At 60.5% G+C, this 57,671-nt stretch carries 48 protein-coding genes, 3 tRNA genes and 1 pseudogene (2 of these 52 cut by a window edge); 45 read left to right on the top strand and 7 right to left on the bottom strand.

The genetic code is table 11. The features are described from left to right. From LH464_RS04980 to LH464_RS04970, 3 genes are all read left to right on the top strand, one after another. Nucleotides 1-234, top strand: partial view of a cation diffusion facilitator family transporter gene (locus LH464_RS04980; protein WP_226785264.1) — the 3' end only. It extends 687 nt beyond the left edge of the window; 234 of the gene's 921 nt are visible here — the last part of the coding sequence; its start codon lies off the left edge, out of view; it ends in the stop codon at nt 232-234. 145 nt (nt 235-379) lie between these two features. Then, nucleotides 380-796: a response regulator gene (locus tag LH464_RS04975; protein ID WP_226785263.1), complete on the top strand. Its 417-nt coding sequence runs from the start codon at nt 380-382 to the stop codon at nt 794-796. A 43-nt stretch (nt 797-839) separates the two neighbouring features. Next, nucleotides 840-1,187, top strand: a complete 348-nt coding sequence (locus LH464_RS04970) for a cupin domain-containing protein (protein ID WP_226785262.1) — start codon at nt 840-842, stop codon at nt 1,185-1,187. Here LH464_RS04970 and LH464_RS04965 read toward each other — a convergent pair whose 3' ends face one another. The 3 genes from LH464_RS04965 to LH464_RS04955 all read right to left on the bottom strand — a co-directional run bounded on the left by LH464_RS04965 (nt 1,188) and on the right by LH464_RS04955 (nt 5,636). Next, complete coding sequence (locus LH464_RS04965) at nt 1,188-2,435, bottom strand: cytochrome P450 (protein ID WP_226785261.1); 1,248 nt, start codon at nt 2,433-2,435, stop codon at nt 1,188-1,190. It abuts the gene before it with no gap. A gap of 74 nt (nt 2,436-2,509) precedes the next feature. Beyond that, nucleotides 2,510-4,267, bottom strand: coding sequence for a gamma-glutamyltransferase (gene ggt / locus LH464_RS04960; RefSeq protein ID WP_226785260.1), 1,758 nt, complete (start codon nt 4,265-4,267; stop codon nt 2,510-2,512). A gap of 115 nt (nt 4,268-4,382) precedes the next feature. Further along, the gene (locus LH464_RS04955; RefSeq protein ID WP_226785259.1) at nt 4,383-5,636 is read right to left on the bottom strand and encodes a GGDEF domain-containing protein; all 1,254 of its coding nucleotides are present in this window, start codon (nt 5,634-5,636) and stop codon (nt 4,383-4,385) included. Nucleotides 5,637-5,936: 300 nt separating this feature from the next. On the opposite strand from LH464_RS04955, the gene clpP reads away from it, so the two are divergent. The 5 genes from clpP (at nt 5,937) to LH464_RS04930 (ending at nt 13,752) form a co-directional block, all read left to right on the top strand. Beyond that, nucleotides 5,937-6,569: an ATP-dependent Clp endopeptidase proteolytic subunit ClpP gene (gene clpP, locus LH464_RS04950; protein WP_226785258.1), complete on the top strand. Its 633-nt coding sequence runs from the start codon at nt 5,937-5,939 to the stop codon at nt 6,567-6,569. Between the two features lie 273 nt (nt 6,570-6,842). Next, a complete protein-coding gene (gene clpX, locus LH464_RS04945) occupies nt 6,843-8,120 on the top strand; it encodes an ATP-dependent Clp protease ATP-binding subunit ClpX (protein WP_226785257.1) in 1,278 nt (425 codons plus the stop codon). Nucleotides 8,121-8,488: 368 nt separating this feature from the next. Next, complete coding sequence (lon, locus tag LH464_RS04940) at nt 8,489-10,909, top strand: endopeptidase La (protein ID WP_226785256.1); 2,421 nt, start codon at nt 8,489-8,491, stop codon at nt 10,907-10,909. Nucleotides 10,910-11,109: 200 nt separating this feature from the next. Next, entirely contained in the window at nt 11,110-11,388 is a 279-nt protein-coding gene (gene hupB, locus LH464_RS04935; protein WP_226785255.1) for a DNA-binding protein HupB, read from the top strand. A gap of 168 nt (nt 11,389-11,556) precedes the next feature. After that, nucleotides 11,557-13,752 (top strand): esterase-like activity of phytase family protein, encoded by a 2,196-nt coding sequence (locus tag LH464_RS04930; RefSeq protein WP_226785254.1) that lies wholly within the window; start codon nt 11,557-11,559, stop codon nt 13,750-13,752. Nucleotides 13,753-13,820: 68 nt separating this feature from the next. On the opposite strand, the gene LH464_RS04925 is transcribed toward LH464_RS04930, so the two are convergent. Continuing rightward, nucleotides 13,821-14,807, bottom strand: coding sequence for an aldo/keto reductase (locus LH464_RS04925; protein ID WP_226785253.1), 987 nt, complete (start codon nt 14,805-14,807; stop codon nt 13,821-13,823). Between the two features lie 108 nt (nt 14,808-14,915). Here LH464_RS04925 and LH464_RS04920 point away from each other — a divergent pair, with 108 nt between their 5' ends. From LH464_RS04920 to LH464_RS04890, 7 genes are all read left to right on the top strand, one after another. Continuing rightward, nucleotides 14,916-16,154, top strand: coding sequence for a metallophosphoesterase family protein (locus LH464_RS04920; protein WP_226785252.1), 1,239 nt, complete (start codon nt 14,916-14,918; stop codon nt 16,152-16,154). Next, nucleotides 16,155-19,598, top strand: a complete 3,444-nt coding sequence (locus LH464_RS04915) for a YhaN family protein (RefSeq protein WP_226785251.1) — start codon at nt 16,155-16,157, stop codon at nt 19,596-19,598. Nucleotides 19,599-20,013: 415 nt separating this feature from the next. After that, complete coding sequence (locus LH464_RS04910; RefSeq protein WP_226785250.1) at nt 20,014-20,793, top strand: helix-turn-helix domain-containing protein; 780 nt, start codon at nt 20,014-20,016, stop codon at nt 20,791-20,793. A gap of 146 nt (nt 20,794-20,939) precedes the next feature. Beyond that, nucleotides 20,940-21,224 carry a hypothetical protein gene (locus LH464_RS04905; RefSeq protein ID WP_226785249.1) on the top strand — a complete coding sequence of 95 codons (285 nt, stop codon included), beginning with the start codon at nt 20,940-20,942 and terminating at the stop codon, nt 21,222-21,224. Between the two features lie 172 nt (nt 21,225-21,396). Continuing rightward, complete coding sequence (locus tag LH464_RS04900; RefSeq protein ID WP_226785248.1) at nt 21,397-22,866, top strand: phage major capsid protein; 1,470 nt, start codon at nt 21,397-21,399, stop codon at nt 22,864-22,866. 151 nt (nt 22,867-23,017) lie between these two features. After that, the gene (locus tag LH464_RS04895; protein ID WP_226785247.1) at nt 23,018-23,593 is read left to right on the top strand and encodes an HK97 family phage prohead protease; all 576 of its coding nucleotides are present in this window, start codon (nt 23,018-23,020) and stop codon (nt 23,591-23,593) included. A gap of 24 nt (nt 23,594-23,617) precedes the next feature. Then, a complete protein-coding gene (locus LH464_RS04890) occupies nt 23,618-26,296 on the top strand; it encodes a tape measure protein (RefSeq protein ID WP_226785246.1) in 2,679 nt (892 codons plus the stop codon). Nucleotides 26,297-26,333: 37 nt separating this feature from the next. On the opposite strand, the gene LH464_RS04885 is transcribed toward LH464_RS04890, so the two are convergent. Then, a complete protein-coding gene (locus tag LH464_RS04885) occupies nt 26,334-26,942 on the bottom strand; it encodes an Arc family DNA-binding protein (protein WP_226785245.1) in 609 nt (202 codons plus the stop codon). 116 nt (nt 26,943-27,058) lie between these two features. Between LH464_RS04885 and LH464_RS24785 the strand changes: the two genes are divergently transcribed. From LH464_RS24785 to LH464_RS04860, 5 genes are all read left to right on the top strand, one after another. Further along, nucleotides 27,059-27,232 (top strand): Arc family DNA-binding protein, encoded by a 174-nt coding sequence (locus tag LH464_RS24785; protein WP_226785244.1) that lies wholly within the window; start codon nt 27,059-27,061, stop codon nt 27,230-27,232. A gap of 39 nt (nt 27,233-27,271) precedes the next feature. Further along, nucleotides 27,272-27,568, top strand: a complete 297-nt coding sequence (locus tag LH464_RS04875; RefSeq protein ID WP_226785243.1) for a hypothetical protein — start codon at nt 27,272-27,274, stop codon at nt 27,566-27,568. Then, nucleotides 27,565-27,855 carry a hypothetical protein gene (locus LH464_RS04870; RefSeq protein WP_226785242.1) on the top strand — a complete coding sequence of 97 codons (291 nt, stop codon included), beginning with the start codon at nt 27,565-27,567 and terminating at the stop codon, nt 27,853-27,855. The genes LH464_RS04875 and LH464_RS04870 overlap by 4 nt, the downstream gene beginning before the upstream one ends. 1 nt (nt 27,856) lies before the next feature. After that, the gene (locus LH464_RS04865; RefSeq protein ID WP_226785241.1) at nt 27,857-28,114 is read left to right on the top strand and encodes a helix-turn-helix transcriptional regulator; all 258 of its coding nucleotides are present in this window, start codon (nt 27,857-27,859) and stop codon (nt 28,112-28,114) included. 62 nt (nt 28,115-28,176) lie between these two features. Continuing rightward, the gene (locus tag LH464_RS04860; protein ID WP_226785240.1) at nt 28,177-29,265 is read left to right on the top strand and encodes a tyrosine-type recombinase/integrase; all 1,089 of its coding nucleotides are present in this window, start codon (nt 28,177-28,179) and stop codon (nt 29,263-29,265) included. A 23-nt stretch (nt 29,266-29,288) separates the two neighbouring features. On the opposite strand, the gene LH464_RS04855 is transcribed toward LH464_RS04860, so the two are convergent. Continuing rightward, nucleotides 29,289-29,364 (bottom strand) — tRNA-Val (locus LH464_RS04855). A gap of 257 nt (nt 29,365-29,621) precedes the next feature. Here LH464_RS04855 and LH464_RS04850 point away from each other — a divergent pair. From LH464_RS04850 to dnaE, 25 genes and pseudogenes are all read left to right on the top strand, one after another. Next, nucleotides 29,622-29,698, top strand: a tRNA-Asp gene (locus LH464_RS04850). Nucleotides 29,699-29,759: 61 nt separating this feature from the next. Beyond that, nucleotides 29,760-29,836 (top strand) — tRNA-Asp (locus tag LH464_RS04845). Nucleotides 29,837-30,302: 466 nt separating this feature from the next. Next, nucleotides 30,303-30,668, top strand: a complete 366-nt coding sequence (locus tag LH464_RS04840; protein ID WP_226785239.1) for an NADH-quinone oxidoreductase subunit A — start codon at nt 30,303-30,305, stop codon at nt 30,666-30,668. After that, nucleotides 30,659-31,243 carry a NuoB/complex I 20 kDa subunit family protein gene (locus LH464_RS04835; protein ID WP_226785238.1) on the top strand — a complete coding sequence of 195 codons (585 nt, stop codon included), beginning with the start codon at nt 30,659-30,661 and terminating at the stop codon, nt 31,241-31,243. The genes LH464_RS04840 and LH464_RS04835 overlap by 10 nt, the downstream gene beginning before the upstream one ends. 15 nt (nt 31,244-31,258) lie before the next feature. Continuing rightward, a complete protein-coding gene (locus LH464_RS04830; RefSeq protein WP_226785237.1) occupies nt 31,259-31,861 on the top strand; it encodes an NADH-quinone oxidoreductase subunit C in 603 nt (200 codons plus the stop codon). A gap of 71 nt (nt 31,862-31,932) precedes the next feature. Beyond that, the gene (locus tag LH464_RS04825) at nt 31,933-33,123 is read left to right on the top strand and encodes an NADH-quinone oxidoreductase subunit D (RefSeq protein WP_226785236.1); all 1,191 of its coding nucleotides are present in this window, start codon (nt 31,933-31,935) and stop codon (nt 33,121-33,123) included. Nucleotides 33,124-33,196: 73 nt separating this feature from the next. Then, nucleotides 33,197-34,129: pseudogene (gene nuoE, locus LH464_RS04820) on the top strand (NADH-quinone oxidoreductase subunit NuoE); the annotation flags it as partial. Between the two features lie 106 nt (nt 34,130-34,235). Then, a complete protein-coding gene (nuoF, locus tag LH464_RS04815; RefSeq protein WP_226785234.1) occupies nt 34,236-35,540 on the top strand; it encodes an NADH-quinone oxidoreductase subunit NuoF in 1,305 nt (434 codons plus the stop codon). A 4-nt stretch (nt 35,541-35,544) separates the two neighbouring features. Further along, a complete protein-coding gene (locus LH464_RS04810; protein WP_226785233.1) occupies nt 35,545-36,180 on the top strand; it encodes a 5' DNA nuclease in 636 nt (211 codons plus the stop codon). Between the two features lie 54 nt (nt 36,181-36,234). Beyond that, nucleotides 36,235-38,316 carry an NADH-quinone oxidoreductase subunit NuoG gene (nuoG, locus tag LH464_RS04805; RefSeq protein ID WP_226785232.1) on the top strand — a complete coding sequence of 694 codons (2,082 nt, stop codon included), beginning with the start codon at nt 36,235-36,237 and terminating at the stop codon, nt 38,314-38,316. Between the two features lie 7 nt (nt 38,317-38,323). After that, complete coding sequence (gene nuoH / locus LH464_RS04800; RefSeq protein ID WP_226785231.1) at nt 38,324-39,370, top strand: NADH-quinone oxidoreductase subunit NuoH; 1,047 nt, start codon at nt 38,324-38,326, stop codon at nt 39,368-39,370. A gap of 39 nt (nt 39,371-39,409) precedes the next feature. Further along, nucleotides 39,410-39,901, top strand: coding sequence for an NADH-quinone oxidoreductase subunit NuoI (gene nuoI / locus LH464_RS04795; RefSeq protein WP_226785230.1), 492 nt, complete (start codon nt 39,410-39,412; stop codon nt 39,899-39,901). 128 nt (nt 39,902-40,029) lie between these two features. Beyond that, complete coding sequence (locus LH464_RS04790) at nt 40,030-40,644, top strand: NADH-quinone oxidoreductase subunit J (protein WP_226785229.1); 615 nt, start codon at nt 40,030-40,032, stop codon at nt 40,642-40,644. Between the two features lie 22 nt (nt 40,645-40,666). Next, complete coding sequence (gene nuoK / locus LH464_RS04785) at nt 40,667-40,975, top strand: NADH-quinone oxidoreductase subunit NuoK (protein ID WP_226785228.1); 309 nt, start codon at nt 40,667-40,669, stop codon at nt 40,973-40,975. A 7-nt stretch (nt 40,976-40,982) separates the two neighbouring features. Beyond that, nucleotides 40,983-42,983, top strand: coding sequence for an NADH-quinone oxidoreductase subunit L (nuoL, locus tag LH464_RS04780; protein ID WP_226785227.1), 2,001 nt, complete (start codon nt 40,983-40,985; stop codon nt 42,981-42,983). After that, a complete protein-coding gene (locus LH464_RS04775) occupies nt 42,983-44,494 on the top strand; it encodes an NADH-quinone oxidoreductase subunit M (protein ID WP_226785226.1) in 1,512 nt (503 codons plus the stop codon). Before nuoL ends, LH464_RS04775 begins: the two co-directional genes overlap by 1 nt. An 18-nt stretch (nt 44,495-44,512) precedes the next feature. Next, the gene (gene nuoN / locus LH464_RS04770; protein WP_226785225.1) at nt 44,513-45,955 is read left to right on the top strand and encodes an NADH-quinone oxidoreductase subunit NuoN; all 1,443 of its coding nucleotides are present in this window, start codon (nt 44,513-44,515) and stop codon (nt 45,953-45,955) included. Between the two features lie 2 nt (nt 45,956-45,957). After that, the gene (locus LH464_RS04765) at nt 45,958-46,728 is read left to right on the top strand and encodes a biotin--[acetyl-CoA-carboxylase] ligase (protein ID WP_226785224.1); all 771 of its coding nucleotides are present in this window, start codon (nt 45,958-45,960) and stop codon (nt 46,726-46,728) included. 7 nt (nt 46,729-46,735) lie between these two features. Then, complete coding sequence (locus tag LH464_RS04760; RefSeq protein WP_226785223.1) at nt 46,736-48,403, top strand: ribonuclease J; 1,668 nt, start codon at nt 46,736-46,738, stop codon at nt 48,401-48,403. Between the two features lie 134 nt (nt 48,404-48,537). After that, the gene (mce, locus tag LH464_RS04755; RefSeq protein ID WP_226785222.1) at nt 48,538-48,942 is read left to right on the top strand and encodes a methylmalonyl-CoA epimerase; all 405 of its coding nucleotides are present in this window, start codon (nt 48,538-48,540) and stop codon (nt 48,940-48,942) included. 77 nt (nt 48,943-49,019) lie between these two features. Next, entirely contained in the window at nt 49,020-49,289 is a 270-nt protein-coding gene (locus LH464_RS04750) for a DUF1467 family protein (RefSeq protein ID WP_226785221.1), read from the top strand. Nucleotides 49,290-49,743: 454 nt separating this feature from the next. After that, a complete protein-coding gene (proS, locus tag LH464_RS04745; protein WP_226785220.1) occupies nt 49,744-51,066 on the top strand; it encodes a proline--tRNA ligase in 1,323 nt (440 codons plus the stop codon). 122 nt (nt 51,067-51,188) lie between these two features. Next, nucleotides 51,189-52,496: a lipoprotein-releasing ABC transporter permease subunit gene (locus tag LH464_RS04740; protein WP_226785219.1), complete on the top strand. Its 1,308-nt coding sequence runs from the start codon at nt 51,189-51,191 to the stop codon at nt 52,494-52,496. Nucleotides 52,497-52,510: 14 nt separating this feature from the next. After that, the gene (locus LH464_RS04735; protein ID WP_226785218.1) at nt 52,511-53,194 is read left to right on the top strand and encodes an ABC transporter ATP-binding protein; all 684 of its coding nucleotides are present in this window, start codon (nt 52,511-52,513) and stop codon (nt 53,192-53,194) included. Nucleotides 53,195-53,766: 572 nt separating this feature from the next. After that, complete coding sequence (dnaE, locus tag LH464_RS04730; protein ID WP_226785217.1) at nt 53,767-57,258, top strand: DNA polymerase III subunit alpha; 3,492 nt, start codon at nt 53,767-53,769, stop codon at nt 57,256-57,258. Between the two features lie 10 nt (nt 57,259-57,268). Here dnaE and LH464_RS04725 read toward each other — a convergent pair whose 3' ends face one another. Continuing rightward, nucleotides 57,269-57,671 carry the end of a L,D-transpeptidase family protein gene (locus LH464_RS04725; protein WP_226785216.1) on the bottom strand. Its footprint extends 920 nt past the window's final position, so only the last 403 of its 1,323 coding nucleotides appear in the window; its start codon lies beyond the right edge, outside the window; its stop codon occupies nt 57,269-57,271.

The following is a 57,671-nucleotide window of genomic DNA, read 5'->3' as shown; positions in this document are numbered from 1 at the left end:
GTGGCGGAAGACATCGTCGAGCGTCACGGCTTTCTGTCCTATCGCGCCTATGTCGCCCGCGTCGGCCGAGGCAAGCAGATCGAGATGTTCTTCATTGCGCCGTCAGACTGGCCGGCCCGTCACCTGTCGGAATGGGATGCGATCCGTGACGAGATCGGCGAGGCGATCGGCGACGAGGGGCCTGACCGATGGCTGACCATCGTCTTCACCGGCGATCCGGAATGGGCGGATTGACGTGGTCACTTCTCCTGCGATGGAGAAGTGCGGCCGCTCGTATTTATTCGCATTTTATTAAACATGTTTCGATTTGGCACGCGCTTGGCCTCAATCCTTTCCCAACCTCGTGCGTTGATTGCCGGAGTTGAGCAGGAGAATGGACATGAACAAATTCCGGCAGAAGACCGTATTGGTCGTTGAAGATGAGGCACTCCTTCGGTTTTCCATCGCGGACACCTTGGAAGATGCGGGCTATGCGGTTCTCGAAGCATCGAGCGTATTGGAGGCGGTCGGCAAACTCGGCCAATATGAGGATATCGACGTCGTTCTCACGGACGTTGATATGCCTGGTGCCCTGAACGGACTAGATCTCGCACGAATGGTGGTGGAATGCGCTCCGCATATCGCCGTCATGGTATCGTCCGCACGCCGCGCTTGCGATCTTGCCGATCTTCCCTCTGCCGCGCACTACCTGCCTAAACCCTTCACGCCTGTTGGCATGCTGTCTTCTGTCGGAAAGATTCTGTCTTTGAAGGCGGTAGAGGCGGAAAAATCGGCGGCGTCCCGTCGCCGCGCCTGACGCGATCGCTTATGGTGCTCCTACAGACCATGGAGCCTTGCCGATGACATCCACGAACTTCGCCACCTTCCTTTCCAGTGTCGAACCGGAAGCGGGGTCACCCGCGTCCGACCGACTGCTTTCCGGAAATCCGCAGTTCCGGACCTGGAATGTCGAGGAGGCGGACGGTGGCCTTTACGCGGGCGTTTGGGAGTCTACGCCGGGCAAATGGCGGATCGTCTACGACGAGTGGGAATATTTCCACATCCTCGAAGGCTACTCGATCGTGACGGAGGAGGGCGGCGCGCCTGTTCATCTGCGTGCAGGCGACCGGATGGTGTTGAGGCCGGGCTTCAAAGGAACCTGGGAAGTCGTTGAAACGACTCGCAAGGACTACGTTGTCCGGCTGTAGTCACCACGCCAAATCCAGCCGCTCCAGGCCGTGGAAATGGTAGACATCCTTGACGCGCGGCGTCTCCGTCAACCGCAGTCCCGGCAGGCGGCGAAAGAGGATCGGTAGAACCGCATTGAGCTCCAGTCGCGCAAGCGGTGCTCCGATGCAGAAGTGGATGCCGGCGCCGAAGGAGAGGTTGGGCGCTTCCGCACGATCCGGCTTGAAGACGAGCGGTTCCTCGAACTTGAGGGGATCGAGATTGGCGGCGGCGAGGATGAGGCTGACCTTGTCGCCGCGCTTCAGCGAAACCCCATCGATCTCGACGTCCTCCAGCGCCCAGCGCTGGAAAATATGGACAGGCGCACAGATCCTCAACGTTTCCTCGACCGTCCGTTCCGTCCTTGCCTCGTCGCCGAACATCTCGGCTGGAAGAATGCCGCTCTCCAGGATAACGCGTACGGAGTTGCCGATCTGGTGAACGGTGGCCTCGTGGCCTGCATTCAGAAGTACGATGGTGGTCGAGACGAGTTCGTCGTCGGTCAGATTCTGGCCCTTGTGTTCCGTGTGGATCATGTGGCTCAGCAGGTCCTCACGTGGTGTCGCGCGGCGCTCGGCGATCAGCGTCTTCACGTAATCGGCGAACTCCTTCGCTGCCCTGTCGGCCGCAAGCTCGTCCTCGGGCGTGCGCTTGAACATGTAAATGCCGACATAGTCGTGCGACCAGGAGAGTAACTGCGGCCCCATCTCGTCCGGGATGCCGATCATCCGGCCGATCAGCGTCACCGGGATGATGTCGGCGAAGGAAGACAGGAGTTCGGTCCCGCCTTCCTTCTCGAAGCCGTCGATCAGCCGTTCGGCGAGATCGGCGATCTCCGGCCGCAAGCGTTCGATGTTGCGGGAAACGAAGGCGCGGTTGACCATCGTTCGTAGCCGGGTGTGTTCTGGCGGCTCTATCTCCAGCAGCGAGTGGCGCTCGGCAAGGTCGAAGTTGGCCAGATGCGGTTGCGGCTCCGGCAGCCCCAATTCCTCACGGCTGGCGATATGAAGGATCTGCCGGCCGAAGCGCCGGTCGCGCAGGAGCGCGTTGACATGGTCATAGCCAGTGAAGAACCATTGCCTCTGCTCCTCCCAGTAGAACGTCGGACAGTGTTCGTGCAGAAGCGCGTAGACGCGGTTCGGATCGCCGTAGAAGGCGGGGTTGCGGCCGTCGAGCGAGACACGGCGGGTTGCGGGGTCGATGTGGAGAAAGGCGGGCAATGCTGTCATGGCAAAGGCCTACCGCAATCGGGTCGAGTTGTGCAATGTGGAAGCGGTCAGGATGGCGTGGGCACCCCTTGGCCTCACTCGCCGAGAGCGACGCCTTCCCGGCGGGGATCGGCGCTTCCGACAAGGCCTTCCGCCGTGATTTCAATGGCATGCAGGCCGGAATTCATCTCGCCGGTCTTGACCTCGTAACCGAGTGCCTTGAGCGGTTCGGCCATCCCCTCAGCCGGTGTTCCGGCCTCCAGGTCGTAGGTTCCGAAGCGATTGATGAGGTGCGGCATGGCGACGATCTCCTCCACCGGCATCTGCCAGTCGATATAGGCGATCAGCGCCTGCGCGACGTAGCCGATGATCTGGCTGCCGCCGGGCGAGCCGATCGCGAGCAGCGGCTTGCGGTCTTTCATGACGATGGTCGGCGACATCGACGAGCGGGGACGTTTGCCGGGCTCGACACGGTTGGCGACAGGAACGCCGGCATCGTGCGTCTTGAAGGAGAAGTCGGTGAGTTCGTTGTTAAGCAGGAAGCCGTTGGTCATCAGCCGGGAGCCGAAGCCGTTTTCGATCGTCGTCGTCATGGAGACGACGTTGCCTTCGGCATCGACGATGACGAAATGGCTGGTCGAGGGAAGTTCGATCGCTTCACCGTCGCCGAAGAGAAGGGCATGGTCCCATTCCGGCTCACCGGCCTTTGCCCCGTCCTCCGTCAACGCCTTGTCGCCATCGAGAAGCGCTGCGCGCCCGGCGAGATAGTCCTTGCCGAGAAGTCCCTTGATCGGGGAAGGCACGAAGTCGGTATCGCCGAGGTACCGTTCGCGATCGGCGAAGGCGAGACGCTGCGCATCTCCGATGAGGCGCCAGCTCTCCGGGTTGGTCGGGCCGAGCGCCCGGACGTCGAAATTTTCGAGGATGCCGAGCATCTGGCCGATGGCTACGCCACCGGAAGAGGGCGGTCCCATGCCGCAGACATCGAGAGCCCGATAGGTGGCGCAGACCGGCTGGCGTTCCTTGATCCGGTAGGTGTCGAGATCCTCCAGCGAAAGGACGCCCGGATTGCCGGTCGCCTCCCGCACTGTCTTCACCATAGCTTCCGCGATCGGCCCCTTATAGAAAGCGTCTGGACCGTCAGATGCGATTGATTTCAGCGTGTCCGCATAGGGCTGGTTCTTGAGGACGGTGCCGGCCTGGAGCGGAGCACCCGCCTCGTCGAAGAAATACTTGGTCGTGCCGTCATAGGCCTTGAGCTTGTCGCCCTCGGTCGCAACCATCGTCGCCAGACGGGGAGAGACCTCAAAACCCTCCGAGGCCAGTTTGATGGCCGGATCGAAGAGGCTCGCCCATTCCGCCTTGCCGAAGCGGTTGTGGGTCTCGTGCAGCAGCCTGACCGTGCCGGGGGTGCCGACGGAACGTCCTCCGACCACGGCGTTGAAGAATTTGAGTGGCTGTCCCTGGCCGTCGAGGAAGAGCTTCGGCGTCGCTTCCATCGGTGCGGTTTCGCGCCCGTCGAAGGTCGTCAGCCTGCCCGAGGCAGCGTCGTAATAGACGAGGAAGCCGCCGCCGCCGAGGCCTGAGCTCTGCGGCTCGACGAGCCCGAGTACCGTCTGCACCGCAACCATGGCGTCAATGGCATTGCCGCCTTCGGAAAGAACCTTTCGTCCGGCCTCGGCAGCGAGCGGGTTTGCCGCGGCGACCATGAACTTTTTCGCTTCGGCCCGCTGCGCGGCGGTTATGCCGGTCGCCTGTTCCGGAGCAACCGTATCGGACGCCTGCTGTGCCGCAAGCGACCCGGCCGACAGGAGAAGTGAGAAGAATATGCCCGCAACAAATCTCGTCCGCATGGCGCGCTCCCGCATTCACGACAATGTCCACGGGCCGCCCGCCCGTCACTCTGCAATGGGATGTGGGGCAGGCCAGGGCTGCGGCAAGATGCCGGTTTGTGGGTTCAGGAGTTGATCAGACGGATGCGATTGCCGTGACACGACGCAGCGCATTCACCTGTTCGTCCGCATGGAGTTCCAGCGTCATCGCCTTCTGCGACAGCATGGACGCCGACGGGACAATGCAGGGGGTTCCGTCCTTGTCTATTGCACTGCAGTTCCGGCCCGCGTTCTTGGCCGTGTAGAGCGCACGGTCGGCCGCGCTGAGCAGAGCATCGAGATTTGCGGTCACTGACGGCTGCAGGGCGATGCCGGAGCTTGCCGTGACGGCTATCTGATGTCCATTGGAGTTGATCGTCTGGAGAGCGAGTGTCATCCGCAGCCCTTCGGCGATACTGGCCGCTTCGACGAGATCGGCTACACGCAGGATGCTGGCAAATTCCTCACCACCCATGCGGCCGAAGGAGCCACGTCCGCGGAACGAGAGTGCGGCCAGCTGCGAAAAAGCCACCAGAACGGTGTCCCCAGCCTGGTGGCCGTAACGGTCGTTGACCTGCTTGAAGTTGTCGAGGTCGAACTGGAGCAGCGCGATCAACGGCTTGTCGGGCCGGTCTTCCTGCTGCAGGCGGTGGAAATCGCCGATCAGTCCACGTCGGTTGAGTACACCGGTGAGCGGGTCCGTCAGCGCGAGGTCCTTGAGTTTTTGCTCCGACCGGTCCGTGAGCATCTGGGCGCCGGTCAGCACCATGGCTACGAAGCAGAACGCGCCGGGCAGGAGTATGAGAGAGGGTGAGGGGACATTCGAGAACGATGTCGCGGCGGCTGTAGCCGTCACAGCGGCCGTGAGCAGGCTCGCGACAATATGGACGCCAAAAATGCCTGCCAGGATGCGGCGCACCCATTTTGAGCGCTCGCCGTGTCGGAGCAAGAGGGCGATCAGCATGGTGTAGCCGATGCAGGCAGCGACATGGTACAGGATCACTCTCGACGCGAAATCTTCGCGGACGAATGGCAGCAGCATGCCGCCGACCCAGATAAGTGCCGGAATGGCGACATAGGGATCGACGCGCCGACCGTCGAACTGCTGCATGCCCGCAACAATGACCCCGACCGAAGCCAAAGCCATCGTGTTCGCGATCTCGATGGAAATGAAATCCGGAATCTGGCCGCGTAGCCCGGTCAGGATCAGCGCCGTGCCGAACAGGCCGAAACCGACGCTCCAACTGAGGAAGAACATCTGATCGCGCCGATGCATCCACTGCACGAACAGGAGGGCGCAAAGGGTGAGGGCTTGCGCCGCCCAGATGATGAGGCCGGTCAGAATGTCCATGCGAGCGTCCCTTTTTGAATGCGCGGCAGGATCGGTTTACAGGTGAGTCCTTAAAGGCAGGTTGTCAAACAAGGGGAGTACCCGTTGGTCGCCTCCTGTTCAGTGTCGGTTTACCATCTGCAAGCACAAAGTTGTGTGTGTCTTCGGCCTGCTATTTGGCCAACGCGATGCTCTGGTAGTTAAGGATATCGCCGGCTCAGTCTTGAAGTGCGCGGCATTGACACTCTATGTAGGGGTTGACCGATCCCACTTTGATTCTGGGGCTAGATGGCTCCGGCCAAGCGTTGACAAAGGACTGACATGAGAAATCCCGTCGATACCGCCATGGCTCTGGTGCCGATGGTCGTCGAGCAGACCAATCGCGGCGAGCGGTCTTACGACATCTATTCGCGCCTCCTGAAGGAACGCATCATCTTCCTGACCGGCCCGGTAGAGGATCATATGGCGTCCCTGGTCTGCGCTCAGCTTCTCTTCCTCGAGGCGGAAAACCCGAAGAAGGAAATTGCGCTTTACATCAACTCGCCGGGCGGCGTCGTGACTGCCGGCATGGCGATCTACGATACGATGCAGTTCATCCGTCCGGCCGTATCGACGCTCTGCATCGGTCAGGCGGCCTCGATGGGCTCGCTGCTGCTCGCCGCCGGTGAGAAGGGCATGCGCTTCGCAACGCCGAATTCCCGCATCATGGTTCACCAGCCCTCGGGCGGTTTCCAGGGCCAGGCCTCGGATATCGAACGTCATGCTCGTGACATATTGAAGATGAAGAAGCGCCTCAACGAGGTCTACGTGAAGCACACCGGCCGCACCTACGAGGAAGTTGAAAAGACCCTCGACCGCGACCACTTCATGGATTCCGACGATGCGCAGAGCTGGGGCGTCATTGACAAGATCCTGACATCTCGGCAGGAACTGGAAGGCGCCTCCGCGAATTGAGGCGATGTACCGCATTCCCGTCTCACCCCTATGTGACGCTTTCAGGGGTTTCATGAAGACGGGAAAGCGGTATTAGTAACCGTTAATGCTGTGTAGAGCTTTGCTGCATAGCATCTGTTTCTGAGGGGGTTCGTTGCCGCCGATCAGGATGAATGTCCGGAACGGTAGAGTACCCCAGGCAAAGCTGGCACGTTGCACCGCATGGTACCCGTGCCGGCGAGTGAGTGGACCGCTCCCGGCAGCGGGATAGCGGAGTGCTGGAAGGAAAGTGATATGAGCAAGGTCAGCGGCAGCAACGGCGGCGACTCCAAGAATACCCTGTATTGTTCGTTCTGCGGCAAGAGCCAGCATGAAGTCCGCAAGTTGATTGCCGGACCGACGGTGTTCATCTGCGATGAATGCGTCGAACTCTGCATGGACATCATCCGCGAAGAGAACAAGTCTTCGATGGTGAAGTCCCGCGACGGCGTTCCGACGCCGCAGGACATCATCAAAGTCCTTGACGAATACGTAATCGGCCAGAAGCAGGCCAAGCGCGTTCTCTCGGTTGCCGTGCATAACCATTACAAGCGACTGGCGCATGCGTCCAAGGGCGGCGACGTCGAGCTGGCGAAGTCGAACATCATGCTGGTCGGCCCGACTGGCTGCGGCAAGACTTATCTCGCCCAGACGCTCGCCCGCATCATCGACGTGCCGTTCACCATGGCGGACGCCACGACGTTGACCGAGGCCGGTTACGTCGGTGAAGACGTCGAAAACATCATCCTGAAGCTTCTGCAGGCTGCCGACTACAATGTCGAGCGGGCACAGCGCGGCATCGTCTACATCGACGAGGTCGACAAGATCTCCCGCAAGTCCGACAACCCGTCCATTACCCGCGACGTATCGGGCGAAGGCGTTCAGCAGGCACTTCTGAAGATCATGGAAGGCACGGTTGCTTCCGTTCCTCCGCAGGGTGGCCGCAAGCATCCGCAGCAGGAATTCCTGCAGGTCGACACGACGAACATCCTGTTCATCTGCGGCGGCGCGTTCGCGGGCCTCGACAAGATCATCTCCGCACGCGGCGAGAAGACCTCGATCGGCTTCGGCGCCACGGTGAAGGCCGAGGACGACCGCCGGGTTGGCGAAGTTCTTCGCGAACTCGAGCCGGAGGATCTGGTGAAGTTCGGTCTCATTCCGGAATTCATCGGCCGTCTGCCGGTTCTGGCGACGCTCGAGGACCTGGATGAGGATGCCCTGATCCAGATTCTGTCGGAGCCGAAGAACGCTCTGGTCAAGCAGTACCAGCGCCTGTTCGAGATGGAAGATGTGGAACTTACCTTCCACGAGGACGCGCTTCGCGAGATTGCCAAGAGGGCGATCACGCGCAAGACGGGTGCTCGCGGTCTGCGTTCGATCATGGAGAAGATCCTTCTCGATACGATGTTCGAACTGCCGGCGCTCGAAGGTGTCCGCGAGGTCGTCATCTCCGAGGAGGTTGTTCGGGGTACCGCACGTCCGCTCTACATCTATGCGGACCGACAGGACGAGAAGGCGAACGTTTCCGCCTGATCGCCAGGATATGGATTATTGGAAAGAGGCCCCTTGCGGGCCTCTTTTCGTATTCGGGCTGGCGCAGGAAGAGCGTTGTGGGCGGCCAAGGTTTGTCCTTCGTTTCGCTTTGTTTAGAGGATATGGTTGATGTTCGGGATTCGGTTAGCCGAGCCCCATGACGGCTTTGCCGTACAGCATCGCTTGAAGTCTGTTGTGTCCAGTGTGTATGCGTTTTCGCTCGCTGTTCATCGCCGCCCCGAAAGGCGGGCGCATGGCTGGCGAGCCTTGAAATCAACAGTTGCGCACTCCACTTTGGGCTCAAGTGGACGCCCCGGATATCTGATCTGGGGACGAATCCCGGCAACGGGATATGGAAAGGAAGAAGAATGACGAATTCAACGTCTGTGGCACCCGGCAGCGATACCTTCCCGGTCCTGCCCCTGCGCGACATTGTGGTGTTTCCTCACATGATCGTGCCCCTGTTCGTTGGACGGGAGAAATCCATTCGCGCGCTGGAAGAAGTGATGGGCTCCGACAAGCAGATCATGCTCGTCACCCAGATCAATGCCGGTGACGATGATCCCGAGCCCTCGGCCATCTACAAGGTTGGCACGGTTGCAAATGTTCTTCAGTTGCTGAAACTTCCCGACGGAACCGTGAAGGTGCTGGTCGAAGGCCGCGCACGCGCGCAGATCGAGAGCTACACGGACCGCGAAGAATTCTACGAGGCCACGGCAGGCGTGCTGTCCGAGCCCGAGGAAGATCCGGTTGAAGTCGAGGCGTTGTCCCGCTCGGTGGTTTCCGAGTTCGAGAACTACGTCAAGCTGAACAAGAAGATATCGCCTGAAGTGGTTGGCGCCGCGAGCCAGATCGAGGACTACTCGAAGTTGGCCGACACGGTCGCCTCGCATCTGTCGATCAAGATCACCGAAAAGCAGGAAATGCTCGAGACCGTCAGCGTCAAGGGCCGCCTGGAAAAGGCGCTCGGCTTCATGGAAGGTGAGATTTCGGTCCTTCAGGTCGAGAAGCGCATCCGCTCGCGCGTCAAGCGCCAGATGGAGAAGACGCAGCGCGAATACTACCTCAATGAGCAGATGAAGGCGATCCAGAAGGAGCTCGGCGACGGCGAGGAAGGCCGTGACGAGATGGCCGAACTGGAGGAGCGCATCTCCAAGACGAAGCTTTCCAAGGAGGCCCGCGAGAAGGCGGATGCCGAGATGAAGAAGCTGCGTCAGATGAGCCCGATGTCTGCGGAGGCCACGGTTGTTCGCAACTATCTCGACTGGCTTCTGTCGATTCCGTGGAACAAGAAGTCCAAGATCAAGACCGATCTGAACAACGCCGAGAAGGTTCTCGAACTGGACCACTTCGGCCTGGACAAGGTCAAGGAGCGCATCGTCGAGTATCTCGCGGTGCAGGCTCGTGCCACCAAGATCAAGGGCCCGATCCTTTGCCTCGTCGGTCCTCCCGGCGTCGGCAAGACCTCGCTTGCGCAGTCGATTGCCAAGGCGACCGGGCGTGAGTACGTCCGCATGGCACTTGGTGGCGTTCGCGACGAGGCAGAAATCCGCGGTCACCGCCGCACCTATATCGGCTCGATGCCTGGCAAGGTCATCCAGTCGATGAAGAAGGCGAAGAAGTCGAACCCGCTCTTCCTTCTCGACGAGATCGACAAGCTGGGCCAGGACTATCGCGGTGATCCGTCATCGGCTCTGCTTGAGGTGCTCGACCCGGCGCAGAACTCGACGTTCATGGACCACTATCTGGAGGTCGAGTACGATCTTTCCGACGTGATGTTCATTACGACGGCGAATACGCTCAACATCCCGGCCCCGCTGATGGACCGCATGGAGATCATCCGCATCGCCGGCTACACGGAAGAAGAGAAGCTTGAAATCGCCAAGCGTCACCTTCTGCCGAAGGCGATCAAGGAACATGCGCTGCAGCCGAACGAGTTCTCGGTCGGCAACGATGCCCTGATGTCGATCATCCAGCAGTACACCCGCGAAGCCGGCGTTCGTAATCTCGAGCGCGAACTGATGAAGCTCGCCCGCAAGGCGGTTACCGAGATCATCAAGGGCAAGACGAAGTCGGTTGATGTCACGGCCGCCAACATCAACGACTATCTCGGCGTACCGCGTTTCCGCCACGGCGAAGCCGAAGGCGAGGATCAGGTCGGTGTCGTTACGGGTCTGGCCTGGACCGAGGTCGGTGGCGAACTGCTGACGATCGAAGGCGTGATGATGCCGGGCAAGGGCCGCATGACGGTAACCGGCAACCTGCGGGATGTGATGAAGGAGTCAATTTCTGCGGCGGCGTCCTACGTCCGCTCGCGTGCAGTCGACTTCGGCATCGAGCCGCCGCGCTTCGACAAGTCGGACATTCACGTCCACGTGCCGGAAGGCGCTACCCCGAAGGATGGTCCTTCGGCCGGCGTTGCCATGGCGACGGCGATCGTCTCGATCATGACCGGCATTCCGGTCGACAAGAATGTGGCCATGACCGGGGAAATCACCCTGCGTGGCCGCGTGCTGCCGATCGGTGGGTTGAAGGAGAAGCTGCTTGCAGCTCTTCGTGGTGGCATCAAGAAGGTTCTGATCCCGGAAGAGAATGCCAAGGATCTGGCTGAGATTCCGGACAACGTGAAGAACGGAATGGAGATCATCCCGGTCTCCAGGATGGGTGAGGTGATCGAGCATGCGCTGGTTCGCAAGCCGGAACCGATCGAATGGGACGGCTCCATCGAGACGCCCGTAATCGCCACGGTCGAGGGGGCGGACGACACGGGAACCACCATCGCCCATTAGACGGTGCTGTTGCACACCGCCCAAAGAGGCACAATCTGAAAAAAAAGCCGGCGTTAAGCCGGCTTTTTTGGTGAAAATGTAGCGATCCCCCTTGTTTTTCAGGCGTTGGCGAGGCTTCTGGCTTGCGAAGGCCTGCCGCCGAACTATTGTCGGGCCGGATAACTTGAGTCGTTTCAAAACCAATTGAAAGGGGTGGAAACATGAATAAGACTGAACTCGTTACCGCTGTTGCTGAGAAGGCTGGTCTCTCTAAGGCTGATGCCGCATCTGCAGTCGACGCTGTTTTTGATACTGTTCAGGGCGAACTGAAGAACGGCGGAGATCTCCGTCTGGCCGGTTTCGGCAGCTTCTCGGTTTCGCGTCGTGAAGCCTCCAAGGGCCGCAACCCGTCGACCGGCGCCGAAGTCGACATCCCGGCACGCAACGTGCCGAAGTTCTCGGCCGGCAAGGGTCTCAAGGACGCCGTTAACGGCAAGTAAGCGACTGCCTCACGGCAACCTGCTTCAGATTTTGAAGGTCCGGGTTCGCCCGGACCTTTTTTATTGCGCCAGTATCGCTGTTTTGAGCCTGTCATTCTGCTGTCATCCGCCTGTCATGCCGATGGCGCAGAAGCCCTCTGTCACCTTAAGGACAGGGGAGAGCTTTCAATGATATTTTCAGTTCGTGCTGCGTTGACCGCGGTGCTTCTGGCATCGGTCGCTGCACCGGCTGGCGCCGAGCAGATCTTCAATCGCATCGCATCCTTTCCGGTTGCGAGCAATCTGCCGGAAGGCAAGGACAAGCTGACCGCGACGTCCTCCGAAATCATCACCGCCAGCGATGACGGCAACACGCTGATCTATTCCGACAGCCCGCTCGGCGCGATTGGCTTCATCGACATTACCGATCCCAGGGCTCCGAAGGGGTTGGGGTCGCTGGCTTTCGAAGGCGAACCCAATTCGGTTGCAGCCGCCGGTCCTAAGGTACTGGTCACGATCGACCAGACCGAAGACCTGACCAGACCGGCCGGCCAGCTTGCCGTGGTCGACCTGGCCGGCAAGACGATCGAAGGTTCCTGCGACCTGGGCGGTCAGCCGGATTCCGTCGTGGTTTCGCCAGACGGCTCCTTTGCTGCAATCGCCATCGAAAACCAGCGTGACGAGGAACTCAACGACGGTGCCCTGCCGCAGCTTCCCGCCGGCGAATTGCTGATCCTGTCTCTCGATAACGGTGTTCCAGCCTGCGACAGCATCAAGCGCGTCGATCTCACCGGCCTTGCGACGGTCGCCCCGGAAGATCCGGAGCCGGAATTCGTCAACATCAATGCCAACGGCGAGATCGCCGTCACGCTGCAGGAAAACAACCACGTCGTCATCGTCAACAGCAAGACCGCCGAGGTGACGGCTCACTTCACGGCCGGGACCGTTGATCTCGACGGGGTCGATACAAAGACGGACGGTGCGCTCAGCTTCACCGGCAAGCTCGACGCCGTGCCGCGCGAACCCGATGCGGTCAAATGGCTCGGCACCGATCGTCTCGTGATCGCCAACGAGGGTGACTACAAGGGCGGCTCGCGCGGTTTCACCATCTTCGACCGTTCCGGCAAGGTTCTCTATGAGGCCGGCACCTCACTGGAGCATGCGATCGCCCGGATCGGTCACTTCCCGGAAAAGCGCGCCAAGAACAAGGGCATCGAGCCTGAAGGCATGGAAGTGGCAGTCTTTGGCGACCAGCAGTATTTCTTCGTGCTCTCCGAGCGCGGCTCTGTCGTTGCCGTCTACAAGGATACCGGTGGCGAGCCTGAGCTTGTGCAGCTTCTGCCGTCGGGCGTTTCCCCGGAAGGTGCTGTTGCCATTCCGGGACGCAATCTTCTCGCCACTGCCAACGAAACCGATCTCGGCGAAGATGGCGGCGCTCGCTCGCATGTCATGCTCTACGAACTGGCCGAAGGCGAGAAGGCCTATCCGACGCTCGTCTCCAACGACATCGACGGCAAGCCGCTCGGCTGGGGCGCTCTTTCCGGCCTCGTCGGGGACGCAGAAAAGGACGGTATCCTCTATGCCGTCAGCGATAGCGTCTATGCCATGCAGCCATCGATCTTCACCATCGACGCCACGAAGAAGCCTGCGGAGATCACCGATGTTCTGCGCGTGACCCGCAATGGCCAGCCCGCTCAGAAGCTTGATATCGAGGGTATCGCGCTCGACGGCAAGGGCGGCTTCTGGCTCGCCTCGGAGGGAGATTCCTCCAAGCTCGTCGGCCACGGCCTCTATAACGTCAACGCCAAGGGTGAGATCAAGGCAGAGATCGGCCTGCCGGCCGAGTTGCTTGCCGGCGAAACCCGTTTCGGCTTCGAAGGGGTCACGACGATCGGCGAAGGTGACGACATGACGCTTTGGATGGCCGTCCAGCGCGAGTGGAAGGACGACCAGAAGGGAACCGTCAAGCTGGTTTCCTACCATCCGAAGTCGAAGGAGTGGGGTGCCGTGCGCTACCCGCTCGACAAGGTCGAGCAGGGCTGGATCGGCCTGTCCGAAATCACGGTACGGGGTGATCATGCCTATATCGTCGAGCGCGACAACCAGATCGGCGATCAGGCCAGGATCAAGAAGCTCTATCGGGTTGCGATCGCAGACATGAAGCCGGGCAAGCTCGGTGAGGACCTGCCGCTCGTCGCCAAGGAAGAGGTTCACGACTTCATCCCGGACCTGCAGGCCGCAACCAATGGCTATGTCGTCGACAAACTGGAAGGCTTCGCTTTCGACAAGGCTGGCAAGGCTTTCGCAGTCACCGACAATGACGGTGTGGACGATAGCTCCGGTGAGACGCTGTTCTTCCCGGTTGCGCTCGAGCTTACCAACTGATCAGTCGCTGGACGATGGAAAAGGCCGGGCTTCGTACCCGGCCTTTTTCTTTTGAGCGGTCGCCCTGACTACCAGCGTTGATGCACATGCGGAGCGATCAGCCGCGCATAGACTTCCTTCGTGGCCGTCATCACGTCGGCCGACAATGGAGCAAGGTCGGCAGCCGTAGCGTTGGCGCGTGCCTGCTCGGCATTGCGCGCACCCGGGATGACCACCGTCACCGCCTCGTTCATCAGGATCCACTTCAGTGCAAAGGCAGCCATCGAGGCGCCCGGTGGCACGAGCTTGCGCACCTCCTCGACCGCCTGCAGCCCCACTTCGAACGGGACGCCCGCAAAGGTTTCGCCGACATCGAAGGCTTCGCCATGGCGGTTGAAATTGCGATGGTCGTCCGTGGCGAAGGCGGTATCGCGGGTGATCTTGCCGGAGAGGAGGCCACTCGCCAGCGGTACGCGCACGATGACCCCGATCTGCCGACGCCTGGCTTCCTTGAAGAACAGGTCTGCAGGGCGCTGGCGGAATATGTTGTAGATGATCTGGATGCTGACGACGTCCGGATACTCGATTGCCTTCAGCGCCTCCTCGACCTTCTCGACGCTGACGCCGTAGTTGCGGATCTTGCCGGCCTTGCGCAGGTCGTCCAGCGCGCCGAAGACCTCGGGACGGTAGAGCGCTTCGGTCGGCGGGCAGTGCAACTGCACCAGATCGAGGCTGTCGACGCCCAGATTTGACAGACTGCGATCGACGAAGGCTTCGAGATTGGCCTTGGTGTAGCCATCGGCATTGTGCGGGTTGAGCCTGCGACCTGCCTTCGTCGCGACCATCGGACGGTTGCCGCCACGGGCTTTAAGCACGCTGGAGATGATCTTTTCCGAGCGGCCGTCGCCATAGACATCCGCCGTATCGATGAATGTCACGCCGGCATCGAGCGCCGCTTCGAGGGCTGCCCGACCTTCGGCTTCGCTGACGTCGCCCCAGGAGCCGCCGATCTGCCAGGCGCCGAAGCCGACTTCACTGACGGTGAACGATGTACGCCCGAACGGGTGCAGCCTCATTGTCTTCCTCCCAACGATATCCACAGGCTTGCCGGGCGGGCGCTTTCGCCATGCCCGGCATTTGCCTAAAACACCTTTTCCAGTCCGCCGACAAAGGCAAGCGATTCGATGTCATCCTTTTCATTCATCCATGCTGCCGACCTTCATCTCGGAAGTCCTTTCCAGGGGCTGGCGATGAAGGATGCGGCGATCGCGGACCTTTTCATGGAGGCGAGCCGCAGGGCTTTTTCCGCGCTCGTCGATCAGGCGATAGAACGGCAGGTCGATTTTTTCCTCGTCGCGGGCGATGTCTATGACGGCGACTGGAAGGACAACAAGATCGGCCTGTTCTTCAACCGCGAGGTGGCGCGACTGGAGCGTGCGGGGATCCCGGTCTTCCTTCTCAAGGGTAATCACGACGCCGAAAGCGTCATCACCAGGACGATCACGCTGCCAAAGAACGTGCGTGAGTTTCCGGTCAACAAGCCGGGAACGTTCACGCTGGATCATTTGAAGGTGGCGCTGCACGGGCAGGGCTTTGCCGAACGGTCCGCGACCGAAAACCTGGCCCTGGCCTATCCGCCGCTTCAGGCCGGCTGGTTCAATATCGGCGTGCTGCACACATCGCTTACCGGCCGGGAGCCGCACGCCCCTTACGCGCCGTGTTCGGTCGATGACCTGCGTTCGCGCGGCTACGACTACTGGGCGCTGGGGCACGTCCACGACTTTGAAATCGTGGCGGAAGATCCGCTGGTTGTCTTCCCGGGTAACCTGCAGGGCCGCAGCATCCGCGAGCAGGGTGCCAAGGGCGCCGTGCTCGTGACGGTCGAGGACGGGCGGATAACCCACGAGCGGATCATCACCGACAGTGCGCGCTTCGCCGAAACCGCTGTAGTTGTGGAGCCCGAGGATGACCTGCCGGCGATCCTGCGGCGGATCGAGAATGCCCTGGAGAATATTGCTGATGTGATGCAAGGCCGGCCGCTGGCGCTGCGCATCCGCCTGACCGGCAGGAGCCGCTACCGCCACGAACTGCTCGCCCGCGCCCAGGATTTTCGGGACGAGGCGCAGGCGGCATGCCACCGCTGCCATGAGGACATCTGGCTGGAAAAGGTCGAGGTGCGCCTGGAGGATGCCAGGGGCGACGGTTCTCCCGAGGTGGGAGGCCAACTCGGCCTGGACGGGCTCCTGTGTCTCGACAGCGCGTCGCCGGAGCTGTTGGCCGAGGCCGAGGCCAAGATCGCCGAGATCGCCGCGCGCCTGCCGGGCGGATTGGGAGCCCATGAGCTTGCCCTTGGCGACCATGCGCAAGCACTTCTGGCGGAAGCGCGGGAACTGCTGATTGGCCGAGCCGGAGGTACTCGCTAGATGCGCTTCGAACGTCTCGATATCCTTCGCTACGGCGCCCTGACCGACCGCAGCCTGGCGTTCCGGCCGGATGCGCAGCTGCACATCATCTACGGCCCGAACGAGGCTGGAAAATCGTCCGCGCTGTCCGCTATCTCCGACCTCCTGTTCGGCTTCCCGACGGCCGCGCAGTACAGTTTCCAGCATGACCCTGCCACCTTGCGCGTGGGCGCTGCCATCGCCTCGCAGGCCGGATCGCAATTGGCCTTTCGGCGCCGCAGGGGACGCAAGAGCACGCTTCTTGCCGAAAGCGATGCCGAGGAGGCGCTATCCGATGATGCGCTGACGCATTTTCTGGGCACGCTCAGTCGCGATGTCTTCGAGCGGGCTTTCGGCCTGAACTCTGCCTCGCTGCGCGCTGGTGGCGAAAGCATGCTGAAGAGTGGCGGCGAGATCGGAAGCCTGCTGTTTTCCGCGGCCTCGGGCCTCACCGGGCTTGCCGACATGCGCAAGCAGCTGGAAGCCGAAGCCGACACTATCTACGCGCCGCGCCGTTCCAAGGACCGGCTGTTCTATCAGGCATTGGACAGCCATGAGGAGGCCCGCAAAGCCGAACGCGAGAACGAGCTGAAATCAGGCGATTGGAAGAAGATCGTCGCCGAGCAGAACGAGCTGGAGACGGAGCTCGACGGCGTGCTCGCCGAACGGCGAGATAAAAAGCGGACGCTCGACAGCCTGCGCATGCTGCAGCGGCTCGATCCGATCATCCGCGAGATCGACCGGGAACGCGATCTGCTGAGCGAATTCGAATCGCTTGCCGATCTGCCGGCAGATTTCGAGGCACGCCTCGCGTCCGTGCTGGACAGATCGCGTGAAAACGAAGCGGCCCGCCGACGCGCGGAAACGGAGAACGGCCGGCTTGCTGACGATATCGCCGCCGTGCACGTCAACGATCCGCTGCTTTCCGCCTCTGCCGCCATTATGTCAGGGCATTCGGGTATCGGCGCTTACGTGAATGCGCGCAACGATATCGGCCGCGTTCGCGCCGAGGTGGAAGATTTCGACCAGCGGCTGGCGCAAGCCGCTCGTCGTCTGGGATTGGCGAGTGCCGGCGATCTTGAAAATCGCCAGCCGCCGGACGCTGATCTTGCGCACCTCCGGTCTCTGGTGGAGGAGGGGACGAACCTCGACCGGACGCTGCGCGAGGTTCGCCAGCGAATCGAGGAACAGCATGACGGGTTGCGCCGCACGCAGGGGAATGCGGACGCCAGGCGGGCCATCGATCCCAAGCCATGGACGGACCAGTTGGCCGCGCTGCAATCGGAGCTGTCTGAACTCCAGCGCATCGAGGCCTTGCAGGTCCGGCTGAACCGCGCACGTTCCGATCTCGCGACAGGGGCGGGGCGGCTTGAGCCGGCGGTTGAGGATGTCGGTGCGCTGTCCTCCGTTCCATTGCCGGATGTCGCCGCGCTCTCGAACCATCGGCGGACGATCGATGAAGCGCGGGGCCATGCGAAAAGTGCCGCTTCAAAGGTTGGCACCCTGGAGGAGGATGCAGCTGGGGTGGAGCATCAGCTTGTAGCGCTGGAAGGCGTAGACCGGATCGTCTCACGTCAGGATCTGGCGGTGAGTCGCGCCGAACGCGACGCGGCATTGGAGATGGCTCGGAAGGAGCCAAAGCCGGCCGGCTTCGATCGCCTGGCGGCGGCCATTGTCGATGCCGACCGCCTTGCTGATGCGGCGTTGGGCGACGCCGAACGGGTTACCCGCCATGCGCAGCTGACGCTGCGGCGAAACGAACTGGGGCAGAGCCTGAAGGCGGCCGGGAAGGACGCCAGGCAGGCTGATATCGCCCTTTCGGATGCCCTGACGGATTACGAGGATGGTTTCCGCTCGGCCGGCATTCATCCAGTGTCCCCGGAGCGGATGATCGAATGGCGGCGTGCCGTGGAAGAACTCTTCCGGCAGCTGCGGGAGATCGATCAGATCCAGGACGAGATGGACGCTCTTAAGCTGAAGGACGAGAAAGTGCGGCCGGTGTTGCTGGCCCTGGCAGATGGCATCGGTCTGGCGGCCGTTGCGCTTCCGACCGCCGCCATCGGACGCGGTTTGGAGCGCCGCTTGGCGGAAATCGGCCAGGAATGGCTGGACAGTCGCTCCAGCGAGACGAAGCGGCTGATGGCGGAAGAGGCTATCGGCCGGCTGGAAGAGCGCGAGCGAAACCTGCTCGACGAAATCGGAAGCTGGCAATCGAAATTCTCGGCGGCGGTCCAGACCGCAGGGCTGGGCGAAGATGCAGGCCCGGCCATGGCGCTGGCAGCGCTCGAAGCCTGGCGCACCGTACCGGATCTTCTTGCCGAGCGGCAGAACCGCCAGCGCCGTGTCCACGGCATGATGCGTGACATGGACGTTTTCGAGGAGGCAGCCGGCAACCTAGTCACGACAGTGGCTCCCGATCTTGCCGGTATTCCTTCGGATGTCGCGGTCGGGCTGCTTCATGAACGTCTGCTTGCGGCGACCGCGGAGAACAAGCATCGTGCGGCGCTTTCCGCCGAACTGGAGCGGACAGAATCGGCGCTGGCCCGACTGAAGGTCGAGCAAGAGGGACTTTCCATCGAGATGGTGGAGATCGCCGAGCACCTGTCCATGCAGCCGGGTGATCTTTCCCAGGTGCTGGAGGACCTGCATCAGCGGCATCGGCTGGACAATGCGTTGAGACAATGCCGGGAGCGCTTTGCCGAACAGGCGGATGGCTCCTCGGAAGAGGAGGTGCGCGCGGCGCTCTCAGGCTTCGATCGGGTTGCGACGGGGTTGGAAGTCGAGCGGCTCGTTGCCGAGGAGGATCGGCTGGTCGAGCGCATGAACGCCCTCGGGATTGCCCAGGCCGACAACGAACGGCGGCGCCGCGAGCTGGAGACGGGTGTCGGTGCCGAACGCGCCGTCTTCCAGAAACTGGCCGCCGAAACCGAGGCAAAGGATCTGGCACGTCGCTGGGTGGTGCTGAAGCTCGCCGCAAGCTTGCTCTCGTCCTCGATGGAAGCCTATCGCGAACAACAGGCCGATCCGGTGATGAAAAGGGCAGGGGAGCTTTTTGGCGGGCTGACGGGCGGGCGATTCGCGCGCCTGCTGCAGCTCTACGACGAGCGCGACGAGCTGCAGCTTGCCGTCGAGCGGCAGGGCGGCGAGCAGGTGCCGCTGACGGGGTTGAGCGAAGGCACCGGCGACCAGCTCTATCTCGCGCTGCGTCTCGCTTTCCTGGAGGATTACTGCCGTCGCAACGAGCCGGCGCCGCTCGTTCTCGACGACATCTTCCAGACCTTCGACGACGAACGCACCGCCGCCGGCCTTCGTACGCTGGCTGCCGCCGGCAGCACGCACCAGACGCTGCTCTTCACCCACCAGATGAGCGTGGTCGATACGGCGACGCGGGAACTGGGCGCGTGCGTGGACGTGGTTCGGCTTTAGAGGGAGAGGGAGAGGGACACACCGGCGACGCCAGTGTGTGAAAGGCGCTTTGATGCGATCGAGCAGCGGTAGTCTCGGGCGATGCGACGGGCTTTTCGCCCGGATACCGGAAGAGCGCCGGGCCGGATACCGGAATGTCTAGGTTGGGAACACGAGCCGGACTTGTGTCGCCCGACTGATTCTTTCGGGCAGGTTGCACGGCACAGCGTCACGATGGGCTAAATGCCTTACGGTGCAGGGCTTCAATGATTTCAATGAGGAATGGTGGGCGATGACGACCCACCGCTTTGCAAGTTTTCCAATGGTTTAGCTTCGATTGAGACAATCGAGATTGTTGAGCGAAAACAGTCGCCGGCAATTCGTTGTGTCTCATCTTTTCGGGTCGCTGTAATCGTCTTGGCTGGCGCGGCGCGCTATGCACGATAGACCCGAACTTCCGTCCAAGACAGATTTCGCCGTCGCCTTCAAAGCCCTCGCTCTTGTGCGTGGTTTGTCTGGCGATGCTAAGACCGTCGGCGCAGTCATCCTCTCCCACTTCAACGCCACCACAGGGCAGTGCGATCCCGGCACTGAGCGGCTGATGTCGAGGGCAGGCGTTGCTAAGCGAACAGTTATTAACGCAACCAACGAGCTTAATAAGCGCGGCTTGATCGTGAAGACGCGGTATGGCGGCAATGGTTTCAGATCCAGCTATCAGCCTCAATGGGCTGCCTTCCGCGCTATCGTTTCCGACTTCGAAAACGCAGATAAGGTCGAAAAGCAAGTGCAAGAACGTGCACCTGCTAAGTGCAAGAACGTGCACCTAGCTAGTGCAGAACCGTGCACCCTAACTCATATAAGAAACTCACCTAAGGAACTCACTGACAGCGACGGTGATCGTGGAAACGATCAGATCGATCCTGTTCGCACGGCCTCACCGTCGATGATTGCCGCGAGGGTGAATGGGCTTGTGAGGGAGAGTTTGCGGGGAGTTCATTCGTCACATCGAGCGCCACCTTCGGTTGCAACTGCTGTGGCTGCAGCTTCTGAACGTCTGGCTGCGCAGATAGGCGGCCTGAGCGACACGATGCGGGCGAGGCTGGCGGATGTCGTCGATGGGGGCATGAGAGCGGCGGCGGTGATCGAGGAGCAGAAGCGAAAGGGCTCTGGCCTGCATTACTTGATCGATCGCGTCCAGTCCGTCGCCCCATGGTAGTCCCCGGCAGGGTCATGAGGCTTGCTCTGCCACGCGCGCGCGGCCCGCCGGCCGGGGGGTGGGTCGAAAGTCTCAATGCCTCTCGACCGCACACCGGCGTCATCCCTTTGTTCGCAACGAGTTGTAATTGAAAGCAAAAAGCCACCATGAATACTGATCAGAAAGCTACCGAACACCACTTCGACATCATCCGGGCCGAAATGGATGCAGGTCTGCGGCGGCTCCAAGCAGCCGGCGCGACGGTCGAGGATGTTGCCTCCCAGCTTGTTAAAGTTGGTGTCGCTCTGTCACTCGCTGGGATCGGACCAACGGCGACGTTGCGCGGCCTCTTCGCCCAAGCGCAGCAGCTCCGCGAAGAATTCCCCGAAGAAGCGATCGCAGCCGATCGTTTGAACAAGTTGGCGTGCCTGCCTGTGGAAGGTTCCGCCTGATCGGCTTGCGGCCGAATCATTCTTCGCGTATTTGTTGCTTTGTTCGTATCGCCGCTGGGATGAGGTCCCTTTGAGCGAGAGAACCTTTCCGATCGGCAGGCTGAGGGCCACGCGCGTCGGGCAAAGCAACTGGATTTAACCCCACTGTTGCGGTGCTCATGCGCGTTAGCTGGTGCCGCTCGAAAAGGTCTCAAAAATGAAAATCTCTTCTTCCCGACAACTGAACATCCGGCAGCACGCTGACGCCGCGCTCAGGGCCATTGGCTCCCGTGACGTTAAGCTTTACCAGCCCTGTGAGCGCTCATGGAGCGATCTTTGCCAGGACGCGCGATCCATCAAGGATGGCGCACGGTCACTGGCTGCGAAGCTGGAAGGCGATGCCGCAGTGGAGCACGCTACCGAAATCGAAGACGCGTTCAATGGCCTGATGGAGGTCTATGACGCCATCGAGAAAGAGCGGGATCGCCGTAACAAGCTCGGCTATAAAGATGCTTGGCCGGGCGGGAGAGATCCTCGCCGGCCTGTAGGCGACGACATTGACGGCGATGATGACGATGACGATGACGGTCAATTCTCGTCTCGTTCTGAGCCGGCGGGAGGTAATCGCGAAGCTCGCACGAACGTCTTGACGCCAAACTTGCGGATGGTTGATTGGCAGCGCCACCAGAACAGCAACGCACAGTCCCGCCTTCCGGATCTCGGCAGTTATCTTCGCTCGATGGTTTTAGGCGCGAAAAACGAGACTGAGCGGCGCGCGCTGATGGAGGGATCCGACTCGGCTGGCGGATATACCGTTCCCGATCGACTTTCCGCTGAGCTTATCGACCGTATGCGCGGCATGTCCGTCGTCAACAGGGTCGGTGCTGTCACCGTGCCGCTGACCAGTAACAAGCACACCATCGCGAAGATTGTTGATGATCCAGAGCCACAGTTCCGTGGTGAAGGCGACGAGGTGCACGAATCGGGAGTAACATTCGGCCCCGTTGTTTTCGCGCCGAAGATGCTGGCGGTAATGGTCCGCGTTACTCGCGAACTTCTGGAAGACAGCTTGAACATCGGGACTGCCTTGCCGGATCTTCTGGCGAAGAAAATGGCGGAAAAGCTTGACCGCGTTGCGTTTCTCGGTTCAGGCACCGACAGCGAGCCGCGCGGCGTAATCAACTTTCAGAACCTGACCGACACTACAGGCTTTGCGGCCGGCGCTCCGAAGGTGATGAGCGATTATCTTCCATTTGTGCGCGCCCGTACCGCCTTGCGGCAGGTAAATGCTGATGTCTCTGCTTACGTCATGGGTGTCCGTGAGGAGGGTGCGTTGGCCGAGTTCAAGGACACGACCGGCCAGCCTCTGCAGCCGCCGAAGCTGATCGCAGACGTTCCGATGTATTCCACCAATGACATTCCGAGTAATAGCGGCCCTGGCAATAACGAGAGCGTTATTATCGCCGGCGACTGGCGAAAGCTGATGATCGGTATGCGTAACGAGATCACCATTGAAGTTCTCAGAGAACGGTACGCCAGCACCATGGAAGTAGGTTTCCTGTGCTGGATGCGCTTCGACATCGCCGCTGAACACGAGCAGGCTTTCACTGTTCTCAGGAACATCATTCCGGATGGCTACGAGGTCGCCGCACCTGCGGGCTGAGGCCGGGCATGTAAAATCCGCCGCGTGAGCTGATCGGCGGCGGCTAGGACAAGGCGTGAGTGTCCTAGGTCATAGAAACAACCGCGCCCGCCCGCCGATCACGTTTTTCCTTACGGGTCGGCGGGCAATCAATCCTAAAATGGTGAGCAAGATGGAACGCGAAGTTAGAAGCTTTATGCCCGCCAATGTGCGCGCTGAAGGCAACGCAATCAAAGTGAGCGGCTATGCTGCTGTTTTCAACGAGGAAACAGACATCGGCGGCTATTTCCGCGAAGTGATCGTTCCGGGGGCTTTCTCAGAAGCGATCGGCCGCGACGATGTTGTCTTTCTAATCAATCACGAAGGTCTGCCGATGGCGCGCACGCGCTCCGGCACTTTGAAGCTATCGGAGGATCGGAAAGGTCTTTTCATAGAGGCCGAACTCGACCCCGAAGATCCTGATGTGAAAGCAATCGTTCCGAAGATGAGGCGTGGCGATCTAGATAAGATGTCGTTCGCCTTCTGGCCGGAATCGCAGGATTGGGATGATACCAAAGACCCGCCACTGCGTAGCGTACGGAAAGCCCGCCTCTATGATGTCTCGATCGTGACCACGCCGGCCTATGAGGGAACGGAAATTGGCCTTCGCAGTCTCAAGCAGCACAGAGACGCGGCCCAGATGGTTTCAGCTGGCTTGTTCGCGATCCGTCGCAGGGTTCGCGCCGAATTGCTTCGGCTGATGGACTGAAAGCACTAAAATTAGGAGGTAATAATGGCAGTCACGCTCGACGAATTGCGCGCGACGATGCGCATGGAACTAAACCCCTTCATTAAAGACCTGCAGAAGGTCAGCGGCGTGACGGCGCGGACGGCCAAACAGGTGGAGAACACCTGGAACGCTACGAACCGTCGGCTGGACAACGTAGGTCGTGGGATGGCGGCTAGCTTGGCAACTCCGCTGCTTGGAATCGGTGCGGCGCTCTCTGTTGATTCCGTCGCTCACTACGCCGATGCCTGGACAGACGCGAAAAACGCCCTTGCAGTAGCCGGTGTCGTTGGCGAGCAGCAGGTTGCGGTTCTAGATCGGCTGTATCGGTCTGCGCAGGACAACTCCGCGCCCTTGGGTGCGATGGCTGATCTGTTCGGGAAAGCGGCGCAGGCGAGCGATAATCTTGGCGCGAGCCAAGCCGAACTGCTCAAGTTCTCTGACGGTGTGGGGGTGGCGCTGCGGGTAGCCGGGACGTCGGCGGGTGCTGCTTCCGGCGCGTTGACACAGCTCGGGCAGCTTTTGGGGCAAGCCCGCGTGCAGGCGGAAGAGTTCAATTCTATCAACGAAGGCGCGCGGCCGATCCTGATCGCTGTGGCGAACGGCCTCGATGAGGCCGGCGGCTCGGTTTCCAAGCTGAAAGAGCTTGTGAATGACGGCAAGGTCTCCGGACAGCAATTCTTTCAGGCTTTTCTGACCGGCCTTCCTTTTATTCAAAAGATGGCCGCAAACGCTACCCAGACGATCGATCAGGGTGTGACGAAGGTCAACAACGCTTTCATGCGTTACATCGGCCAGACCGACGAAAGCCTTGGCGCAAGCCAGCGCCTGGTTGTCGGGTTGAACGCACTCGCGGATAATTTCGATGCGACGGCAGATATCGTCCTTAAGCTCGCCAGCGTCATTGCGGGCGCTTTGGTTGGGCGCTCGATTGCCGGCATGATCGCGAGCCTTGGTCTAGGGACTGCGGCGCTCCTTCGGTTCGTTGCGGCGGCTCGCGCTGCTGCTACGATATCCGGCCTCTCGGTGGCGATGGGCGGGCTATCGGTTGCGGCGGGGCCGATCGGCGCTGTCATAGGGGTGGCGGCGGTGGGTGCGTTGGCGCTCTTTGCTTCGTCTTCTGATGCGGCGGGTGAGGGGGCTGACGACTTTGCCGAGCGGCTTGAGAACATGGGGGCGGCGGCGACAGATGCTGCAGCTAAAACGGATGCTGCCGGAAAGCGGATCAATGAAGCGATCGTAAACAAGCTGACACAACAGGTTTCTGACGCGACGGTCGAGATCGATGAGGCGAAGGGCGCTGTTCTCGACCTCTTCGACGCCCTCTTCCGCAACGTTGATAGCGACACAATATCGCCGCAGCAGCTTGCGCAGCTTGATGAACTGAAACGCGGGCTGGATGAGGGCGGAACAAGCGCCGCAGATGTAAAAAATGCGCTCTACCAACTAGCAAACTCCAATCCGGATTTTCAGGCGCTGGCCGATGCGTTTGGGCCTCTGCTCGATCGAATGTCCGAAGTGGTCGCGGGCGCGAAAGCCATCCGTGAGCAACTGGCGGACGCGAGTCGATCGACGCTTTCAGACGAGCAGATGGCCGGCTACCGGCAGTATGCCAAGTCACGGCAGGATGGCGAAGAAATGCTTCGCCTCGGCCGGGCATATGCTGATGAGGCCAAGCGCGAAAACACGTTGAGTAAGGAGCAACTGGCCGTTGAGAAGGAAATCGCTTCCATTCGTAAAGACCTTGCGGACAAGGGCGGCTTCCTGCCTGACGATCAAATCAACGCCCTGGCGGCTTCAAACGTCGCTGCGGCCGACGGCCGGCGGAAATCGGGCGGCGGCTCGAAATCGGTAAAGCAGACGGCGGATAGCCGTTTTGACGCCGATATTCAGGCGGTGCGCGATCGAACGGCGGCGCTGATCGAAGAGCAGACGATTATTAGCCTCGGCTATCGCGAGCAGGAAAAGCGCCGCATGGCGCTCGATCTCGAACAGTCGGCGCTTGCCGATCTGCGCGAAGAGGCCCGCCGCAAGGGCCAAACCGATCTGGAATCTATCCGGCTCTCTGCGGCGCAGCGGGCGAAGATTGATGAAGCGTCGGAAGCGTATTCCCGACAGGCCGACGCGCTGCGGCAGGTTGAGGAGGCGCAGGGGCGGGCGGAAGATGCCGCACGCGAGTTCTATGACTCGTTCAAGTCCAACGTCCTGGACGCGGTGACCGGGGCAAAGAGCTTGAAAGATGCGCTGGTCAGCGTGGCGAAGCAGCTCGGTTCAATGCTGCTTAGTCGCGGCTTTGATCAGCTCTTCCAGCCGGCTTCCGGCGGTTCGGGCGGCGGCTTGTTCGGCGGGATCTTCAACGCGATTGGCGGGTTGTTCCGTGCCAACGGCGGCCCGGTTCGAAAGGGGCAGCCCTACATCGTAGGGGAGCGTAAGGCGGAATTGTTCGTTCCGGATCAAAACGGCCGGATTGTCCCGCAGGTTCCTAACCCACCTAAGCTGCCGGATGCTTCGCAGATGCGCGGCGGGGTCGGCAATCTCTCGATCGACGCCCGCACCACGATCCAAGCGAGCGGGAATGCTCAAACGGATGCTGAAATGCGTGCGTGGGCGGCGAAGCGGGATGCTGAGCTGCCGAGCCAAGTCCTCCGCATTTACAAAGAGCATGTCCGCAGAGGGAATATTTAGTGGAATTGGCGCAGGGTGGTGGGGAAATTCCCCACCATCACCGATCTTCCCGGTCGTTATCTTGCGGAAAGTCATCGAGAAACGATGGAGCTTTCAGAACGATTCGGCCGCATCCGCCGATTGGCCTTAGTTCGATGTGGTCTAGCATCACCCGAAAGTCAGCACGTTTCTTAGGAACGACACTCGAAATATAATCTCTCTCTCGCAAAATAATCTTTTCCGCTGGTGAGAGCTGATTGATGTACCGTTGCGCGTCGTCAAGTGCAGCCTCGGCTGCCGATAGTCTACGAAACGCTTCCGATAGGTGTTCTGATAATTGTGCGGCGAATCCTGGGCTGCTGTTGAACGAAAGAAACAGACGAGATTCGATCTCTTCGCGAATGGTTATGCCTTTGGCTGCAGCTTCGTTCGCGAGTTGATGGTTTAGGTCCTCATTCATCTTGAGGCCGTCAGAACTGTCATCAAAGAACTTGTAGCCGGCCTCTCCCATCGGTGTGTTACTTCTAAAACTGTTTGCCAGCCGATGGACGATTTCCGCGTTCATTGACCGTCCGGACTCGTTCGCTGCGAATTTGATGTCGTCTCGCATCCCTTCGGGAAGGCGCAGCATGAATTTGTCGCTCTCGCGGCCGGTAGTGGATGTCATGAGGTCACTATGAACAGAGGGTGTAAGTCACCGTGACGCAATTCAACAATTGACGCAATGAAGTCACCGTGACATAAAACGGATGGTGTCACGGTGACGCTGTAAGGGAGTCAATCATGCAATCCGCTCAAGCTGCACTCAGGTTTCAGCTTCGCATGCCGGATGCTGTGCGCGAACGGATACAGAAGCTCGCTGCGCAAAACCGGCGATCACTAAATGCTGAGATCATCTACCGACTCGAGAAGGCAATTTCCGAGACGGATGAAAACAAAAAAGCCGACGCGGAGTAGGACCCGCGTCGGCTTTTCTAACCTTAGAAAGGTCATGTTATGCACATCGAAGTTACAACAAAAGCAGCTGAGGGCGCAAGCGCCTCAGGCGCGATTCGTCGTCGAGCTTTTATTGCCGGCGCTGGTGCGTCGGCGCTCCTGCCTGAGCCGGTAGCGGCGGTGCAGCCGTTGGAAGCGCTTCGCGATCGATATCAACGGCAACTCGCAGACCTCAGTGAGACCCTTAGAGATATGTACCCTGCCTGCCCTAGGGTCAGTGCCAAGATGATCATGAGAGAAGAAGTCAGCGACTATATTCTTATGGTTGTCGGCTCGCCGGAAAAGGGGCGGACATGATGCGTAGTGAGAGCGAGTTTTACGACCTGGTTAAACAATACAAGGTCTTGCTGGCGCATTATAACGCGAGTTGGGAGGACGGGACGGCCGCTGAAACAAGGGAGTTCGAGCTTGCGACTGTTTCGAACGAACTCATGGTATTCCCGTGCTCGACGGTCGATATGATGGTTCGCAAAGTTACGTTCATCCTTTCCGACGAGAGGATCGTTGACTGGCTGGGATATGACAATGGCGGCGCGGTACGTGCACTGCTCTCTTCGTTCATGTGCCTGAAAGAAGGTGCGTGACGTGGCCGCATCGAGCCTTCGCGAACTTTCGATTCCGCGATTTGCGTTACGGCGGGATGAGGCTGCGGCCTCGCTCGCAATCTCTCCCTCGCTCTTTGATAATTGGGTGGGGGAGGGCAAGATGCCGAGAGGGCGCAAGATCGGCGGTGTCACGCTGTGGGACGCCGAGAGCGTGCGTGCCGCCTGGCTGGCGCTGGTCGATATCGAGCATTCTTTGGAGGATGACGGCGAAAACCCGTTTGACCGCATGGTGGTCTGATGAAAACGGAACTTCGCTACCTTGTCCACGACCCCGACAGGCGCGGGACCGATCGATATTACGTGCGGCTGCGCATCGGCGGCCTCATGAAGAAAAAGCGCATCCGCCAGCAATTCAAGGACGCCTCCGGTGAAATCACCAAGGATTTCATGGTGGCCTATTGGGCTGCGCTAGCTGAGTTGCGAGGCATGGTGCCAGCCGAGAAAAAGACCGTGCTGCGCGAAGACACCTTCGACTGGCTTTTCGATCAGTACTATCGATCGGCAGCCTTTAAGAGGCTCGATCCATCGACGCAAAAAGACAAGCGCAGCGTTATTGACCGGTTCGCGAAAACCGCCGGCGGGCTGCCGTATAAGAAGTATCGGCGTGAGGATATGGAGAAGAGCCAGCAAGCCCGCTCCGACACTCCTGGCGCGGCTGATAAGTTGGTGAAGGTTCTGCGGGCCGCTTTCAACTGGGCGATCCAGCAGAAACCGGCGCTCATGGCGCACAATCCGGCGGTAGGCGTGGAGTCGATCAATAAGAAGAAATCCGGCTTCCATACGTGGATGCCGGCCGAGATCGACATTTTTCGCGCTCATTGGCCGGTCGGGACAGTTCCGCGACTGGCTATGGAGGTGATGATAACGATCGGTGCACGGCGATCGGATGCCGCTACTATCGGGCCGCGCCATGAGTTCGTAAAGGATGGCGAGCGGTGGTTGCGCTTCACCGCGCACAAGGGGCGCAATCGCTATCCTGTCGAGATCGAGGCGCGGCTCACGTCGGAGCTGATCGAGGCGATCGACAGGACCGAGGTTGGCGCTCAGAGCTACATTATCAGTGCAAAGAAGACCGCCTATACAATCGAGAGCTTTGGTAATGCGTTCTCTCGCTGGTGCGGGGAGGCGGACTTGCCGCACTGTTCTGCTCACGGCCTGCGGAAGGCTGCAGCGGTAGCGTACGCGGAGAGCGGCGCGACGGCACCCGAGTTGATGGCCGTGTTTGGTTGGTCAAATCTCAGGACGGCTCAAATCTACATCGAAAAGGCGGAAAAGCGGCGGATGCGGACTAATGCATTCGAGCGCCGCGCCGCTTATGAGAAACAGAAAAGTGTCTCACTTTTGGCGGCGGAAAAGCCGAATGAGACAAACGGGGTAAATGATGGTTAGAAATCAATGTGTATTTGGGGGGATGGTGGGCGATGACGGACTCGAACCGCCGACATCCTCGGTGTAAACGAGGCGCTCTACCAACTGAGCTAATCGCCCGTCCGCGTTACGGAGCATGTCCGCCGCGTCGGTGGGCGTGATCTATGCGGATCGCGAAGAAACCGCAAGAGCCTTTCGCAGAAATTCTGAAATTTTTGCTCCCTGTGGATGGTTGCGGCGCCTCAGTCATGGAAACGTGCGCACCTTCATTGTTTTGTCTTGAAACCTGCTTGACACCTGATCCCGAACCTCTTAGTTAGCCGCTCATCCGAGGCGGTCGAGGCCGCACGGACGAGGCCTTGGCCTCAACGAAATGCGCGGGTGTAGCTCAGTTGGTTAGAGTGCCGGCCTGTCACGCCGGAGGTCGCGGGTTCGAGCCCCGTCACTCGCGCCATTCGTTCCTCGATTACCGATGTTTCCCAAGGGAATGCCGGTTCTGCCGCAAGGCAATATGCGCGGGTGTAGCTCAGTCGGTTAGAGTGCCGGCCTGTCACGCCGGAGGTCGCGGGTTCGAGCCCCGTCACTCGCGCCACTTCTTTCTTTCCTCCGATCCAATCGATACTTCAGTGAGCGGCCACACCGCTGCCGTTTCGTTGCTGCCAGATGGTGTGTCGCACTATATCTGCTGCTTCCGGGGAGGGGGAGATCTCTCAGCCGGGATTGGTGCGGCCGATCGTCCCGAATTTGTGCGGGGAGGTGACCGCAGGAGGCCGAAGGCGGGATGGGAATTTCCGTCGCGCGAGTCGTCCGGCCCTTTGTCTGTCGCCTATATTCAATGTCGCTCCTGTGCGGTGCCGTGGCGTAAAACTCAATCCTTTCAAATGCGAAGCGTTTTCCGGTGCATCTGTGTCGTTTCGGCGCGAAATCGCGAGTCTAAATCTCTTGCGTCTATGCGTGCGCTGCGGTAGTCACACGCCAATTGCAATGCTCGTTCGCTTTGCCCGCGCATTGTTGATAGAGCGCCGCCTGGCGCTGCCGACAAGCAGGGATCGACTACAATGAGTGAACTTCTCACTTCCTATATCCCGATCGCGATCTTTATAGGAATCTCGCTCGTGATCGGACTGGCTTTGCTGATTGCGCCGTTCGCGGTTGCCTACAAGGCTCCCGATCCGGAGAAGCTTTCGGCTTTTGAATGCGGCTTCAATTCGTTCGACGATGCGCGCATGAAGTTTGATATCCGGTTTTATCTGGTGTCGATCCTGTTCATTATTTTCGACCTCGAGGTCGCCTTCCTGTTTCCCTGGGCCGTGTCCTTCGGTGAGATCGGCTGGTTCGGCTTCTGGTCGATGATGGTATTTCTCGCTGTCCTGACGGTCGGCTTCATCTATGAGTGGAAGAAAGGAGCGCTGGAATGGGAGTAGTCGATCACGGCAACACCCTCGTTGCGCCGCAGCCCAAGGGTATCCTGGATCCGAGCACCGGCAAGCCGATCGGTAGCGACGACAAGTTCTTTGGCGAAATCGACGGCGAACTCGCCGACAAGGGTTTTCTGGTCACGTCGACCGACGAACTCATTACCTGGGCACGTACCGGCTCGTTGATGTGGATGCAGTTCGGTCTTGCCTGCTGCGCCGTCGAGGGGCTGATGCAGGTTTCGGGTCCACGCTATGACATGGAGCGTTTCGGTGTCGCGCCGCGTGCATCGCCGCGCCAGTCGGACGTCATGATCGTTGCCGGCACGCTTACCAACAAGATGGCGCCTGCGCTTCGCAAGGTCTATGACCAGATGCCGGAGCCGCGCTACGTCATCTCCATGGGTTCCTGCGCCAATGGTGGCGGCTACTACCACTATTCCTATTCGGTGGTGAGGGGCTGCGATCGGGTCGTGCCTGTCGACATTTACGTGCCGGGCTGTCCCCCCACGGCAGAGGCATTGCTCTACGGCGTGCTTCTGCTGCAGAAGAAGATCCGCCGCACCGGCACGATCGAACGCTGAGGGCGAGGACAAGACATGAGCGAAGCCCTGAGAGAGCTTTCATCCTATATCGCCGAAATGCAGCCGCAGTTGGTTGCCTCGTCGGAGATCCAACACGGTGAACTGACGCTGACGACCGCGCCGGAGCACATTATCGCGCTGCTGACGTTCCTGAAGGATGACGTGCAGTGCGGCTTCATCAGCATGATCGATATATGCGGTGTGGACTGGCCGGTGCGCGAGAAGCGTTTCGATGTCGTCTATCACCTGTTGTCGCCGCGCCAGAATCAGCGCATCCGCATCAAGCTGATGCTCGCGGAAGACGAGTCCGTCCCGTCAGCCACCTCTGTCTACATGGGGGCCGACTGGTTCGAGCGTGAAGCATGGGATCTGTACGGCATTCCGTTTGCCGGGCATTCGGACATGCGCCGGCTCCTGACCGACTACGGGTTCGAAGGTCATCCGCTGCGCAAGGATTTCCCGACGACCGGCTTCGCCGAAGTGCGATACGACGACAATCTCAAGCGTGTCGTCTACGAGCCTGTGGAGCTTCGTCAGGAATTCCGCAATTTCGATTTCCTCTCTCCGTGGGAAGGGACCGACTACGTCCTTCCCGGGGATGAGAAGGCGAAAGTCTAGGATCCGGCGAGTAGGCCGAATCCCGCATTTCTTTCCGCCGGCGCGGCCTGATGCCCGCCTTGGAGCCAGCAATGACTGAACATAACGTCCGCAACTTCACGATCAACTTCGGCCCGGAGCACCCGTCCGCGCACGGCGTTCTGCGTTTGGTTCTCGAACTGGATGGCGAAATCGTCGAGCGCGTCGATCCGCATATCGGCCTGCTTCATCGCGGCACCGAGAAGCTGATGGAGACCAAGACCTATCTCCAGGCGCTGCCCTATCTCGATCGGCTCGACTACGTCGCGCCGATGAACCAGGAGCATGCCTACTGTCTTGCGGTAGAAAAGCTGCTCGGCATCGAGATTCCGATCCGGGGCCAGTTGATCCGCGTTCTCTATTCCGAAATCGGGCGCATTCTCTCCCACATCATGAACGTCACGACCCAGGCCATGGACGTCGGTGCAATGACGCCGCCCGTGTGGGGTTTTGAAGAGCGTGAAAAGCTGATGGTTTTCTACGAGCGTGCGAGCGGCGCTCGTATGCACGCAGCCTATTTCAGGCCCGGCGGCATCCATCAGGACATCCCCACCGAACTGGTCGAGGATATCGGCAAGTGGTGCGATGCGTTCCCGAAGGTTCTGGACGATATCGAAGGCCTGCTGACCGGCAACCGTATCTTCAAGCAGCGCAACGTCGATATCGGCGTCGTGAAGCTCGAGGACGCCTGGGCATGGGGCTTTTCGGGCGTCATGGTGCGCGGTTCGGGCGCTGCCTGGGACCTGCGCAAGTCTCAGCCCTACGAATGCTACGCCGATCTCGACTTCGATATTCCGATCGGCAAGAACGGCGACTGCTACGATCGCTACCTGATCCGCATGCTCGAGATGCGCGAATCGGTGAAGATCATGAAGCAGTGCATCAGCCGTTTGCTTGGCGATGCCAAGGTCGGCCCGGTCTCGTCGCTGGACGGCAAGGTTGTTCCGCCCAAGCGCGGTGAAATGAAGCGTTCGATGGAAGCGCTGATCCACCACTTCAAGCTCTACACGGAAGGCTATCACGTGCCCGCCGGGGAAGTGTACGCAGCCGTGGAAGCCCCCAAGGGGGAATTCGGCGTGTACCTGGTTTCCGATGGCACCAACCGGCCTTATCGCTGCAAGCTGCGGGCGCCCGGGTTCGCGCATCTTCAGGCGATGGATTTCCTTTGCAAGGGACATCAGCTCGCCGACGTGACTGCGGTCCTCGGCTCGCTCGACATCGTTTTCGGCGAGGTAGACCGCTGATGGCCCGCGCAATCGCAACTACAGGCGCTGCTGTCGGGCAGTGCGGTTCCAAGACTGATAAGGCGTAAGAAGAATGTCCGTTCGTCGACTAGCCGAAGACAGTGTGCAACCAACGGCATTCGCCTTCAATGACGAGAATGCCGTCTGGGCCGAGGCCACAATCCGGAAGTATCCGGAAGGCCGCCAGCAATCCGCCGTGATTCCGCTTCTGATGCGGGCCCAGGAGCAGGATGGCTGGGTAACGCGGGCCGCGATCGAGCATATGGCTCAGAAGCTCGACATGCCCTATATCCGCGTCCTGGAAGTGGCGACCTTCTATACACAATTCCAGCTGAAGCCGGTCGGCACGCGCGCCCACGTTCAGGTGTGCGGCACAACGCCCTGCATGCTGCGCGGATCCGACGAGCTGATCCGCGTTTGCAAGAGCAAGATCCATCCGGACCCTCTTCATCCCAACGCCGAGGGCACGCTGTCCTGGGAAGAGGTTGAATGTCAGGGCGCCTGCGTCAACGCGCCGATGGTCATCATCTTCAAGGATGCCTATGAGGATCTGACGCCGACGCAGCTGGAGCATATTATCGACCGCTTCGAAGCCGGCAAGGGTCATGAAATCACGCCCGGCCCGCAGATCGATCGTCATTTCTCGGCCCCGGTCGGTGGTTCGACGACGCTGACGGAAGAGATCAAGCCGGTGCGGACCAATCTGGAGCCGAAGCCAACGGCGGAAGAAGCCGCAGCGGCCGCTTCGGTCCCGCCTGTCGAGGCGGCACGTCCGAAGGACACCGCGCCGGAAGCCGATCCGTCCATCAAGACGCCGCTGACCGACAAAGCGGGTGCCAAGAAGCAGGCGAAGGCCGCCGAAAAGCAGCCGCTGTCTGCAACGACTTCGACCCCGAAGCCGGACCGCAAGCGCAAGGGCAGCGCCGCCGAAGGCGCGCCGGCCGAGGCAGGCGAAGTGACCGGTGAGGCCAAGCCGAAGCGGACGCGGAAGAAGACGACGCCGGAAGGCGACGCTTCTTAAGGAATGTAAGTTATTTTGCAGCCATCGAATTTGGCTGCATGATGCACATCAATGGCCGGCAGAAGGTGTCGGCGGACCGGTGGAATAGATCATGCTAAAAGACCAGGATCGCATCTTTACCAATATCTACGGTCTCAAGGACAAGTCCCTGAAGGGCGCGATGAGCCGCGGCCACTGGGACGGTACCAAGCAGATCATCCAGAAGGGTAGAGACTGGATCATCGAGGAGATGAAGGCGTCCGGCCTGCGCGGCCGGGGTGGCGCGGGCTTCCCGACGGGTCTCAAGTGGTCCTTCATGCCGAAGGAATCGGACGGCCGTCCGCACTATCTCGTGATCAATGCAGACGAGTCCGAGCCTGGCACATGCAAGGACCGGGAGATCATGCGCCACGATCCGCATACGCTGATCGAAGGCTGCGTGATTGCCGGTTTCGCCATGGCCGCCCACACGGCCTACATCTATGTGCGCGGCGAATACATGCGCGAGCGCGAAGCATTGCAGGCGGCGATCGACGAATGCTATGACGCAGGCCTCCTCGGCAAGAACAACAAGCTCGGCTGGGACTTTGATATCTACGTCCACCATGGCGCCGGTGCTTACATCTGCGGCGAGGAAACCGCGCTGCTCGAAAGCCTCGAAGGCAAGAAGGGCCAGCCGCGCCTCAAGCCCCCATTCCCGGCCAACATGGGCCTCTATGGCTGCCCGACGACCGTCAACAACGTCGAGTCGATTGCTGTTGCGCCGACGATCCTGCGTCGCGGCGCCGGCTGGTTCTCCTCGATCGGCCGCCCGAACAATGTCGGCACCAAGCTGTTCATGATCTCCGGTCACGTCAACAAGCCGTGCACCGTGGAAGAAGCCATGGGCATCCCGTTCCGCGAACTCATCGACAAGCATGCCGGTGGCATCCGTGGCGGTTGGGACAATCTGCTGGCGGTCATCCCCGGCGGCGCATCCTGCCCGATCATCAGGGGCGAGGACATGGACGACGCGATCATGGACTTTGATGGCATGCGCGACAAGAAATCGTCCTTCGGCACCGCGGCGATCATCGTCATGGACAAGTCGACGGATGTCATCCGCGCTATTGCGCGCCTGTCGGCTTTCTTCAAGCACGAGAGCTGCGGCCAGTGCACGCCGTGCCGCGAAGGCACCGGCTGGATGTGGCGCGTGATGGAACGCATGGTCACCGGCAACGCCCAGAAGCGCGAAATCGACATGCTGTTGCAGGTATCGAAGCAGATCGAAGGTCACACGATCTGCGCTCTCGGCGATGCTGCGGCCTGGCCGGTACAGGGCCTGATCCGCAACTTCCGTCCGGAAATCGAAGCACGCATCGACCGCTACACCCACAACGCGATGGCGCATGGCGCCGTCATGGAAGCAGCGGAGTAACGACTTGGCAAAGCCGGCGACAGTGGGTGGGGATAGGACGACGGCGGACCAGCCGGCGACCGATTCCGCGCGCTTTGCCGAAGCCTTGGCGATGAACCCGCTGCTGGCGCAGTCGGCCGCAGCAATGGCCGCCGCGACAGCGATCGGCCTGAGCATCACCGGGCAGTTTGCCAATGCTTTCTTCGGAGCGCTGCAAGGCGCACTGGAGACGTCGAACCGGTGGAGTGGTGGTGAGCCGGACGTCAGGGCTGACGTGCCTGCCGGGACGGGTGCGAAAGCACCGGCCCCTGAAGCCGCACCGATTGGGACGGAAAGCCCGAAGGCTCGCCGGAAGAAGGCTGTCGCCTCCGACGTCGCGCAGGCTCCGGCAAAGGGCGGGGGCAAGGCGCAGCCCAAGGCCGCAACCAAGCCGAGGTCGGTACGAAAGATTGCCGTTGGCAATGCTGCTGACGATCTCAAGCAGATTTCGGGCATCGGTCCCAAGCTTGAGAAGATGTTGAACGAACAGGGGGTTACCCTCATCAGTCAAATCGCAGCGTGGAGCGAGGCGGAGATCGAGAAGTTCGACCAGGTACTGACCTTGGATGGACGCATCGAGCGAGATGATTGGGTAGGCCAGGCCAGGAAACTGGCTGAATAGAGAATTTTCTCCGGCTGCCGCCGAGGGAATTGAACACAGGACTTAAGTGATACGATGGCAAAGCTGAAGGTTGACGGCAAGGAAATCGAGGTTCCGGATCATTTCACGCTGCTTCAGGCGTGTGAGGAAGCCGGCGCCGAGGTTCCGCGGTTCTGTTTCCACGAGCGTCTGTCCGTTGCGGGTAACTGCCGCATGTGTCTGGTCGAAGTGAAGGGTGGCCCGCCGAAGCCGGCTGCTTCCTGCGCCATGGGTGTGCGCGACGTTCGCGGCGGCCCGAACGGCGAGCTTCCGGAAGTCTTCACCAATACGCCGATGGTCAAGAAGGCCCGCGAAGGCGTGATGGAGTTCCTGCTCATCAACCACCCGCTGGATTGCCCGATCTGTGACCAGGGCGGCGAGTGCGACCTCCAGGACCAGGCGATGGCCTTCGGCATGGACGAGTCGCGCTACACGGAAAACAAGCGCGCGGTCGAGGACAAGTATATCGGCCCGCTCGTGAAGACCGTGATGAACCGCTGCATCCACTGCACGCGCTGCGTCCGCTTCACGACGGAAGTGGGCGGCATTTCCGAACTCGGCCTGATCGGCCGCGGTGAGGACGCCGAGATCACCACCTATCTCGAGCATGCCATGACCTCCGAGCTTCAGGGCAACGTCGTTGACCTCTGCCCGGTCGGCGCGCTGACCTCGCGCCCGTTCGCCTTCACTGCGCGTCCATGGGAACTGAACAAGACGGAATCGGTCGACGTGATGGATGCGGTCGGCTCCGCAATCCGCGTCGATACCCGTGGCCGCGAAGTGATGCGCATCATGCCGCGCGTCAACGAGCTGGTGAACGAGGAATGGATCTCCGACAAGACCCGCTTCATCTGGGACGGCTTGAAGACCCAGCGCCTCGACCGGCCTTATGTCCGCCGTGATGGCCGTCTGCAGGCCGCAAGCTGGGGCGAAGCCTTCGCCGCGATCAAGGTTGCCGTCGCTTCGACGAGCGCCGACAAGATCGGTGCGATCGCAGGCGATCTTGCCGCTGTTGAAGAAATGTACGCTCTGAAGGAACTGATCCGTTCGCTCGGCTCGGAAAACCTCGACTGCCGCCAGGATGGCGTGGCACTCGATCCGTCGCTGGGTCGCGCAAGCTACATCTTCAATCCGACTATCGAAGGTATCGAGCGCGCCGGCGCACTTCTGTTGATCGGCGCCAACCCGCGCCTCGAAGCTGCTGTGCTCAACGCGCGCATCCGCAAGCGCTGGCGTCGTGGCGACTTCCCGATCGGTGTGATCGGAGAGGGCGGCGACCTGCGCTACGGATACGAATACCTCGGAGCCGGTCCGGACACGCTTGCCGAACTCGCATCCGGCAAGAACGGCTTCGTAGAAAAACTGCGTGGCGCAAAGAATCCGATGATCATCGTAGGGCAGGGGGCTCTGACCCGTCCGGACGGTGCAGCGATCCTTGCCGCCGCGGCACAGCTCGCCGGTTCGGTAGGTGCCCTGACGGAAGAGTGGAACGGTTTCGGCGTGCTTCACACGGCAGCAGCCCGCGTCGGCGGCCTCGATCTCGGTTTCGTTCCGGGTGAGAATGGTGCGAACGCCGGCACGATGCTGGCTCGCATGGATGTGCTCTTCCTGCTCGGTGCCGACGAGATGGACTTCTCCGCCAAGGGCGCGAAGTTCACCGTCTATATCGGCAGCCATGGCGATGCCGGTGCCCACCACGCCGACGTCATTCTTCCGGCTGCGGCCTATACGGAAAAGTCCGGCACCTGGGTCAACACCGAAGGTCGCGTTCAGATGGGCAATCGCGCCGGCTTTGCGCCTGGCGAAGCCCGCGAGGATTGGGCCATTATTCGCGCCCTTTCCGACGTTCTCGGCAAGAAGCTGCCGTTTGATTCGCTCTCGGCTTTGCGCGCAAAGCTCTATGACGCCTATCCGCATTTCGCCGATCTCGACGAGATCGCACCGGGCAATGTCACTGAAACCGCTGCCATGGGGCAAAAAGCCGGTGACATGAACAAGTCTGGATTTGCGTCGCCGATCAAAGACTTCTATTTGACGAACCCGATCGCACGGGCGTCGGCCGTGATGGCCGAATGCTCGGCACTGGCCCGCAACAATTTCCAGGCTGCGGCGGAGTAACAGGAATATGGACGAAACATTCTTCTCGACCTACGGATGGCCGGCGCTTGTCATGATCGGGCAGTCGCTGCTGCTGCTCGTTTGCCTCCTGGTCTTTATCGCTTTCATCCTGCTTGCCGACCGCAAGGTCTGGGCGGCTGTACAGCTGCGCCGCGGCCCGAACGTTGTCGGTCCCTTCGGTCTGTTCCAGTCGTTCGCCGACCTTCTGAAGTTCGTCTTCAAGGAGCCGATCATTCCGTCGGGCGCCAACAAGGGCGTCTTCCTGCTCGCCCCGCTCGTCGGTGTGACGCTGTCCCTGGCCACCTGGGCGGTGATCCCGTTCGATGAAAACTGGGTGATCGCCAACATCAATGTCGGTATCCTCTACATCTTCGCGATCTCGTCGCTCGAGGTCTACGGGGTGATCATGGCGGGCTGGGCATCGAACTCGAAATATCCCTTCCTCGGTGCGCTCCGCTCCGCCGCGCAGATGGTGTCCTACGAAGTCTCGATCGGCTTCGTCATCGTTACTGTGCTTCTCTGCGTCGGTTCGCTGAACCTGACCGATATCGTCTTCGCGCAGAAGGACGGCCTCGGGACGATGATGGGCTTGCCGAACTCGTTCCTCGACTGGCACTGGCTGTCGCTGTTCCCGATGTTCGTGATCTTCTTCATCTCGGGCCTCGCTGAAACCAACCGTCCGCCATTCGACCTTCCGGAAGCGGAATCGGAACTGGTTGCCGGTTACATGGTGGAGTACTCCTCCGCTCCGTACATGATGCTGATGCTCGGTGAATACGCGGCGATCCTTATGATCTGCTCGCTGACGACCATCCTCTTCCTTGGTGGCTGGCTGCCGCCGTTCGATATCTGGATCCTGAATTGGGTGCCGGGCATCGTCTGGTTCATGTTGAAGGTCGTGATGATCTTCTTCTGCTTCGCCATGGTAAAGGCAATCGTGCCGCGCTACCGCTACGACCAGCTGATGCGGCTGGGCTGGAAGGTCTTCCTTCCGATCTCGCTTGCCATGGTCGTCATTACCGCATTCGTGCTCAAGCTGATGGGATGGGCCTGATATGACCCGTTCCATGCTGAGCCTCATTGGAGAATAACGATGGCAAGTCTTACGCAAGCCGTCAGCTCGCTCTTCCTGAAGGAGTTCGTCGCCGCCTTCATCCTCGCGATGCGCTACTTCTTCAAGCAGAAGGCAACCGTGAACTATCCGTTCGAGAAGGGCCCGGTTTCTCCGCGCTTCCGCGGCGAGCATGCGCTGCGCCGTTACCCGAACGGGGAGGAGCGCTGCATTGCCTGCAAGCTGTGCGAAGCGATCTGTCCCGCCCAGGCGATCACCATCGAAGCCGGCCCGCGCCGCAACGACGGTACCCGCCGCACGGTGCGCTACGATATCGATATGGTGAAGTGCATCTATTGCGGCTTCTGCCAGGAAGCCTGCCCGGTCGACGCGATCGTGGAAGGCCCCAATTTCGAGTTCTCGACCGAGACGCGCGAAGAGCTTTACTACGACAAGGAGCGGCTGCTCGAGAACGGCGACCGCTGGGAGCGCGAAATCGCTCGGAACATGGCGCAGGATGCGCCTTACCGCTGACGCGGTATATCTGCCCGGTCTTGCGAGCGGGCAGAGCGAGTTGGACATGACATTTCCCGGTGCATTGAGCCGCCGGGCTAACGGGAAACGCCTTTGCGATTTCCCGATGAGGACGAAAAGGCACCACGATGGGTCTGCAGGCTATCTTCTTTTATCTGTTCGCGTTCGTCGCGGTGGCGTCGGCCTTTATGGTCATTTCGGCCAGGAACCCGGTTCATTCCGTACTGTTCCTGATCCTGACCTTCTTTAACGCGGCAGGCCTCTTCCTCCTGACGGGTGCCGAGTTCCTGGCAATGATACTGCTCGTCGTCTATATCGGCGCGGTTGCGGTGCTCTTCCTCTTCGTGGTCATGATGCTCGACATCGACTTCGCCGAATTGAAGGCGGGTGTGTTGCAATACGCGCCGATCGGCATCCTGATCGGCCTGATCCTTGCCGCCGAACTCGTCATTGTCGTCGGCGGCAGTGTTCTCACGCCGCAAGCGGCGCAGGCGATCACCATGCCTATTCCGAACCCGGCCGAGCGCACCAATACGGCTGCACTCGGCGATGTGCTCTATACGAACTACGTCTATTTCTTCCAGATCGCCGGCCTGGTGCTGCTCGTCGCGATGATCGGTGCGATCGTCCTGACACTGCGTCACCGCACACACATCAAGCGCCAGGATGTCTCCCGGCAGGTTGCACGCACGCCCGAGACCGCTGTCGAAGTGGTCAAGGTCAAGTCGGGCCAGGGCATCTGAGGTAGGCGAAAGGAATTCGAAAATGGAAATCGGTCTCTCACATTACCTGACGGTAAGCGCCATCCTCTTCATGCTCGGCGTGTTCGGCATCTTCCTGAACCGCAAGAACGTCATCATCATCCTGATGTCGATCGAGCTGATGCTTCTGTCGGTCAACCTCAACATGGTGGCCTTCTCGTCGTTCCTGAACGACATCGTCGGACAGGTCTTCGCGTTGTTCATTCTGACCGTTGCAGCTGCTGAAGCCGCGATCGGTCTCGCAATTCTCGTCGTCTTCTACCGCAACCGCGGATCGATCGCCGTCGAAGACGTCAACATGATGAAGGGCTGATCGGGTCATGATCTACAAGGCAATTGTCTTCCTTCCCCTGATCGGCTTCCTGATCGCCGGCCTTTTTGGCCGTTCGATTGGCGCCAAGGCGTCCGAATATGTCACCAGCGGTCTGATGATCGTCGCGGCCGTTCTGTCGTGGATCGTCTTCTTCAACGTCGCGATGGCGCATGGCGACGGCCATGAGGTGATCAAGGTCGACGTACTGCGCTGGATCCAGTCCGGCGGCATCGACATCGAGTGGGCCTTCCGCATCGATACGCTGACGGCGGTGATGTTTGTCGTCGTCAACACCGTCTCGACGCTCGTGCACGTCTATTCCATCGGCTACATGCATCACGACCCGCATCGGCCGCGCTTCTTCGCCTACCTGTCGCTCTTCACCTTCGCCATGCTGATGCTGGTGACGGCAGACAACCTGGCCCAGATGTTCTTTGGCTGGGAAGGCGTGGGCCTGGCGTCCTACCTGCTGATCGGCTTCTGGTACAAGAAGCCGTCCGCATCGGCCGCCGCCATGAAGGCGTTCATCGTCAACCGCGTGGGCGACTTCGGCTTCCTGCTCGGCATTGCCGGCATCTTCATGCTCTTCGGTTCGATCAACTTCGAAACGATCTTCGCGACCGCTGCCACCTACCTTCCCGCGGAAGGTGCGGCAGAGAGCGCTGAGGTCATCGGCAACATCTTCGGAATGGAATTGACGCGGGCCGGCGCTCTGACGGTTATCTGCCTGCTCTTGTTCATGGGTGCCATGGGCAAGTCGGCGCAGTTCCTGCTGCACACCTGGCTTCCGGACGCCATGGAAGGCCCGACCCCCGTGTCGGCGCTCATCCATGCCGCAACCATGGTCACCGCCGGTGTCTTCCTTGTCGCTCGCATGTCGCCGCTGTTCGAACTATCGCCGGATGCGATGCTGTTCGTCACCATCATCGGCGCGATCACTGCCTTCTTCGCGGCAACCGTCGGCCTGGTCCAGAACGACATCAAGCGCGTCATCGCCTATTCGACCTGCTCGCAGCTCGGCTACATGTTCGTGGCGCTCGGGCTGGGGGCCTATGGCGCTGCCATCTTCCACCTGTTCACGCACGCGTTCTTCAAGGCGCTGCTGTTCCTTGGTGCCGGCTCGGTAATCCACGCCGTCGATGGCGAACAGGACATGCGCTACATGGGTGGCCTGCGGAAGCACATTCCTTGGACTTTCTGGATGATGACGATCGGCACGCTTGCGCTGACCGGCGTCGGCATTCCCGGCACAACGATCGGTTTCGCCGGCTTCTTCTCGAAGGACTTCATCATCGAGTCGGCCTACGCGTCGCATTCGGCAGCCGCAGGCTTCGCCTTCACGCTGCTGGTCATCGCGGCCCTGTTCACGAGCTTCTACTCGTGGCGCCTTGCTTTCATGACCTTCTTCGGAAAGCCACGCGCTTCGGCCGACGTCATGCATCACGTGCATGAATCACCGCAAGTCATGCTGGTGCCGCTCATTTTGCTGGCCATCGGCGCCATCTTTGCGGGCTTCGTCTTCCACGACTACTTCTTCGGACATCACTATGTGGAGTTCTGGAAGGGTGCGTTGTTCACGCTGCCCGAGAACCAGATTCTCGAGGAGTTCCACCACGTGCCGCTGTGGGTCAAGTGGAGCCCGTTCTTCGCGATGGCGCTCGGCTTCGTCACGGCCTGGTACATGTACATCAAGTCGCCCTCGACGCCGCGTCGTCTCGCTGAATCGCAGAAGGTCCTCTACGAGTTCCTGCTCAACAAGTGGTACTTCGACGAACTCTACGACTTCCTGTTCGTGCGCTCGGCAAAGGCACTTGGCCGGTTCCTGTGGAAGAAGGGCGACATCGGCGTCATTGATGCCTACGGTCCGAACGGTGTCGCGGCCCGCGTCGTCGACGTGACCCGCAGCGTCGTTCGCCTGCAGTCCGGCTATCTTTATCACTATGCGTTCGCGATGCTGATCGGCATCGCCGCCCTCGTCACCTGGATGATGCTCGGGAGCTCTATGTAATGACCGACTGGCCAATTCTCTCGACGGTCACCTTCCTGCCGCTCGTCGGTGTGCTGCTTCTGCTGCTCACCCGTGAGGACAGCGCCTTTGGGCGTCGCAACATCCTCAACGTGTCGCTGCTGACGACGGTGTTCACCTTCGTCGTCTCGCTCTTCATCTGGATCGGCTTCGACAATTCGAACCCGGGCTTCCAGATGGTCGAGAAGCATGCGTGGCTCGGCACGGGTATTTCCTATCACCTGGGCGTCGACGGCATTTCCATGCTGTTCGTCATCCTGACGACCTTCCTGATGCCCTTCTGCGTGCTTGCCAGCTGGCACTCCGTGCAGAAGCGCCTCAAGGAATACATGATCGCCTTCCTTCTGCTGGAAGTGGTCATGGTCGGCGTGTTCGTGGCGCTCGATATCGTCCTCTTCTACGTCTTCTTCGAAGCGACCCTGATCCCGATGTTCGTGATCATCGGTGTCTGGGGCGGGAAGGATCGTGTCTACGCGTCCTACAAGTTCTTCCTCTACACGCTTGCAGGTTCGGTGCTGATGATGCTCGCCATCATGGCCATGTATTGGCAGGCCGGCACGACGGACATCACGGAGCTCCTGAAGTACAACTTCCCGGGTGGCATCCAGACGTGGTTGTGGCTCGCGTGCTTTGCTGCCTTCTCGGTCAAGATGCCGATGTGGCCGGTCCACACGTGGCTTCCGGATGCGCACGTTCAGGCTCCGACGGCAGGTTCCGTCATCCTGGCCGGCGTCATGCTGAAGCTCGGCGGCTACGGTTTCATCCGTATCTCGCTGGCGATGTTCCCGCTCGCTTCTGACTATTTCGCCCCGTTCGTCTTCACACTGTCCGTACTTGCCATCATCTATACCTCGCTGGTCGCGTTAATGCAGGACGACATCAAGAAGCTGATCGCCTATTCGTCGGTTGCCCACATGGGTTACGTCACCATGGGCATCTTTGCGGCCAACGTGCAGGGCGTGCAGGGCGCGATTTTCCAGATGCTGTCGCACGGCATCGTCTCCGGCGCGCTCTTCCTCTGCGTCGGCGTCATCTACGACCGCCTGCATACCCGAGAAATCTCGGCCTATGGCGGACTGGTCAACAACATGCCGAAATACGCGGTCGCGTTCATGATCTTTACCATGGCGAACGTCGGTCTGCCGGGCACTTCAGGCTTCGTCGGTGAATTCCTGACGATCATCGGCGTCTTCCAGGTCAATACCTGGGTGGCCCTGTTCGCAGCGACCGGCGTCATCCTCTCGGCCTGCTATGCGCTCTGGCTTTATCGCCGGGTCGTCTTCGGCGCGCTCGAAAAGGAAAGCCTCAAGGGTCTTCTCGACCTTTCCGGCCGCGAAAAGCTGATCCTTTATCCGCTGATCGCGCTGACCATCTTCTACGGCATCTATCCGGCCCCGATTTTCGATGCGACGGCGGCTTCGGTAGACCTGCTTGTGAACAACTACGCCGCGGCCCTGCAGGCAGCGCAAGACCTTGCACAGACAGTGCACTGAGACGGGACATAATTGGACATGAGCTCTGAACTCCTCCTCGCAAGCCTGCAGCTATCCATGCCGGAAATCATTCTGGCCGTGGGCGCTCTCGCTCTTCTGATGATCGGGGTCTTCTCCGGCGATCGGTCCGCTCCGACTGTCACCGGCCTTGCGGTGGCGTTGATCATCGCGGCGGGTCTTTGGCTGGTCCTGGTGCCGGGCAATGGCGAGGCCTACGGCGGCGCGTTCCTGCTCGATCCGTTCGCACGGTTCATGAAGGTCGTAGCGCTGATCGGTTCGGTCACGGCGATGATCATGACGGTGGGTCACGCGCGCTCCGAGCAGCTCGATCGTTTCGAGTTCCCGGTCCTTCTGGTCCTCGCGACGCTCGGCATGATGCTGCTGATCTCCGCCAACGACCTGCTGGCGCTCTATCTCGGCCTCGAGCTGATGTCGCTCGCCCTCTACGTCGTGGCCGCCATCAACCGTGACAGCCTTCGTTCCACGGAATCTGGCCTGAAGTATTTCGTTCTTGGCTCGCTCTCCTCCGGCATGCTGCTCTACGGCATGTCTCTGGTCTACGGCTTTACCGGCAATACCGGTTTCGACGAGATCGCTGCGGTGCTGTCGGCGGAAACCCGCTCGCTCGGCCTGGTCTTCGGCCTCGTCTTCATCCTGGCCGGCGTCTGCTTCAAGATCTCGGCAGTGCCGTTCCACATGTGGACGCCGGACGTCTATGAAGGCGCGCCGACCCCTGTGACCGCGTTTTTCGCGGCCGGCCCGAAGGTTGCCGCCATGGCGATCCTCGTACGCGTGGTGTCGGAAGCCTTCCTGCCGCTCTTTGCCGATTGGCAGCAGATCATCGTATTCGTGTCCATCGCGTCGATGGTCCTCGGCTCGTTTGCTGCGATCGGCCAGCGCAACATCAAGCGCCTGATGGCCTATTCCTCGATCGGCCACATGGGCTTCGCGCTGGTCGGCCTCGCTTCGGGCACGGAGACGGGTGTATCCGGCGTCATCCTCTACATGACCATCTACATGGTCATGACATTGGGCACCTTTGCCTGCATCATGGCGATGCGCCGCAAGGACGGCGAGAATGTCGAGAACGTCGATGATCTCGCAGGCCTCGCCTCCACCAAGCCGTTCATGGCGGTCGTGCTGACGGCGCTGATGTTCTCCATGGCAGGCATCCCGCCGCTCGCGGGCTTCTTCGCGAAGTACTTCGTCTTCGTCGCGGCCATCGAGGCGAAGCTCTACGCGCTCGCCATAATCGGCGTGCTGGCGTCGGTTGTCGGCGCCTACTACTACCTGCGCATCGTCAAGCTGATGTGGTTCGATGAGGCTACCGGCGAGTTTGCCCGTATCTCCGGCGAGCTGCGATTGGTCTTCGGCCTGTCGGGCCTGTTCGTGACAGCCTATGTTCTGTTCGGTGGTCCGATCGGCACGGCGGCGAATGCCGCAGCCAAGTCCTTCTTCTGAGAATGGCAGGCAAAGGGGAACGCTTCTCGCTGGAGGCGTTCCGCCATGAGGCATTGCAGGATGTCGGCTCGACCAACACCGAATGCCTCGTTCGTGCCCGCGCGGGCGATTCGGGTAACCTCTGGATAACGGCGATCCGGCAGACCAGCGGTCGCGGCAGACGCGGCCGCGCCTGGACGTCCGAACCCGGCAATCTCTATGCATCACTGCTGTTGATCGATCCCGCGCCCATGCAACGGCTGGCATCTCTGCCGTTGGCGGTCGCGGTTGCGGTGCAGGCGGCCATAGGCGCCGTTTTGCCGGCCGGTTCGGAACGGCTCGAAGTGAAGTGGCCGAACGATATCCTCATAGGACGCAGGAAGTCCTGCGGTATCCTGCTCGAGGGCGAAGGGCTGTCCGATGGGCGGCACGCTCTTGCGATTGGCATCGGGATCAATATCCGGCATAAGCCCGAAGCGGCTGCATACGGCGTCACCCGATTGGAGGACCACGGCTGCTTTATTTCACCGGATGAGCTTTTCGCCCATCTTTTTAAAGAGATGGCCTCGGTTCTGAAAATATGGGATGAGGGCAGGGGTGTGGCTGAAGTCAGCCGGCGTTGGCTCGATGTTGCTTGCGGTGTCGGCGAGGAGATCACCGTAAATCTTCCGGACCGTTCTCTCACTGGACGGTTCGATGGCATTGACGAGCAGGGATTGCTCAAACTCGATATCGGCGCGGGACAGGTTTTGTCGATCGCTGCCGGTGATGTATTCTTCGGACGAACGGAATAAGGATATTATGGCCAATCAGGAAGAACTGGTGTTTTTGCCGCTCGGCGGTGTCGGCGAGATCGGCATGAACTTGGCGCTCTATGGATATGGACCGCCCGGAAAGCGCCAGTGGATCATGGTCGATTGCGGTGTGACCTTTGCCGGCCCCGAACTGCCCGGCGTCGATCTCATCTTGCCGGACATCCGGTTCCTGGCTGCCGAACGCAACAACCTCAAGGGCATCATCATCACCCATGCCCATGAGGACCATTACGGTGCCCTCAACGATCTTTGGCCTGGGCTGAACGTCCCGGTCTATGCTTCGCCGTTTACCGCCGGCATGCTGGAAGCCAAGCGCAACTACGAAGGCGGGCGGGCCGATATTCCCGTGACGATCTTCAAGCAAGGCGACCGCATCAATGTCGGTCCGTTCGAGATCGAGGCGGTGGGCGTCAACCATTCCATCCCGGAACCGATGTCTCTCGTCATCCGCACACCGCTCGGCAATGTCGTCCATACGGGTGACTGGAAGATCGACGACGCGCCGTCGCTAGGCCCGCTGACGGATGAGCAACGCTTCCGTGCGGTTGGCGACGAGGGCGTGCTCGCACTGATGTGCGACAGCACCAACGCGATGCGCGACGGCGTCTCGCCCTCCGAGGAACAGGTCTCCGAAGGGCTGCAGAAGATCATCGAGAGCGCCGAGGGCAGGGTGGCGATTACCACCTTTTCGTCGAATGTCGGACGCATCCGCTCGATCGCGCAGGCGGCCCATGCGGCCGGCCGCGAGGTTCTGCTGCTTGGAAGCTCGATGAAGCGCGTGGTCAATGTGGCTCGCGACATCGGCCTGATGGAAGGCATTCAGCCGTTCATCGCCGAGGACGAGTATGGCTATATTCCGCGGAACAAGGTCGTTGTGATCCTGACCGGCAGCCAGGGTGAGCCGCGTGCGGCTCTTGCGAAGATCTCGCGTGACGAGATGCGTCATGTCGCGCTGGCGGCGGGCGATACCGTTGTCTTTTCCTCGCGTACGATCCCTGGAAACGAGAAAGCCATTCTGGAAATCAAGAATGGCCTGATCGACCAGGGCATCCATATCGTGACCGATAGCGAGGCGCTGGTCCACGTTTCGGGCCACCCGCGTCGGAACGAACTCCTCAGGATGTATGAATGGACGCGGCCCAAGATCCTCGTGCCTGTTCATGGTGAGGCCGCGCATCTGACTGCGCAGGCCGAACTTGGCGCGCAGGCCGGTATCCCGACCGTTCCTCGGGTTCGCAACGGCGGCATGCTTCGGCTCGCGCCGGGAGCTGTCGAAGTCATCGATCAGGTGCCGCATGGGCGCATCTTCAAGGACGGCAAGCTGCTCGGCGATCTGGATGAGATGGGCATCGGTGATCGCCGCAAGCTCTCCTATGTTGGCCACGTCTCGGTCAACGTGCTGCTCGACAGTCGCTATGATTTTCAGGGCGATCCGGATCTCGTCGCTTTCGGCTTGCCGGAATTCGACGAGGAAGGCGAGGATATGGAGGATACTCTTTACGACGCCGTATTGGGCGCCGTCGAAAGTATCCCGCGGGTCCGGCGCAAGGATCTGGAAATGCTGCGCGAAGCAATCCGGCGCGCGGTGCGATCGACCGCCAACGAAGCATGGGGCAAAAAGCCCGTCGTAACGGTCTTCGTGAACAAGGTCTAAGAGGGCGCATCTGATTGCCCCTCTTAGGTCTGCCGTCCGTCTCTCCCCGTTGAAACGGGGAGAGACGGCAACGTTGCTGAGGCGGGTGAGGGACTAAAATCTCGCCACCAAGGTGGCCTGATGGAGGAACAAGCATGCTCGGACGCGTCAACCACATCGCCATCGCCGTGCCGGACCTTGAACAGGCGACGACCACGTATCGCGATGTTCTCGGCGCTCGCGTGTCTCAGGCGCAGGCGCTGCCAGAACATGGCGTGACGGTGGTCTTTGTTGAACTCGACAATACCAAGGTCGAACTTCTGGAGCCGCTTGGGGCAGAATCCCCGATCGCGGCCTTCCTGGAGAAAAACCCTTCCGGCGGCATGCACCACATCTGCTACGAGGTCGAAGATATCGTCGATGCCCGCGACCGCTTGAAAGCGAGTGGTCTTCGGGTTCTTGGAGACGGTAATCCGAAGATCGGTGCACACGGAAAGCCGGTGCTTTTCCTTCATCCCAAGGATTTGAACGGCACGCTCGTCGAACTCGAGCAGGTGTGACACTCCGACCGAACTTCAGCGTTTGAGGTCAGGCCGGCTTATGGCTATAAGCGCGGCAGAGTCCGCAGGAAGTCCCAATGTCGTTTCTATCGATCTTTGCCGTCTATTTCATCATCTGGTGGCTCACGCTGTTCGCTGTCCTGCCTCTCGGCATGCGTTCCCAGGCGGACGATGGCGATGTGACGCTGGGTACCGTGGCAAGCGCACCGGCAAAGTTCCGCGGGCTGCGGGTCGTGCTTCTGACGACGGCCATTTCGGCAGTCATCTACGGGATGTGGTTCGTGGCTTCGAACTACCTTGGCTTCGGCCTCGGCAGCCTTCCGAGGTTCGTACCGGACTTCCAGTGATGCGTGCCCAGTGATGCGTGCGATGTGAAGAGAACAAAAAAAAACAAGGCCGTGAGGCCTTGTCTTTAATTTTCGCGTGATCCTTAACCGTTGCCGGGGCTGCGACGAGCGCGCCTTAGATCTGATCCTCCCAAGACTTGACCGCGAAGTAGCAAGGATGCGTGCTCCTTGCCTCTTTTATGGGCTGAAGCTAGCTTAAAGATTGGGCCTTGTCACCTGCTTTTTTGCATATTTGCTACAGTCCAACGATATTTTGAAAAAGACAAAAGTGTCGCATTTTTGTAACGGTTCCGGCTCGCCCCCCGATCGTTTCCGTGGTGCTCGTAGCCGTTCCCGCACAATGTGTAGCGGCTTGTGGCGGGTTCCCATACCTACGCGAAACCGCTATGAACTCTGCCAACCAGCTCGAAATCTGACGATTCCCTGCGGGGAACTCGAAACCTCGGAACAATCCATGCGCCTATCCCGATATTTCATGCCGATCCTGAAGGAAAATCCCAAGGAAGCGGAGATCGTCTCTCACCGACTGATGCTGCGGACGGGAATGATCCGTCAGCAAAGCCAGGGCATCTATTCCTGGCTGCCTTTGGGCAAGCGTGTGCTCGACAAGGTGAACGCCATTGTGCGGGAAGAGCAGAACCGCGCGGGCGCCGTAGAGCTCCTGATGCCGACCTTGCAGTCCGCCGAACTCTGGCAGGAGAGCGGGCGCTATGAGGCCTATGGCAAGGAAATGCTGCGCATCGCCGACCGGCAGGATCGGCCGATGCTTTACGGCCCGACCAACGAGGAGATGATTACGGACATTTTCCGCTCCTACGTGAAGTCCTACAAGAACCTGCCCCTGAACCTGTACCACATCCAGCTGAAGTTCCGCGACGAGATCCGTCCGCGCTTCGGTACCATGCGTTCGCGCGAGTTCCTGATGAAGGATGCTTATTCCTTCGATCTGACCAAGGAAGACGCGATCCACTCCTACAACAAGATGTTCGTCGCCTACCTGCGCACGTTCGCACGGCTTGGCCTGCGCGCGATCCCGATGCGTGCCGATACCGGCCCGATCGGCGGCAACCACAGCCACGAATTCATCATCCTGGCGGAGACGGGTGAATCCGAAGTCTTCAGCCACAAGGATTTCGTCAACTTCGATATCCCGTCCGAAGATACCGACTTCGACGACGTGGCGGGACTTCAGGCGGTCTTCGACAAGTGGACGTCCATCTACGCCGCGACGTCCGAAATGCACGACGAGGCTGCCTTCGACGCTATCCCTGAAACCGACCGCATGTCCGCACGCGGTATCGAAGTAGGCCACATCTTCTATTTCGGCACGAAGTATTCCGAGCCGATGGGCGCCAAGGTGCAGGGACCGGACGGCAAGGAACACCCTGTCCACATGGGTTCCTACGGCATCGGCCCGACGCGCCTTGTTCCCGCCATCATCGAAGCCTCGCATGACGAGAACGGAATCATCTGGCCGGCATCTGTTGCGCCGTTCGATGTGGTGGTGATCAACATGAAGCCGGGCGACGAGGGTTGCGACCGGTTGTGCGACAGCCTCTACGCGGGCCTCGGCAAGGCCGGCAAGGATGTCCTCTACGACGATACCGACGACCGCGCCGGTACCAAGTTCGCGACGGCCGACCTGATCGGCGTTCCGGTCCAGGTCATCGTCGGTCCGCGCTCTGCCGCCAGCGGCGAAGTAGAGGTGAAGGACCGCAAGACCGGCGCCCGCGAGGTGATGACCCTCGAGGCCGCAATGAACAGGCTGGTCGGCTGATTGCCGGCCGCGGCTACAGCGCCTTGCGTCATATCTGACGCTTGAAGGGCGCTGTAGCACTTTAGAGTCTGCGCATCGTACTTCCGATGCGCTTGGACGCGATAACAGTTTGAGGATGCGGAATGGCTAGCGCAGCGGCGGACGTGCAGGCGAAAAAGAGCGACCGAAGACCAGCAGCCGGTCCGTTCTCCGCATTCGAGCGCATGGTGGCCTGGCGCTATCTGCGCTCCCGCCGCAAGGAGGCCTTCATCTCGGTGATCGCCGGGTTTTCGTTCATCGGCATCATGCTCGGCGTTGCGACGCTGATCATCGTGATGGCTGTCATGAACGGGTTCCGTACCGAACTTATCTCGCGCATCCTCGGCATCAACGGCCACATGATCGTTCAGCCGATCGACGGACCTCTGACCGACTATGCCGACCTGACGGCAAAATTCCAGGGCGTGCCCGGCGTTCGCATGGTCCTGCCGCTGGTCGAAGGTCAGACGCTGGCCTCAGGGCGCGCCGGAGCCGGATCCGGGGCACTGGTGCGTGGCGTGCGGCCGGAGGACCTTGAGAAATTGCAGGAAGTCGCCGGCAACATCCGCCAGGGCGACATTGTCGGCTTTGCCTCAGGGCAGGGCGTGCTTGTCGGTTCGCGGCTCGCGGCATCTCTCGGAATTGGAGCGGGTGACGACATCACGCTCATTTCTCCGGAGGGCGACGTGACGCCCATGGGCGTCAATCCCCGCGTGAAATCCTATCCCGTATCCGGCATCTTCGAGATCGGCATGTCGGAATACGATGCGACCATGATCTTCATGCCGCTCGAGGAGGCGCAGCTCTACTTCAATGCCGAAGGGCTGGTGCAGTCGATCGAGCTCTTCGTCAACAATCCGGAAGGCGTCGATGGTCTTCGCCCTCTTGTCGAGGCAGCCGCAGGGCGGCAGATCCACATTACCGACTGGCGGCAGCGCAACCAGACCTTCTTCTCCGCCCTGCAGGTGGAGCGCAATGTCATGTTCATGATCCTGACGCTCATCGTGCTGGTGGCGGCGCTCAACATCATTTCAGGCCTGATCATGCTGGTGAAGGACAAGGGAAGCGACATCGCGATCCTACGCACCATGGGCGCGAGTTCAGGCGCGGTGATGCGCATATTCTTCATGACGGGTGCAGCGATCGGCACGGTCGGCACATTCGCCGGCGTGGCTCTCGGCGTCATCGTTTGCCTCAATGTCGAATCCATCCGGCAGTTCTTCTCCTGGCTCTCCGGAACGGTGTTGTTCGATCCGGAACTCTACTTCCTCAGCCAGCTTCCGGCGGAAATGAGCTTCAGAGAGACGCTGTCAGTGGTTCTCATGGCCCTGACGCTGTCCTTCATCGCCACCATATTTCCTGCCTGGCGCGCGTCGAAGCTCGACCCCGTTCAGGCACTCAGATACGAATAGGACATGAGCCGTTCATGGTAGCCAAGACAGTCCTGAAACTTGCGGGCGTTGAAAGACATTACGGCCAGGGAGACACCAGTCTTTCGATCCTCAAGGGCGCCGATTTCGAGCTCCGGAGCGGCGAGATCGTGGCTCTTGTTGCACCATCGGGAACCGGAAAATCGACACTGCTTCACTTGGCGGGACTGCTGGAGCATCCGGACGGGGGCGAGGTTTTCGTCGGCGGGCACGCCTGCAACGGATTGCCAGACGATGAGCGGACGGCCATCCGCCGCAGCGAGATCGGTTTCGTCTACCAGTTCCACCATCTCCTGCCGGAGTTTTCCGCGCTGGAGAACATCATGATGCCGCAGCTCATAGCAGGTCTCTCCGACAAGGAGGCAAGCGAGCGGGCCAGCCAGCTTCTCGACTACATGCGCATCGGCCACCGTGGGCATCACCGGCCGGCGGAACTCTCGGGTGGCGAGCAACAGCGGGTTGCGATCGCCCGCGCCGTCGCCAACGCACCGCGCATCCTGCTTGCCGACGAGCCGACTGGTAACCTCGACCCCGAGACAGCGTCCTACGTCTTTGAGGCACTGGAGGCACTCGTAAAGCAATCAGGTCTGGCGGCCGTGATTGCGACCCACAACCACGAGCTCGCCAGACGTATGGACCGCCGCGTGACAATCGACGGCGGCAAGGTCGTAGGCTTCTAAAGCGCTACGCACCGCCCTCCCTAACGTCATCTTCATGGCCCGCGCTCGGGTGAAGCCGTTGCTTTTGCTATGGGTTAGCCCGAGGGCTGAGGTGCGTATTCGCTGGGCGGGAGCGCAGGGGCGGCGCAATATGACACGACATCCCATTTTCCACACGTGGCCCCATTCCCACTCTGGACCCGTTCTTCGAGAGTTCATCGCTATCCGATCGCCTCGGTCCTCGGGCGAGTGAGCTTTGGCCGGGATCCGTCGCGGATCAAATCTGCCGTCTCTCTGCCCCAAAATTAACCATCGCGCCGTTTCTTGAATTCCTGTTTTGTTCTCTTGTTGACTTTGGTACGAAAAGAGAACAAAAATAAAACATAAAGGAACAAGGAGACGACCATGACTGATCTCATTCGGGACATTGCCGCATTTGCTTCCATCGCAACCTTTGTTGTGAGCCTGTCCATGCTCATGCTGGCAATGTAGGTGCCGGCCCGCGTCGAATAGACGTTGACGAACGAAGTCTGAACTGGACTTGAGCGTCCGCCCGACCGAAAATCACCCGATTCATGAGGTGAGTGACGAGAATGGCAGATCGGGCGGAAAACATGGGTGAGACCGGCGAAGTGGCTTCGCCGCAGTTCGTCCATCTTCGGATCCATTCGGCCTATTCGCTCCTTGAAGGAGCTCTGCCGCTCAAGAAGATTTTGTCGAAGGCGGTGGCGGACAGCCAGCCGGCCATCGCCATCACCGACACCAATAACCTTTTCGTTGCTCTCGAATTCGCCCAGAAGGCGATCGGCGACGGTTTGCAGCCGATTATCGGCTGTCAGGTCTCGATCGACATGGAGGATCAGGCCGACGATCGCCGCAATGGCCATCAGCTTGCGAAGTTGCCGGCCATCGTTCTGCTTGCATCGACGGCTGCCGGATATGAACGGCTCGTCGACCTCGTCAGCCGTGCCTATCTGGGCGGCGAGGGACAAGGGGCGGTCCATATCTGCCATTCCTGGCTGGAGGAGATTGGTACCGGAGGGCTGATTGCGCTTACCGGAGCAGCCGGCGGACCGGTGGACATCGCGTTGCGCGACGGCAATCCTTCCTTGGCCGCGGCCAGGTTGCAGCAGTTGAAGCACGTGTTCGGCGACAGCCTCTATGTCGAACTGCAGCGGCATGGCGCCTACGACCGGCGCCACGAGCACAAGATGGTCACGCTGGCCTATGACCACGACCTTCCGCTTGTTGCCACCAATGAGGCCTTCTTTCCCACGCGCGACGACTACGATGCCCATGATGCGCTGATGGCCGTTGCCCACGGGGCGATCGTGTCCGACGACAGCCGCTTCCGTCTGACGCCTGACCATTACCTCAAAAGCCGCGCCGAGATGGCCGCACTGTTTGCCGACATGCCGGAGGCCCTGGAGAGTACCGTCGAAATCGCTCGGCGCTGCTCGTTCATTCTCGAAACCCGCAAGCCGATCCTGCCGCGCTTCACGGACGCGACGGGAGATCAGGCGGAAGCAGAGCAGGCGGAGGCCGACGAGCTTCGCCGCCAGGCGGTCGAGGGGCTTGAGAGCCGCATTGCCTTGCTGGGTATGACACCCGGCTACACGGAGCAGGACTACCGGGAGCGGCTCGATTTCGAGCTCAGCGTCATCGAACGCATGAAATTCCCCGGTTACTTCCTGATCGTTGCCGATTTTATCAAATGGGCAAAGATGCAGGACATTCCGGTTGGTCCGGGCCGTGGCTCGGGTGCGGGCTCATTGGTCGCCTATGCGCTGACCATTACCGACGTCGATCCCCTGCGCTTCTCGCTTCTGTTCGAACGCTTCCTCAATCCGGACCGCGTCTCGATGCCGGACTTTGATATCGACTTCTGCCAGGAGCGCCGCGAAGAGGTGATCCGCTACGTGCAGCAGAAATACGGCCGTGAGCAGGTTGCGCAGATCATCACCTTCGGCTCTCTTCAAGCCCGCGCGGCCTTGCGCGACGTCGGCCGCGTCCTGGAAATGCCCTATGGCCAGGTGGACCGGATCTGCAAGCTGGTGCCGAACAATCCGGCCAACCCGACGCCACTCTCCAAGGCAATCGAGGAAGAGCCGAAGCTGCAGGAGGAGGCGGACAAGGAACCCGTGGTCGCCCGTCTTCTGGGCATCGCCCAGAAGATCGAAGGCCTCTATCGCCATGCCTCGACCCACGCGGCAGGTATCGTGATCGGTGACCGGCCGCTCTCGAAGCTCGTGCCGATGTACCGCGATCCGCGCTCGGACATGCCGGTCACCCAGTTCAACATGAAATGGGTGGAGCAGGCCGGTCTGGTCAAGTTCGACTTCCTTGGCCTGAAGACGCTCACGGTCCTGAAGACGGCTGTCGAATACGTTGCAAAGCGCAATATCCATGTGGATCTCGCTGCCATCCCGCTCGACGACACGCTGACCTACGAGATGCTGTCCCGTGGCGAGACCGTCGGCGTGTTCCAGGTGGAAAGCGCCGGCATGCGCAAGGCGCTGATCGGCATGCGACCGGACTGCATCGAGGATATTATCGCGCTCGTCGCGCTCTATCGTCCGGGGCCGATGGAGAACATTCCCACCTACAACGCCCGCAAGCACGGCGAGGAAGAGATCGAGTCGGTCCATCCGTCGATCGACTACCTCCTGAAGGAGACCCAGGGCGTTATCGTCTACCAGGAACAGGTGATGCAGATCGCCCAGGTCCTGTCCGGCTATTCGCTCGGCGAAGCCGATCTTCTGCGCCGCGCCATGGGTAAGAAGATCAAGGCCGAGATGGACCAGCAGAGCGAACGCTTTGTCGATGGCGCCATTAAGAACGGCGTCTCCAAGCCGCAGGCGAAGAACATTTTCGAACTGCTGGCCAAGTTCGCGAACTACGGCTTCAACAAGAGCCACGCGGCTGCCTACGCAATCGTCTCCTACCAGACGGCATACTTGAAGGCACATTATCCCGCCGAATTCCTCGCGGCGTCGATGACGTTCGATATGGCGAACACCGATAAGCTCAATGATTTCCGCCAGGATGCATCACGGCTCGGGATTACGGTCGTGCCACCCTCCGTGCAGACGTCGTTCCGGCGGTTCGAGACGGACGACAACAGGATCTACTATGCGCTCGCCGCCATCAAGGGCGTCGGCGAATCTGCGGTGGAGCACATCGTCGAGGTGCGCGGTGAAAAGCCTTACGCGAGCATCGAGGACTTCTGCCTCAGGATCGATCCGAAGCAGATCAATCGGCGTGTCATGGACAGCCTGATCTCCGCCGGCGCTTTCGACTGCTTCGGACGCGACCGTGCCGAGCTGATCGGCGGCCTCGACCGCATTATCGGTTACGCCCAGCGCGCCCAGGAAAACAAGACCAGCGGTCAGTCCGACATGTTCGGCTCATCGTCGGCAACTGGGCCCGAGACGCTGATCTTCCCGTCGTTCAATACCTGGATGCCGTCCGAGAAGCTGATGCGTGAATATCAGGTGCTCGGCTTCTATCTTTCGGCCCATCCGCTCGATGCCTACGCGGCCACGCTCGCCAAGCTGCGCGTGCAGAATTTTGCGGACTTCTCCGTTGCCGTAAAGCAGGGGGCAACGGCCGGCCGTCTGGCGGGTACGGTGACCGGACGACAGGAACGGAAGACCCGCACCGGCAACAAGATGGGTATCGTGACCTTCTCGGATGCGTCGGGCCAGTTCGAGGCGGTCCTCTTCTCCGAGGCGTTGGCGCAGTACCGCGACCTGCTGGAGCCGGGCAAGTCACTCGTCATCACCGTCCAGGCGGACGAGCGGCCGGAAGGCATCGGGCTGCGCATCCAGACGGCGGCGTCTCTGGAGGAAAAGTCGGTTCAGATGCAGAAGGCGCTGCGGGTCTTCGTGCGGGATTCAGGCCCGCTGAAGACGGTCGCCCGTCACCTGAATGCCAGGGGCGACGGCTTGGTCTCCTTTGTCGTCATCAAGGAGGATGGCAGACGTGAAATCGAGGTCGAACTGACGGAAAAATACCGGATATCGCCCGAGATCGCCGCCGCATTGCGGGCGGCGCCGGGCGTGCTCGACGTCGAATTGGTGTAAGGCCGGTCTCTCAGTAGAGACCGACGCCGTTGCGATATGCGCTGGCGCGGCGCGGCTTTTGTGGTTTCGTGACTGCCGCAGGCTTGGCATCGGCGACCTGTAGCTGCGACCGGGTCAGCGTAACGAAGTCCGTACCCTTGCCGGTCTCCAGCCCAAGTCCCTGATCGGTGATCGTCAACGATGTGCCGTCGCTCATCATCGTACCGATCCGCTCTCGGATGTCGGTCGGAATGTCGATCCGCTCAAGCGCTGCCGCGGCGGAGGAAGGCTTCGCATCGGACGTGATGCCGAGGCGACGCGTCTCGGCGGGCGTCAGGACGTTGGGCAATGTCAACGTATGCCACGCGGCGCTCTCGTGGCTACGGTCGATGTCGCTGGCGGTGAAGAAATGGGTACCCAGCGGAACCTCCGGG

It is taken from the genome of Pseudorhizobium xiangyangii, assembly GCF_020531965.1.
Lineage (GTDB): Bacteria > Pseudomonadota > Alphaproteobacteria > Rhizobiales > Rhizobiaceae > Neorhizobium > Neorhizobium xiangyangii.
Note: the sequence above shows the minus strand (reverse complement) of the source record. Positions and strands in the feature narration are given on the sequence as shown.

Bases quoted from the DNA above. Each gene is read 5' to 3' on its own strand.
- LH464_RS04975 (WP_226785263.1), top strand. From the start codon at position 380: ATGAACAAATTCCGGCAGAAGACCGTATTGGTCGTTGAAGATGAGGCA.
- LH464_RS04970 (WP_226785262.1), top strand. From the start codon at position 840: ATGACATCCACGAACTTCGCCACCTTCCTTTCCAGTGTCGAACCGGAA.
- LH464_RS04965 (WP_226785261.1), bottom strand. From the start codon at position 2,435: ATGACAGCATTGCCCGCCTTTCTCCACATCGACCCCGCAACCCGCCGT.
- ggt (WP_226785260.1), bottom strand. From the start codon at position 4,267: ATGCGGACGAGATTTGTTGCGGGCATATTCTTCTCACTTCTCCTGTCG.
- LH464_RS04955 (WP_226785259.1), bottom strand. From the start codon at position 5,636: ATGGACATTCTGACCGGCCTCATCATCTGGGCGGCGCAAGCCCTCACC.
- clpP (WP_226785258.1), top strand. From the start codon at position 5,937: ATGAGAAATCCCGTCGATACCGCCATGGCTCTGGTGCCGATGGTCGTC.
- clpX (WP_226785257.1), top strand. From the start codon at position 6,843: ATGAGCAAGGTCAGCGGCAGCAACGGCGGCGACTCCAAGAATACCCTG.
- lon (WP_226785256.1), top strand. From the start codon at position 8,489: ATGACGAATTCAACGTCTGTGGCACCCGGCAGCGATACCTTCCCGGTC.
- hupB (WP_226785255.1), top strand. From the start codon at position 11,110: ATGAATAAGACTGAACTCGTTACCGCTGTTGCTGAGAAGGCTGGTCTC.
- LH464_RS04930 (WP_226785254.1), top strand. From the start codon at position 11,557: ATGATATTTTCAGTTCGTGCTGCGTTGACCGCGGTGCTTCTGGCATCG.
- LH464_RS04925 (WP_226785253.1), bottom strand. From the start codon at position 14,807: ATGAGGCTGCACCCGTTCGGGCGTACATCGTTCACCGTCAGTGAAGTC.
- LH464_RS04920 (WP_226785252.1), top strand. From the start codon at position 14,916: ATGTCATCCTTTTCATTCATCCATGCTGCCGACCTTCATCTCGGAAGT.
- LH464_RS04915 (WP_226785251.1), top strand. From the start codon at position 16,155: ATGCGCTTCGAACGTCTCGATATCCTTCGCTACGGCGCCCTGACCGAC.
- LH464_RS04910 (WP_226785250.1), top strand. From the start codon at position 20,014: ATGCACGATAGACCCGAACTTCCGTCCAAGACAGATTTCGCCGTCGCC.
- LH464_RS04905 (WP_226785249.1), top strand. From the start codon at position 20,940: ATGAATACTGATCAGAAAGCTACCGAACACCACTTCGACATCATCCGG.
- LH464_RS04895 (WP_226785247.1), top strand. From the start codon at position 23,018: ATGGAACGCGAAGTTAGAAGCTTTATGCCCGCCAATGTGCGCGCTGAA.
- LH464_RS04890 (WP_226785246.1), top strand. From the start codon at position 23,618: ATGGCAGTCACGCTCGACGAATTGCGCGCGACGATGCGCATGGAACTA.
- LH464_RS04885 (WP_226785245.1), bottom strand. From the start codon at position 26,942: ATGACATCCACTACCGGCCGCGAGAGCGACAAATTCATGCTGCGCCTT.
- LH464_RS24785 (WP_226785244.1), top strand. From the start codon at position 27,059: ATGCAATCCGCTCAAGCTGCACTCAGGTTTCAGCTTCGCATGCCGGAT.
- LH464_RS04875 (WP_226785243.1), top strand. From the start codon at position 27,272: ATGCACATCGAAGTTACAACAAAAGCAGCTGAGGGCGCAAGCGCCTCA.
- LH464_RS04870 (WP_226785242.1), top strand. From the start codon at position 27,565: ATGATGCGTAGTGAGAGCGAGTTTTACGACCTGGTTAAACAATACAAG.
- LH464_RS04840 (WP_226785239.1), top strand. From the start codon at position 30,303: ATGAGTGAACTTCTCACTTCCTATATCCCGATCGCGATCTTTATAGGA.
- LH464_RS04835 (WP_226785238.1), top strand. From the start codon at position 30,659: ATGGGAGTAGTCGATCACGGCAACACCCTCGTTGCGCCGCAGCCCAAG.
- LH464_RS04830 (WP_226785237.1), top strand. From the start codon at position 31,259: ATGAGCGAAGCCCTGAGAGAGCTTTCATCCTATATCGCCGAAATGCAG.
- LH464_RS04825 (WP_226785236.1), top strand. From the start codon at position 31,933: ATGACTGAACATAACGTCCGCAACTTCACGATCAACTTCGGCCCGGAG.
- nuoF (WP_226785234.1), top strand. From the start codon at position 34,236: ATGCTAAAAGACCAGGATCGCATCTTTACCAATATCTACGGTCTCAAG.
- nuoG (WP_226785232.1), top strand. From the start codon at position 36,235: ATGGCAAAGCTGAAGGTTGACGGCAAGGAAATCGAGGTTCCGGATCAT.
- nuoH (WP_226785231.1), top strand. From the start codon at position 38,324: ATGGACGAAACATTCTTCTCGACCTACGGATGGCCGGCGCTTGTCATG.
- nuoI (WP_226785230.1), top strand. From the start codon at position 39,410: ATGGCAAGTCTTACGCAAGCCGTCAGCTCGCTCTTCCTGAAGGAGTTC.
- LH464_RS04790 (WP_226785229.1), top strand. From the start codon at position 40,030: ATGGGTCTGCAGGCTATCTTCTTTTATCTGTTCGCGTTCGTCGCGGTG.
- nuoK (WP_226785228.1), top strand. From the start codon at position 40,667: ATGGAAATCGGTCTCTCACATTACCTGACGGTAAGCGCCATCCTCTTC.
- nuoL (WP_226785227.1), top strand. From the start codon at position 40,983: ATGATCTACAAGGCAATTGTCTTCCTTCCCCTGATCGGCTTCCTGATC.
- LH464_RS04775 (WP_226785226.1), top strand. From the start codon at position 42,983: ATGACCGACTGGCCAATTCTCTCGACGGTCACCTTCCTGCCGCTCGTC.
- nuoN (WP_226785225.1), top strand. From the start codon at position 44,513: ATGAGCTCTGAACTCCTCCTCGCAAGCCTGCAGCTATCCATGCCGGAA.
- LH464_RS04765 (WP_226785224.1), top strand. From the start codon at position 45,958: ATGGCAGGCAAAGGGGAACGCTTCTCGCTGGAGGCGTTCCGCCATGAG.
- LH464_RS04760 (WP_226785223.1), top strand. From the start codon at position 46,736: ATGGCCAATCAGGAAGAACTGGTGTTTTTGCCGCTCGGCGGTGTCGGC.
- mce (WP_226785222.1), top strand. From the start codon at position 48,538: ATGCTCGGACGCGTCAACCACATCGCCATCGCCGTGCCGGACCTTGAA.
- LH464_RS04750 (WP_226785221.1), top strand. From the start codon at position 49,020: ATGTCGTTTCTATCGATCTTTGCCGTCTATTTCATCATCTGGTGGCTC.
- proS (WP_226785220.1), top strand. From the start codon at position 49,744: ATGCGCCTATCCCGATATTTCATGCCGATCCTGAAGGAAAATCCCAAG.
- LH464_RS04740 (WP_226785219.1), top strand. From the start codon at position 51,189: ATGGCTAGCGCAGCGGCGGACGTGCAGGCGAAAAAGAGCGACCGAAGA.
- LH464_RS04735 (WP_226785218.1), top strand. From the start codon at position 52,511: ATGGTAGCCAAGACAGTCCTGAAACTTGCGGGCGTTGAAAGACATTAC.
- dnaE (WP_226785217.1), top strand. From the start codon at position 53,767: ATGGCAGATCGGGCGGAAAACATGGGTGAGACCGGCGAAGTGGCTTCG.